This window comes from Nocardia sp. NPDC049737 (genome assembly GCF_040674755.1).
Lineage (GTDB): Bacteria > Actinomycetota > Actinomycetes > Mycobacteriales > Mycobacteriaceae > Nocardia.
In genome coordinates this window covers 57672-114192 of sequence record NZ_JBFANH010000030.1, presented here as the reverse complement: position 1 = coordinate 114192, position 56521 = coordinate 57672, and the positions used below count along the sequence as shown (strand labels likewise).

Below are 56521 nucleotides of genomic sequence, written 5' to 3'. Positions count from 1 at the left end.
GCAGCGCCCGTGCCGCGCACTCCCGGAATCGCGATGCGAACAGCGCCGATCCGCCGACCTGCTCGGTGACGATCTCGTCGATCTCATCGGGCTCGAACACGAACAGCTCAGCACCGGGTGGATCGTCGGTGGTATCGGGCAGTCGCACCACGATTCCGTCATCGGAGGCATTCGGCGCGACATCCACGCCGAACCGCTCCCGCAGCCGCGCACCGATCGCCAACGCCCATGGCGCATGCACCGGTAAGCCGTACGGCGAGTGCAGCACCAGTCGCCAATCGCCGAGTTCGTCGCGGAAGCGCTCGACGATCAGGGTTCTATCGCTGGGCAATTGTCCAGTGGCAGTGCGTTGTTCATCGAGCAGCGTCACCAGATTCGCGGTGGCATTCTCGTCGAGGCCTGCACCACGTAGGAGTGCGTCGACTGCCGGATCCGCTGGGGAGTTCTTCTTGGGGTCGAGGTTCGAACCCTTCGGCGATTGCGCACCGGCCTTGCGGATGAATTCGCCTAGCGCCGCACCGAGTTCGGCGGGCCGACCGAGTCCGTCACCATGCCAGAACGGCAACCGTCCCGGCTGCCCGAACGCGGGCGTGACCAGCACCCGGTCGAAGGTGATCTCCTCGATGCGCCAGCTGGTCGCGCCGAGGGCGAATACATCGCCGACCCGCGACTCGTACACCATCTCCTCATCGAGTTCGCCCACCCGGGAGGCCTTTTCACCGACCATGTAGACCGCGAACAGGCCGCGATCCGGAATCGCGCCACCCGAGGTGACGGCCAGTCGTTGCGCCCCCGGCCGACCGGTTAGCGTGCCCGCGTCGCGGTCCCACACGAGCCGGGGTCGCAATTCGGCGAACTCGTCCGACGGATAGCGACCGGCGAGCAGATCGAGCACCGATTCATACGCCGATCTGGGCAGCGAAGCGTAATTGCCGGTGCCGCGCACGGTTTCGAACCAAGCGTCGACATCGATGGGTTCGAGCGCGCAGGCCGCGACGGTCTGCTGGGCCAGGATGTCCAGGGGGTGCGCGGGAACTTGCAGGGCCTCGATCTGCCCGGCAGTCATCCGCTGTGACGCGACCGCGCAGTGGATGACGTCGGTGCGATGCTTCGGGAACAGCACCCCGCGCGAAATCTCACCGACCTGGTGCCCGGCTCGCCCGACTCGCTGCAACCCGCTGGCCACCGAAGGCGGCGCCTCCACCTGCACCACCAAATCGACCGCGCCCATATCGATTCCGAGTTCGAGACTGCTGGTAGCCACCACACAGCGCAGCCGTCCGCTCTTGAGATCGTCCTCGATCAGCGCCCGCTGCTCTTTGCTCACCGACCCGTGGTGCGCCCGGGCCAACAGCGGATCCGCGCCGTGGATCACTTCGGTCGATGCGCCGAGTTGGGCGGGCGGTTTGTGCCCGCCGCGCGCGTCAGGCCGGGAGGAGGCAGCTTGCGTAACCACGGCGGGCCCCGCGCGCGGCGAATCGGACACAGTCTCGACGGCCTCGCCCAGCCGCGCGGCATAGGCCTCATTGAGCCGTGCGGTCAGCCGCTCGGCCAACCTGCGCGAATTCGCGAAGACGATCGAAGACCGGTGGTCCAGCACCAGGTCGACGATCGCCTCGTCCACATGCGGCCAGATGGATCCGGGCTGATCGGAATCGCCCGGCTCGGTCATATCCGCGATCGGCACACGCACGGACAGATCGAAGGTCTTGGGAGCGGGCGGCGAAACGATCGTGATCGGCGCATTTCCAACCAGAAATCGCCCGACCTCCTCAGGCGGGCGCACCGTCGCCGAGAGCCCGATCCGCTGCGCGGGCCGCTCGGTCAGCAGATCCAACCGTGCCAGCGAAAGCGCCAGATGTGCGCCGCGCTTACCGCCCGCGATGGCGTGCACCTCGTCCACGATCACCGTGTCGATATCGCTGAGCGTCTCCCTGGCCGCCGAGGTGAGCATCAGGAACAGCGATTCGGGAGTGGTGATCAGAATGTCGGGCGGCGTCCGCTGCATCGATCGCCGCTGCGCCGCACTGGTGTCGCCGGAACGAACACCGACGGTGATCATCGGCGGGTCCAGGCCGAGCCGTTTCGCGGTCTGGGTGACCCCGACCAGCGGCGCACGCAGATTCCGTTCGACGTCCACCGCCAATGCCTTCAGCGGTGACACATAGAGCACCGAGGTGCCGACCTTGCCCTCGGGTTTCGGTCGGGTCGCGAGTTGATCGATGGCCCACAGAAAGGCCGACAGCGTCTTACCCGAACCGGTTGGCGCGACGACCAAGGTGTGCTCACCTGCGGCAATGGCCTTCCATGCGCCCAGCTGAGCGGACGTCGGCGCGGGAAATGCGCCGTCGAACCACTCTTGGGTCGCGGTGGAGAACTGGGCCATGGCATCAGTGTGCACCCGGGCACCGACAACCAGCAGCGGCGGCCGGAATACCTCGAGTCCGGCAAATGGCTGTAGGCCCGAGCGAAGGGGTGGCAATCGAAGTACGGCCGCCAGCGTCGCGCCGTACGCTTCCAACCGTGCAAAAGGTGCTCAGACTCGACCTGGTCAGCCATGGCATGACCGAGGCGATGCGAAAGGCACGTTTTCCAGTAGACGAATCGCTGACCGAGGCCGGTCGCCGAGCAATCGCCGCGTGTGGCCGCCTGACCGCGGCGCGGGTACTCACCGGACCCGAACGCCGGACCGTGGAAACGGCTGCGCTGATGGGGCTTCCGGGCGAGGAGGACACCCGGCTGCGCGATCTGGATGCCGGCGCGTGGCGCGGCGGCGAACTGATGTCGGTGCCGCAGGATGAGCTATATGCCTGGCTGACCGACCCGCAGTTCCGTGGTCACGGTGGCGAATCCGTAACCGATGTGGTCGAGCGGACCAGGTACTGGATGGCCGAAATCGCTTCCGAGGGCATGTCAACCATCGCGGTCACCCATCCGGCGGTGATCCGCGCGGCACTGCTGGTGACCCTGGACGCGCCGCCGAAATCGTTCTGGCGGATCGACATTCCGCCGGGCAGCGTCACCCGGCTGCACTATCGCGGCGAATGGACGTTGCACTTCACCGCGTGAGATCCGGGCTCATCGCGCGCAGTGGCCCTTCGCCCACAGTTACGAGCAGTCGTACCGCATCGGTGATCAAGCGCACCGGAATCGACGGATCGACGGCTCGTTGCATGCCGAGCCCGATACCCATGCTCAGGATTGCGGTCGCGGCATCCTCGGCGGGCATCGGCAGCGGGATTCCGGTCATGTCCGAAAGTGTCTGCACCTGCGCCGCGACAGCGCCGCGCATCATGGCCAGGCTCGAGACCAGCGCGGCCTGCAGTTCCGGATCGTCGCGGGCGACCGTGGCGAATTCGAATTCGAGCATGGTCCAGCCGACATCGCCGATGGTGTGCCCGGCCCATTCGTGGAATCGAGCCAGCTGGTCGTCGAGCGTCTCGCCCGCCGCGATCAGATCGGCCACCTCGCCGAATTTCGTCGCGTGGATCAGCCCGAGCACCTCCAGGCACAGTTCCTTCTTGGTGCGGAAGTTCGAGTAGACCGCGCCCTTCGAGTAGCCCGCCTCCTCGGCGACCCGCTCCAGGCTGGTTTTCGCATAGCCCTCGGCCAGGAAGAGATCGCGTGCGGTCGCGATCAGGTCGGCCCGGGTGCGGGCCTGGCTTTCGGACCGGGTCAGACGTGCCATGCCGCCGATTCTACGTACCGATGGCTTTCAGATACTGAAGGTATTTGAATCCTGCTAGTGTGTGGAACCATGGGTAACAAAAACCGGCGCGGCATGGCCGTAGGCTGCGGCGGAACGCTCGGGTTCGCCTGGATCGTGGCCGCGCTGGCCGCCACCCGCGAGGTACTCGACTGGGAGCCGCGCGAGGCGGATGTGCTGCTCGGCACATCGGCGGGTGCCGAGACGGTCACCCTGCTCGGCAGCGGCATCGGCGTGGATGAACTCGTCGCGATGCAGCGCGGTACCTCGACGAATCCGATTCTGTTGGCGCATATGCGTTCCGAGCCCGGGCGGTTCCCGCCGCTGCCTCGACCGCGGCTGGGTGAGTTGGCATTGAGCCTGCGTGCGCCCGCGACCGGTCAGCGGTTGCTCACCGCGGGCAGCGGCCTGCTGCCGATCGGCGGTGGCGATGCGAGCTGGCTGCAGCACCTTGCCGATCGCCTGAATCCCGGCCGGTCCTGGGTATCTCACCCCGCGACCTGGCTGGTCGCCATGGATTACGCGACGGGAGAACGGGTTCCATTCGGCTCGCCCGACGCGCCATCGGCGAACCTGGGTGCGGCGCTGCGTGCGTCGTGGGCGGTTCCCGGCTGGTTCCCGCCCGTATCGATCGCCGGACGTCGCTTCATCGATGGTGGTGCGGGCTCGACCGCATCAGTGGACCTGCTTGCCGCACAACAACTCGACGAGGTGCTGGTGCTCGCGCCCATGGCCTCCGTCGAAGAAGTCCCCGCGACCGGTCCCGGTCATTTCCTGGAGCGGCAGCTGCGCGATCGCATGAGCGCCCAGCTCGCTGCCGAGGTCGCGGTGTTGCGTGCGGCTGGTACGCGCGTCCTCGTGATCGGTGCCACCGCAGCTGACCTCGCCGTAATGGGACCGAACTTCATGGACGGCCGTCGTCGTCTCGAAACCCTCGAACACAGCCTGCGCAGCACCCGCCGAGCGCTGGAACAAGGAGCATTCGCATGAATATTCTCGGTCACGGTTATCCGGGTATCGACCTGAAGGGCGCGCGGGTGCTGATTACCGGCGCGGGCCGCGGCATCGGACAGTCGACCGCGGAACTGTTCGCGGCCGAGGGCGCTGAACTCGCCATTGCCGATGTCGACGCTGTCGCAGCCGAATCCGCCGCTGCCGCGATCGGCGCGCGTGCCTATGAGCTCGATGTCCGTGTCCGCGACCAATGGGACAAGGTCGTCGCAGACTTCGGCGCGGTGGATGTTCTGGTCAACAATGCGGGTGTCATGCCCGCGGGCGCGTTCCTCGATGAGCCCGACGCGGTCGGCCGCGCCACCATCGATGTCAATGTCTGGGGTCTCATCCACGGCATGCGCGCCGTGGTGCCCGGCATGATCGAGCGCCGCCGCGGCCACGTCGTCAACGTCGCCTCGCTCGCGGGCAAGATCCCGGTCGCGGGCTTGGCCGTCTACAACGCCAGCAAATTCGCCGCCGTAGGCCTATCCGCCGCAACACGTTTGGAGTTCGCACCGCAGGGCGTCAGCGTCAGCTGCGTGATGCCCTCGGCTGTGCGCACCCGCCTCTCCTCCGGTCTGTCCCTCGGCAAGGGTATGCCGACGGTGGACCCCGAAGACGTCGCCGCCGCCATCCTGCAAACCTGCGAAACCCGCAAGGCCGAAGTGGCCGTCCCGAACTACCTGGGCCCCATCGACATTGCCCTGGCCGCCGCTCCCGAGCGCGCAGTCCGCCTTGTTCGCCGACTCCTCGATGGCAACCGCGCTCTCCACCCAGCCGACTCCGAAACCCGCGCGAAGTACGAACAACAGGTCCGTTCGATCACCGAATAGTCGGATCTTATCCGGCAAGAGAACGATTGCCCCGAGGCTGCATCTGCTCCGCAGTCGAAATCGCCTGCACCCGATGCCTCGGCACCTGGCACCTATATCTGAACCGACCGGGCACACCCCGTCACAACCGGGCACCCATAAGCGGGTGCCCGGTGCCGAGACAGCTACCTCTGCGGTTACACCTGAGGTGGTTCGATGCTGAGGTCGCGCAGGGCGTTTCGGTAGAGCTCGACGTTGGCCAATTTGATGTCCTCGTAGCCGCGGACCATGTCGGGGAGTGCGGCGGCCCGGGTAGCGCGGTCGTAGTCCGCTGGGCCGAGGTTTGCGGCCAGTGTTGTCACCATTTCCGTGTAGTGGCTGAGCAGAGTGCGTTCGACGCGGCGGACATGGGCATAGCCGAATGGGTCGAATTTGGTGCCGCGCAGGCGCTTTCCCTTGGCGAGTACACGCAGGGCGAAGTGACTGCGTGGGCCGAGACCGATCTTCTTCTTGCGGCCCATGGCGCGCAGGATCGGCGGGTGTAGGCGGTAGGTGAGGTTGGCGCCGTCGGGAATTCGCTCGCTGACCTGGTCGAGGAAGGCCGGGTCGGTCAGGCGCCGCGCGACCTCGTATTCGTCCTTGTATGCGGTGAACTTGTAGAGGCCACGGGCCACTTGCTCGCTGAACTCGGTCCGGTCGGTGATACGCCGCTCGGCATCCCAAATGCGTTGCACGGTACGGACGTAGGCGCGGGCCACCCGCACGCCCTGGAAGCCGATCAACTCGACGGCACGCAGTTCGAGCAGTCGCCTCGTCTCACCTGACGCGGTCACACCATCGAAAAGATCTGACGGAATGGCGATCTCGGGTCGCTTGTGCGTCTTGGGTGTGGTGGCAGCGGCGAATTCATCCGGCCGCGCGATTGCCACCCGTCCCCAACGGAAAGCCGCGATATTGGCATGCACCGCAACACCGTTGATCTCGATGGCCTCCTCGATCGCCGACGCGGGTATGCGCAGACCACCGATCTGATAGGCGGCGCCGACGAGCAGGAAGTTGGCGGCCGCGGTGTTGCCGAACAGCACCTCGGACGCGGCCAGCGCGTCGAACGAGCGCACCGAGCGCGACACTTGCTCGAGTCGGGCAAGCAGGTCGCGCTCTTCGGGATACGCGACGGACTTGTCGTAGACCATTTCGCCAGTGGGGGTCTTGCTGGTCGAGGCGACGGACAGGGTGGTCTGCTTCGACCCGTTGGCCAGATTCTTGTTATCGGTGGCCGTGATCAGGTCGAATGCGACGATGCAGTCGGCCGAACCCGGCGTAAGCCGGTTCGCCGGTTCCAATTCGCCACTCGCGAAGCGCAGATGCGATACGACCGGTCCAGCCTTCTGACTCAGGCCGATCTGGTCCAGACTCGCCACCTCGTACCCGGCGCGTAAGGCCGCGGTCGCAAGCACCTGGTTGACCGTCACGATTCCGGTGCCGCCGATACCGGCGAGGAATACATTCTGGGTCGTCGCAGGCGCGCCGTTCGGCAGGTCGGGTAGTACCGGCGGCTCGGGGCGTCGAGTCGCCTTTCGCTTCTCGGCTTTCGCGGGAAGCTCGACCGTTACGAACGAGGGGCAATCGCCGTCCATACAGCTGTAGTCGGTATTGCAGGAGGTCTGATCGATGCGGGTCTTGCGGCCGAATTCGGTTTCGACCGGCTGCACCGAAAGACAGTTGCTCTTGACACCGCAATCGCCACAGCCCTCGCAGACCGCCTCGTTGATGACCACCCGGGTCCGCCGAACCGGCAGCGTGCCCCGCTTGCGCTGGCGGCGCGCGTCGGCGGCGCAGTGCTGGTCGTAGATGAGCACGGTCACCCCGGGAATTGCGCGCAGGGTGCGCTGGGCTTCGTCGAGCCGATCCCGGTGCCAGAGCAGGGTTCCGGCGGCGAGGTCGCGCTTGCGGTACTTCTCGGGTTCATCGGCACAGATGATGATTTGTCGCACGCCCTCGGTGCTGAGTTTGTGGGTCAGCATGGGCACCGCGAGTGCTCCCTCGGCGTCCTGCGCGCCGGTCATCGCGACGACATCGTTGTAGAGCAGCTTGTAGGTGATATTCACGCCCGCGGCGATACAGGCCTGCACCGCGAGTTGTCCGGAGTGGAAATACGTTCCGTCACCGATGTTCTGGAACAGGTGCGGCACCGAGGTGAACGGGGCCTGCCCGATCCACTGCGCACCTTCACCGCCCATCTGGGTCAGCCCGGTCACCTTGCTGTCGTCGCGGCCGGACATGGTCACCATGGTGTGGCAGCCGATGCCGCCACCGGCGATCGACCCTTCCGGCACGGCGGTGGACCGGTTGTGCGGGCAGCCGCTGCAGAAGTACGCGGCCCGCTTCGCGGGCAGAACCGAAAGTGACAGTGGTTGCGGCAAGGTGCGTTTCATCTCCAGCCGACCCTGCAGCGCACGGCGCAGCGGTGCGACGATCCGACCAGAGGTGAGCTCGCCGTCATGAGCGAACAGCGGCCGGTTCTCGGCATCGCGCTTGCCGATGATCTCGGGCGCATCGACAGAGCCATACAGGATTTCGCGGATCTGCGTTTCGATGAACGCGGTCTTGTCCTCGACGACCACGATCCGCTCCAACCTGTCGGCGAACTGCCGGACGCGTTCGGGAGCAATGGGATACGGCATGCCGATGCGCAGCAGTCGGACCCCGGCACGATGCAGCGCGTCGTCGTCGGCGCCGAGATCGATCAGTGCCTGGCGCACCGCGTCGAATGTGGTTCCGGTGGCGGCGATTCCGATGCGGGCACGCGTCGGATTCACCTCGATGACGTCGAGTTCATTGAGTGCGCTATAGGCCTGCACCATCTTCCAGCGCGGTCCGTACAGATCGGCCTCGGCGAGCACGCTGTCCGTCGGCGCGGCCATCGGGCGCTGTTGGTAGGTGAACGGCCTTTCCTCCCAGTCGATCTCGGGAATAGTGATGTCGATATCGCCAACCTTGCCGTCGACTGTCCAAGCGCCATCGGCCACGTCGGCGACAATTTTCAGCGCGACCAGACATCCCGATGCGCGCGAGAGGGCGACACCGTGCAAGCCCATGGTGATGATCTCGCGGGCGTTGCGCGGAAAGAGCACCGGAATACCCATTGCGGCCAGCGAACGCTCACTCACCGCCGGCACGGTCGAGGACTTGGATGCCGGATCATCGCCGACCAGCAACAGCACGCCGCCACGCGCATTCGCGCCGTACATATTGGCGTGCCGCAGTGCATCAGTCGCGCGGTCGAGACCTGGGCCCTTGCCATACCAGACTCCGACAACGCCGTCATGGGTCGCCGCGCCGGCGGGCAGATCCGCCTGGCTGCCCCACACCGAGGTTGCCGCAAGCTCCTCGTTCAAACCGGGGACAAACGAAATATCGTGCTCGGCCAAAACATCCGGCATCCCGCTGAGCATCTTGTCGACACCGCCCAGCGGGCTGCCCTGATATCCGGAGACGAAGGTACCGACCCGGCGTCCGGCGCGCAGATCGCGAACATGCTGCTCGACCAGCTGTCGAGCGATCGCCTGGACGCCGGTGAGGATAACGGTGCCCGCACCCACGCGGTAGCGGTCGGCGAGGTCGTAGGGGGCTGGGATCAGTTCGCGGTCGGCGAGCTCGGTCATGTAGTCCACCCATCCGCGAGGCGCCGATCGGGCGCTTCGCTGTGTTGAGCATTTGTTGCCGCAATCCTGTACTTGAAGAGCTGAACGCACAACTGATGTGCGACACATTGAGCAGACTGCGCAATTTGAAGCTCGATCGGTGGACACCGGCTATGCAGGATGCGAGGTGAAATGTGATCCCGCCCACGATGACCCGGTATGAGCTGCGTCAGGCGTTACAGCCAGGCGGCTACGCCACCATGATGGGAGCAGGTGCCCGAGCGGTGTTGGCTGTAGCTGTAGGTGCCGTCGGTGCAGCGGGCGGTGGCTCCGGGCGGGGCGGCGGGGGCGGACTGGGGGCGGTGGACACATTGGTTGTCCGAGTTGAGGTATGAGTCGTCGCCGCAGGTCTGCTGGGATTGTGCAAGTGGGGCGGCTGCCACCGGTGGTTGGTACGTGGGGGGTGGGGCTGAGGCGATCGGTGCCGGGGCCGGCGCGGGCGGCGATACCGACGTGGTCGGCGCTGCGGTCGACGCCGCCGTGGTGGTCGTAGTCGGCTGCGGCGATGTTGTCGCGGGCGGTGTCGAGGTGGCCTTCGACGTGGTGATCGACGCCGTAGCGGCGGTGAGGCCGGGGCCGCTCGATTGCGGCGCGCAGCCGCTGAGCAGCAGTGTGAGCGCACCCGCGAAGGCGATGCCCGTGCCGACGAAGGTGGTGAAGCGATTCCTCATGTTCCCCTACTGAATTTCTGCCAGGGCGATCTGAAAGGTTTGGGTGCCTGGACTACTCGCTCCATCGCTCTGGCATACATCCCGTTACCGACACTCGCAGCGACTCACCGCAAAACACTTACCGATGAAAAAGGGTCCAGGCCAGTCGGTTTGGAAACCGGCCGGCTCGGACCGTCAGTGGCAAGGGCAGGATTTCGAAACTGCGGCCTCTGCGTCGCGATCTCCGAGAACCCGCGGACACAGTCTCGATTGACGAGCGAACTACAGTCCCTCGTCGAACGGGTACCGAACGCCTAATACGGATCGGTCGCCGACAAAGCAGTTCATGACGAGGTCATCGGCGACTTGGATCAACACATCGCGACCTTCGACCGTGGATGCCCAATCCATCGGCGGCCCGGACACACCATGGGCCCGGTGGCTCGTGCGAGCTATCCCGAGCGGGCACCGTCGACCTCACCTAGGCGCCCAAGCGGCGGGGGGCGGGTTGTGGCTCAACCGAACTGGATGCCCTGCGCCAGTGGCAGCTGATCGGAGTAGTTCACGGTGTTGGTCGCCCGCCGCATGTATGCCTTCCACGAGTCCGACCCGGATTCCCGGCCGCCGCCGGTGTGCTTCTCGCCGCCGAACGCGCCGCCGATTTCCGCGCCGGAGGTGCCGATATTGACATTGGCAATACCACAGTCGGAGCCGTCGGCGGCAAGGAAGCGTTCGGCTTCGCGCTGGTCGGCGGTGAAGACGGCCGAGGAAAGGCCTTGCGGCACACCGTTGTGCAGGTCGATGGCGGCGTCGAAGTCGCGGTAGGTCAGCACGTAGAGGATCGGTGCGAAGGTTTCCTCGCGGACCACGGCGGTCTGGGCGGGCATGCGCACGATCGCGGGACGCACGTAGCAGGCATCGTCGCCGAACCCGTCGACTCGCTCACCACCGCAGACCAATTCGCCGCCATCGCCGAGCGCACGATCGATTGCCGCACGCATTTCCTCGTAGGCGCGGCGGTTGATCAGCGGGCCGACCAGCACACCGTCGTCGAGCGGATTGCCAACGCGCAGTTGACGATATGCCCCGGCTACGCGATCCAGCAGCGGCCCGACGACATCGGCGTGCACGATCAATCGACGCAAGGTTGTGCAGCGCTGTCCGGCCGTACCCGCCGCCGCGAACACGATGCCGCGCGCCGCCAGCTCCAAATCCGCTGTGGGCGTGACGATCGCGCCGTTGTTACCGCCCAACTCCAGCAGACATCGCCCGAACCGAGCGGCCACCCGCGGCGCCACCATGCGACCCATCCGCACCGAACCGGTCGCGCTCACCAGCGCCACCCGCTCGTCGTCGACCAGCCGGGACCCGACCTGCGCACCACCTTGAATCAGCTGGTGCACTTCGGGATCCGCGCCGACATCGGCCGCCGCCCGGCGCAGCAGCGTATGGCAGGCCAGCGCAGTCAGGGGTGTCGTCTCCGACGGCTTCCACACCACCGTGTCACCGCAGACCAGCGCGACGGCGGTATTCCATGCCCACACCGCGACCGGGAAGTTGAACGCCGAGATCACCCCGACCACGCCGAGGGGATGCCAGGTCTCCATCAGCCGATGTCCAGGCCGCTCCGATGGCATGGTCTTGCCGTAGAGCTGGCGCGACAGCCCGATCGCGAACTCGCAGATGTCGATCATTTCCTGCACCTCGCCGACCGCCTCGGCACGGATCTTCCCCGCCTCCAGGGTGACCAGTTCGCCGAGTTCGGCCTTGTGCGCGGTGAGTAGTTCGGCCAGTCGCCGCACCACCCCGGCCCGGACCGGGGCGGGTACGGTGCGCCAGCCGCGGAAGGCCGCCGCCGCCCTCCCGATCGCCGCATCCGCGTCGTCGAGGGAGTCGGCGGGCAGCGTCATGAGCGTGCCACCGGTGATCGGCGTCCGCGCGGACAGTTCGCCAGCGACCGGTGACTGCGCGCCGAGTGTGTGCAGTAGTTCCGCCGCACGGGTAGCCAGGTCCTTGGTCAGGTGGTCTTCGAGCATGTCTGTCATCGGTTGCTCCGCTGTAACTTTGGGTCGGCGAACAATATCGGATGGGTACGGTGAGTTAACGAGCAAAAGTTTTCGCCACGAGTAGCCTCCGCTGGGTTAGCCTTCGCTGATGGCGGATACACCGGCAAGACCCGTACTCGATGACATCGATCGCCTGCTGATTCGTGAACTGATGGCCGATGGTCGCGCCACCCTGTCGAATCTGGCCGAAAAGGCGAGCTTATCGGTCTCGGCTGTGCAATCGCGGGTCCGCAGACTAGAGGCGCGCGGGGTGATCCGCGGCTACACCGCACATGTCGATCCCGAGGCGCTCGGGCAACTGTTGTCGGCATTCGTCGCCATCACTCCTCTCGACCCTTCGCAACCTGATGACGCGCCTGCCGTGCTGCAACATATCCCGGGTATCGAGGCATGCCACTCGGTGGCCGGTGACGAGAGTTACGTGTTGCTGGTGCGGGTGGCCTCTCCCCGGCACCTCGAGCAGTTGCTGCAGGAGATCAGGGCGACCGCCAACGTGCGAACTCGAAGCACCATCATCTTGCAGACATTCTACGACAGATAGCCTGTGGCCGTAATTAGTCCGTTATTTCATAGAATTTTCGTAAAGATTTTCGTACCCTACTGATGTGACCATCGAACTGGAGCGCACCCGCGCGGGGAGTGGCAATGCACCGGTCACCCCCGCCTCCCGGGTACACGAGATCCTGTCGGCGCACATCCTCGCCGATGGATTCGACCTGGTGCTGGATCTACGGAAATCCCGTGGCTGCCTGATCGTCGATGAACGCGACGGCAGCTCCTACCTCGATATGTTCGGCTTCTTCGCCTCCAATGCCCTCGGCATGAACCATCCCGCCTTGGCCGAGGACGAAGAGTTCCGCGTGGAACTGAGCGTCGCGGCGCTCAACAAGCCGAGCAACTCCGACATCTACACCGTCGAAATGGCCCGCTTCGTCGACACTTTCGTGCGGGTGCTGGGCGATCCCCGGCTGCCGCACCTGTTCTTCATCGACGGTGGCGCACTAGCGGTGGAGAACGCGCTCAAGGTCGCGTTCGACTGGAAGAGCAGGCATAACGAATCCCACGGGCGCGCACCGGAACTCGGCACCAAGGTGCTGCACCTGACCGGAGCCTTCCATGGCCGCACCGGCTACACCATGTCGCTGACCAATACCGATCCGGTGAAGACGGCCCGCTTCCCCAAATTCGATTGGCCGCGCATCGACGCGCCGTTCCTGGCCAACGGCGTCGATATCGCCGCCGCCGAAGCACACGCACTCGACCAGGCGCGCCGCGCCTTCGCCGAAAACCCGCACGACATAGCATGTTTCATCGCCGAACCGATCCAGGGCGAGGGCGGCGACCGGCATATGCGCCCGGAATTCCTGCAGGCCGTGCAGCGGCTGTGTCACGAGAACGACGCGCTGTTCATCCTCGACGAGGTACAGACCGGCGTCGGCATGACCGGAACCACTTGGGCCTACCAACAACTCGGGCTCGAGCCCGATATTGTCGTGTTCGGCAAGAAGACCCAGGTCTGCGGCATCATGGCGGGCGGGCGTGTGGACGAGGTGTCCGATAATGTCTTCGTGGTCAGCTCTCGGCTCAATTCCACCTGGGGCGGCAATCTCACCGATATGGTGCGGTCCCGACGCATCCTCGAGGTGTTCGAGCGCGATGAGGTGATCGAGCGGTCACGACCGCTCGGCGCACATCTGCTGCGGCGTCTGGAACAGCTCGCGGCCGACCACCCTCGGGTCACCGAACCGCGCGGGCGCGGGTTGATGTGTGCCATCACGCTGGCCTCGGCCGAATTGCGGGACGAGGTGCTGACCGCGCTGCGGGAACGCGAGCATGTGCTGATCCTCGGCACCGGCGAGCGCGGTATTCGGTTCCGGCCGCCGCTCACCGTTACCGAGGCGGAATTGGATGCCGCGGTCGACGCACTCGAACGGGTACTCAGCGACGCCGGATAGTTATCCGCCCGCAATCGGAAATTCGACTGTCCGAGTACGTAGTTCCGGATGATTCGGGCAACCCGATACGCCCTGGCGGGGATTGCTGTGGAATCCCGGCGGCAGCGCCTAGGCTTCGCACCCATGTCATCTCGTCTTCACCACCTCCTGGCACGGTGCAGCGCGTGAACCGACAGCGCAATCGCCGAAGCTGCGCCCAATTGCTCGCCTCGGCGACCGTCCTCGTGACGGTCGCCGGGTGCGCCCCGAGCGAGGCCGGATCGGTGGGTGTGACGACTCTGCCGCCCACCACCGTCACCGCCCCGACCAGCGCGGCACCGCCGCATCTGGAGAATCTGCTACCCGGTATGCCACCGCCGTTGTCGCCGACCGACATCTATGCCGCGAACCGGGCGTTGAGTCCGACGGTGGCCGATCATCGGCCCCTGGTCTACGTGCCGAACAGCGAATCGCATTCGGTTTCGGTGATCGACCCGGCAACCTTTCAAGTAATCGACAGTTTCCCGGCCGGAGGTCGGGAGCCCCAGCATGTGGTCCCGTCCTATGACATGCAGACGCTGTATCTCACCAATGATCTGCCGATCGGCGGGGGCACCCTGCTGCCGATCGATCCGCGCACCGGCAAACCCGGCGAGCCCTTCCCGGTGCGCGACCCCTACAACATGTACTTCACGCCGGATGGCCAATACGCGCTCGTCGTTGCCGAGGCGGATAAGTCGCTGGACTTCTACGATCCGCACACCTGGCAGAAAATGCACGCGCTCGCGGTGCCCGACTGCGCGGGCGTCGACCACATGGACTTCACCGCCGACGGTCGATTCGCCCTGGCCAGCTGCGAATTCATCGGCCGCATGCTGGTTTTCGATGTGGCCGAGCGCAAGGTGATCAAGATGATCGACCTGCCGGGCGGTCGTGCTGGCAAGCCGCAGGACGTCAAGCTCTCCCCGGACGGACGCAGCTTCTTCATCGCCGATATGGTCGCCGACGGCATCTACTCTATCGACGCATCGACTTGGGAGAACACGGGTTTCGTGCCGACTGGAAAAGGTGCGCATGGTCTGTATGTCACCCGCGACTCCAAACAGATGCTCATCACCAACCGCCACGAGGGCAGCATCTCCGTCTGGGATTTCGCCGCGAATAAGTTGGTGCGCAAGTGGTTCATCCCGGGCGGTGGCAGTCCGGATATGGGCAATCTGTCCGCGGACGGGCGGGTTTTCTGGGTATCGGGTCGACACCACGGTGAGGTGTACGCGATCGATATCGAGAACTGGAACCTGTTGGCGCGCATACCTGTTGGGCGGGGAGCGCACGGACTCACCATCTGGCCACAGCCGGGCCGTTACTCAACGGGACACACGGGTGTGATGCGCTGAGTTGGCTTCCGGCTCAGGGGAGTCGGAGGCCGAGACCGCCTTCTACGAAGCGACTGACCGCGGTGGTGCCGGTTTCGAGGGCGGGCTCGTAACCGGGGCGGGCCCAGCCGGTGAGTTCGGCAGTGTTGTCAGCGCCGGGCGTCACGACGATTTCGGCGACCAGTTCAGCGGTGGTGGGTTCGCAGACGGCCCAGGAGAAGTGGGATTCGTCATCCCACTGCTCGGTGCGGCGGGTGACGTAGTTCGGATCGGTGATGCCGCCAGCGGCGAGGGCTGGGCGGTCATCGATGCGGTCGTCGGCGCGCAGCGCCCGCAGATACCAGGTGCCCGCATTGATTTCGACGGGTTCCATCAGTCCTCGAGCTCCCTGCGGCGGCGACGGTCGCGTGGACGGCGACGTTGATGCTCGTGCCGACCGCCGAACAACAGTGCACCCGCCAGCGGGATGGCCAGGAACCAGAGCCAGCTGCCGGTGACGAAGAAGAGAATGACGGCCAGGATCGGGATCACCGCCATCACCCGCTCCGGCCACTCGTCGAGGAACCCGGAGTCGCGTTTGGCGGGCGCCGCGACGACGGGAGCGGGTTCGGGCAGGTCGACGAAGACTTTGTCCAGGTCGGCGCGGGTCAGCGCCGCCGCGACCACGGCACTGCGCTCATCGAACTCCGCCACACTGAGCCGCCCGGCGGCGAAATGATCGGACAGGCGCTGCATCGCTTGCTCACGCTCCGCGGTGCCGATGCGAATCTCGGGCAGGTCACTCATAACAGCAAGGCTAGCGGCTTTCCCCGAATGTTCTCGTGCTGCCGCATCGACCCCGAGCTGATCGAATTTCGCGTCGCTGAGCGGACTGGTTGCGTCATGATCGCCCTGCCGCCGGACCAGATTCGCGGATTCTGTGATGGCGGTGTGGATTTCGGGTAGCTAAAAGACGAACGGAAGGTAGTAGGAGGTTCGACATGGGCAAAACGTGGTTCGGCCACTACCGCCTCGATCGGTTGCTCGGCAGCGGTGGGACCGGACAGGTCTGGCTGGCTCGGGACACCGTCGCCGACCGTGCCGTCGCACTGAAGGTGCTGGACTGCTCGCACGCCACCGATCCGACCTGCCGACTGCGGTTCACCAGGGAGGCCCGCCTGGCGGCCCAGGTCCCCGGACCGCACCGGGTTCCGATCCACACCTTCGGCGAACTCGACGGCCGCCTCTATATCGATATGGAGTTCATCGAGGGCACCGATGTCAGCGCATTGCTGCGGGAAGCCGGGCCGCTGGATCCGGCACGTGCCGTGGCGATCATCGCGCAGACCGCGATGGCGCTCGATGCCATGCACCGGGTCGGCCTGGTGCACCGCGACGTCAAACCGTCCAACATCATGGTGGGCCCGACCGGGTTCGTCCACCTGATCGACTTCGGCATCGCACATCGCATCGACCAGCCCGCGATCACGGCCCACGGCAATGTGGTCGGCACCCTGGCATATATGGCGCCGGAACGCTTCGACGGCATCGCCGACGCACGCGCGGACCAATACTCGCTGGCCTGCGTCCTGTACGAATGCCTCACCGGCCAAAGACCTTTCGGCAATGTCGACTCTCCACAGCAACTGCGCGCCCACCTACTGACCGCCCCGCCCAGCGCCGCCGCCCTGAACCCTGCCGTCCCCGCGTCCCTCGACACCGCCATTACCCGCGCCATGGCCAAGGATCCCAACCAACGCTATTCCAGCGCAGGCGAATTCGCCGCTACCGCCTATGCCGCGGCAACCGGCCGTGAGGCGTCGACAGTCGAGATCGCCGCGTCAACCGTCCCGACCACCCATGTCCTACTCGAACCATGTCATGCGGCCGAGGGCGTGAGTGCCGAGCCGGCAGATGAGCCGATGCGGGCCGGCGCCATGGAGCGGCTGCAGATCGCCGAGTCCGCCGCGGGTGAGTGGACGCGTGATGCCGGGTCTGCGCGTGCGGGGGTGCGGACCGGACCGGCGGAAGCCTCGCGGATGCAGGATGTCGCGGCTGGGCGTGAGTCGATGGGGGTCGGTGGGGCCGCTGAGGGCATGCGTGATGCCGTGTCTGCGCATGAGCCGGGATCGGTCGGTGGGGCCGTGGGCGAGTGGACACGAGATGCTGCGCCTGCGCCTGAGCCGACGTGGGTAGGCGGGGCCGGGGCGGAGTCGACGCGAGATGCTGAACTGTGGTGGGAGCGTGCCGGTTGGTGGGGAGTTGGGCCTGGGCATGCGGCTGTTGCTATTGCCGCGTTGGTCGCTTTGATCGGGTTGGCGCTGTGGTTGGGGCGGCCTGGGGGCGAAACGAGTTATGCGGCACCGTCGTCTGCTCGGACTACGCCAACTGTTCCCAAATCGTTGGCGCCGACCGGGCCGGCGCAGGCGGCGTCCCCGAATGCGGTGATTCCGGGCGTCGGGCAGCCGTGCGAACCGGGTGTCGACGGCAATGTAATTGCGGCGGACGGCACACCGCTCGTATGTCGGACCGTGGGTGGCGGTATCGCGAATTGGGCTCCCGCACAGCCCTTCGGGGACATACCCGACGGCCAGCAGTCGGAACCCACGGTCGTCGGCAATGGAAATCCGCATGTCAACAGCTCGGCCAATGGCGAATCGGGCAACGATAAGCCGAACAAGGGCAAGCCTGGACACGGTGGCCGCGCCAAGCCGGGCAAGTAGCCGCCGCCTCAGTCGGGATCGCTCCTCGAGTAGAACTACGTAGGGGAGGTCACACTGTTCGCGGGTGGGTGACGGGGATAGGGTCGGGTTAGGTTCGGGCGATGCGGTTTCGATCGGGTTGCCGCCCCACTCCGCAACGGCGCGGCCATCTGCCTCGTCCCAGCGATGGAGGTAAGTGATGGGGGAACAGTTCGGGAAGTACCGGCTCGACCGTCTGCTCGGCCGGGGCGGTATGGGGGCGGTATGGCTGGCGCATGACAGCGAAACCGGGCGCACGGTCGCGCTGAAGGTGTTGGCGGAGCATGTGGCCGCCGACACGGATTACCGAAAGCGGTTCCAGCGAGAGGCGCGGCTCGGCTCGAGTCTGCGACATCCGCATATCGTGCGGATTCACGGGTTCGGCGAACTCGACGGCCGGTTGTACATCGATATGGAGTACATCGACGGCATAGACCTGGCCGAAATGCTGACCAGGGTTGGCACTTTGACACCCACCGCAGCCGTCGACTTCGTGACGCAGGCCGCGTCAGGTCTGGATGCGGCGCATCGAGCCGGGCTGATCCACCGTGACGTCAAACCGTCGAACATCCTGGTCGGCACCGGCGGGCACGCATATCTCATCGACTTCGGCATCGCACAGAGCTCGGGCCAGACGGCCGTCACCGCCACCGGCATGGCCATCGGAAGCTGGGCCTATATGGCGCCGGAACGTTTCAACGGCACCGTCGATGCCCGCTCCGACGTCTACTCCCTGGCCTGCGTCCTCTACGAATGCCTCACCGGCCGTCGCCCCTACGGCGACACCGACCCGGCCCGCCAAATGCACGGCCATCTGATGACCGACCCGCCCCGCGTATCGACCGTGAACCCGGCCGCCCCACCGCAATTGGACACGGTAATCGCCCGCGGCATGGCCAAGGACCAAACTCAGCGCTACCCCACCGCCCGCGAATTCGCCGCCGCCGCATACGCGGCCACCGCGTTCGCGCGCCTCCCACACCCCGCACCGCGATCATCGCCGCCCGGCACGCCCAAGCGCCCGACACCCAAGCATCCGACACCCAAGCATCCGACACCCAAGTCGCCGATTGCATCAGCCCAGCCGTCCGTGCAGCCTCCGTCCCCTGATACGCCGCCCCCTGATACGCCGCAGCCGCATGCGTCGCAGCCTCCGCTCCCAGATGCACCACAACCGCACGCACCGCTATCTGAGACCCGACAGCTGGTAGCGGATGAGCAGCCGACACCAACGCCGGTGCGGTCGCACTCGCCGATGCGACCAGAGACACCCGCGCCGACACGGGTAGAGACACACCCGCCGACAGGAGCACAGACCCCGGCCCTGACATGGGCACAGCCGCAGGCCCCGACCCGGGCAGACACCCACGCTCGGACAAACGTGGAACCACCCGCGCCGACCCCATCGGCAGACTCACCAGCGCCACTGGCCGAGTCGCCGAAGCCGCTCAATCCCACGAAGGTCATGACCGAGCCCGGCCCAACGCCGACACTCGTGGCAACCCGCCTGGCACCAGCACCGGCGGGACCCGCGGCACCGCAACAGCATTCACCGTGGTCGCCGAATCGTGTCGCGGTCCAACCGACACCGGTCGTGCGCCCGGCCAAGCGTGTTGCACCACAACCGAAGCGAGCACCGTGGCGCGCTCCGATTGCACCCCGCTGGACGGTCTCACAGCGCCGCCCATGGATCGCACCACCCCCACGCCGGGCACCACCCCCACGCAGGGCACAGCGTCGGCGCCGTAAGCCCTTCCTGTCCAGGCTTATCGGCGCACTCGCCGTCATAGTCCTGACACCGTTCATGCTGGCGGCGGGCTGTGCCGCGCTGATCGCCTTCGGCAATACCGGCAGTGGCGGCGGCACGCGCACGGCAGATCCGTCGGTCGCGGTGCGGGATGGCGATACCGCGCAATCGGCCGACCCGCCAGCGCCGGTGTCTGCTGGGCTGAACAGCCCCGTGCGCGATGGCAAGTTCGAATTCGTGGTCACCTCGGTGGATTCCGGTGTCCCGCGGATCGGATTGCAGAATGCGAGCGGCTCCTATTCCGTCGTCACGGTCGAGGTCCGCAATATTTCCGACGAGGCGAAGTGGTTCCTGCCCGTCGGTCAACGTCTCGTGGACACCCAGGGCCGCCAGGTCGACCACAACGCGATCGCGACTATGTGGCAGACCACCCAGCGTCGCTACGGCTACTCGTTCGAACTCCAGCCCGGCCAATCGGCCACCACCCAGCTGGTCTTCGACGTCCCGCAGGACGCGACTGCGAATCGGCTGGAACTACACGACTTCATGCTCTCCAACGGCGCCACCGTCGAGCTGAACTAAGGCCGCCAAGGACGCGTGCACGGCTTGCCGCCCGATCGTCAATGCCTCGGCGAGCAGTGCGGTATCGCGCGCGGCGCTGTCTACATCCGGAGCGCCGAGGGGCGGGTGGATCTGCAGAGCCGCGTCTGCGAGGCCCGCCAGGACGTGATCCTCGATGGCCTGCTGATGCGGCCGCCGCAGCCAGGCACGGTAAGCGCCCGGTGCCCGCACACGCAGATAGCTGCCCCCGACTACCTGGTGCAAACGCGGTGCGGGTGGGCGTTTTTCATCGGTGCGTCGGGTGCGCAGCACCAAGGCGTGCGTCGCACCGTCGCGCACCGCGGTGCGGATCGGCACCGTTTCGGACAGCCCGCCGTCGAGATATTCGGCACCGCCCAGCGGCACCGGTGGACCCGCGAGAATCGGCAGCCCCGCCGAGGCCCGCAGTGCGGTCATCAGCGTGGGTTTGTCGACGATGTGGCGGCGCAGATCGACCGCGTGCCCGGTGCGGATATCGGTGCCGATCGGATGAAAGGTAGTGGTATTGGCCAGAATTGCCGGAAAATCCATTGGCACGATGCCGTCGTAAACCTGGTTCACCAGGTAGTCCAGATCGAAGGCGGGCCGCCCGCGCAGCAGTCGGGCCGGATCGATCGCGCGTCGCATGATCACCGGATCGGTCCAGGACCGCATGCCCGACAGCGCCCGCCCGCACAGGAACCACGCACCGTTGATCGCACCGGCCGAAGTGCCGTACACGGCATCGAAGATCGAGGCGAGCCCGAGTTCCACGAGCGCCTGCACCATCCCGCTGGAGTACACGCCGCGGCTGCCACCACCCTCGATGACCAAGGCGAGGCGATACCCGTCGGCACGGCTGGCTGATTCACGTCGGCCGCGGATGACCTCCGCGACGGTGGGCACGACGGCAGAGCTGGTCACCGGACCACGATACGACAGAGCGGGCGCGGACGTCGGTGTCCAGCGCCCGCTCGAGACGGTCTTCGCCAGCTGTTTACTTACTTGATCTCTGCCAGCACGGTGCCCTGGGTGATGGCCGCGCCGGCCTCCACGGACAGTCCGGTGACCACACCGGCCTTGTGCGCGTTGACCGGGTTCTCCATCTTCATGGCCTCGAGTACCACGATCAGATCGCCCGCCTCGACCGACTGGCCCTCCTCGACCGCGACCTTGACCACGGTGCCCTGCATCGGCGCGGTGACCGCATCACCGGAGGCCGCACCGCCACCGGCGCCGCCGCGCTTGCGCGGCTTGGGCTTCTTGCGGATCACCCCGGCGCCATTGCTGCCCGCACCCGCGGCACCGGCGCCGACGGTGAAGTTGCCCGGCAGCGACACCTCGACCCGACGCCCACCGACCTCGACGACGACCTTCTGCCGCGGCAGATCCTCGTCCTCGTCAGCGATGGCACCGGCCGGGGTGTACGGCTCGACGTTGTTGGCCCACTCGGTCTCGATCCACTTGGTGTAGACGTCGAACTTCTCGCCGTCACCGATGAATGCCGGATCCTCGACGATCGCACGGTGGAACGGGATGACCGTGGCCAGCCCCTCGACGTGGAATTCGGCCAGCGCGCGCCGGGCCCGCTGCAGTGCCTGTTCCCGGTTCTCGCCGGTGACGATCAGCTTGGCCAGCATCGAGTCGAACTGACCGCCGATCACACTGCCCTGCACCACACCGGAATCGACGCGCACACCGGGCCCACTGGGCTCCTGGTACACCGACACCGGGCCCGGCGCGGGCAGGAAGCCGCGGCCGGCGTCCTCGCCGTTGATCCGGAACTCGAAGGCGTGCCCGCGCGGCGTCGGATCCTCTTTGATCGCCAGCTCGTGGCCCTCGGCGATGCGGAACTGCTGGCGCACCAGGTCGATTCCGGCGGTCTCCTCGGTGACCGGGTGCTCGACCTGCAGGCGGGTGTTCACCTCGAGGAACGACACGGTGTCGCCCTGCACCAGGTACTCCACGGTGCCCGCACCGTAGTAACCGGCCTCCTTGCAGATGGCCTTGGCCGAAGCGTGGATACGCGCGCGCTGATCATCGGTCAGGAACGGCGCGGGCGCCTCCTCGACCAGCTTCTGGAACCGGCGCTGCAGCGAGCAGTCGCGGGTACCGGCGACCACGACATTGCCGTGCTTGTCGGCGATGACCTGCGCCTCGACGTGGCGGGCCTTGTCCAGGTACTGCTCGACGAAGCATTCACCACGACCGAATGCGGCGGTGGCCTCGCGCACGGCGGAGTCGAACAGCTCCGGGATCTCCTCGATGGAGTGCGCGACCTTCATGCCGCGACCGCCGCCACCGAAGGCGGCCTTGATCGCGACGGGCACGCCGTACTCCTTGGCGAACTCGACCACCTCGGCCGCGTTCTTGACCGGATCCTTGGTGCCCGCCGCCATCGGCGCCTTCGCGCGCTCGGCGATGTGGCGCGCGGTGACCTTGTCACCGAGGTCGCGGATGGACTGTGGGGAGGGGCCGATCCAGATCAGCCCGGCGTCGATGACAGCCTGGGCGAAATCGGCGTTCTCGGAGAGGAATCCGTAGCCGGGGTGGATGGCGTCGGCGCCGGATTTGGCCGCGGCGTCGAGGATCTTGTCGAAGACGAGGTACGACTCGGCCGAGGTCTGCCCGCCGAGGGCGAACGCCTCGTCGGCGAGTTTCACGAAGGGGGCATCTGCATCCGGCTCCGCGTATACCGCGACACTGCCGATACCGGCATCCTTGGCCGCCCGGATCACGCGAACGGCGATCTCGCCTCGGTTAGCTACGAGTACCTTCGATATCCGCGCGCTGGCATGGCTGGGCACTGAGCCTCCTGTTAGCAATCTTCTTGGTCGCCCCGTGGTCGACATACTTCCGTCTCGGGCGAGTGTAGGCAGTCTGCCAACAACCGCCGCACTCGGATAGCCCTACTCCACAGTAGGTCACACATCACAACCCGCGGCGTTGCGGTCAGGCCCGGAGGAGGCAGTCTGCGTAATCACCTAGGGCGCGGGAACGCCGCAAATCAGATACCGCCCTCGGTTGTGATGCGTCCGGAGCACGGCTATCGGGCTCGCGCCTTGCGGGTACCGGCCGTCCGTGCGTCACCCGGTTCATACCCCTTGGCAATCGGCATGCGAACCGAATTGCCCCATTCGGTCCAGGACCCGTCGTAATTGCGCACGCTTTCGAAGCCGAGCAGATAGGTCAGCACGAACCAGGTGTGGCTGGACCGTTCGCCGACCCGGCTGTAGACGACCAGATCGTCCGCGGCCGCCAGATCGCCATAGATATCGTCCAGTTCGGCGCGGGAACGGAAGCGGCCGTCGCTGTGGAAGGCCTCGGTCCACGGAATGTTCACCGCGGTCGGAATATGTCCGCCGCGCAGGGCCGCGTCCTCTGGATTGGCCGGCGGCTGGATCAGCTCACCGGAGTACTCCTCGGGGGAGCGCACATCGATCAGCGGCTTGCCGAGGTGGGCGAGCACATCCTCGCGGAACGCCCGCACCGAACCGTCGTCGCGCCGGACCGTCGGATACTCGCTGCGCAGCAGATACGGCTGGTCGAAGGTGGTGTCGCGCGCCTCGGAGATCCACGCGTCCCGTCCGCCGTCGAGTAGTCGCACATCCGGATGCCCGAACAGGGTGAAGACCCACAACGTGTGCGCCGCCTGCGCGTTGCCGCGATCACCGTAGACCACCACGGTATCGTCGCGCTCGATTCCCTTGGCGCGCATCAATTCGGTGAATCGGTCACCGTCGATATAGTCACGCGTAACCGGATCGTTGAGGTCGCCCCGCCAATCGACCTTGGTGGCGCCGGGAACGTGACCGATGTCATAGAGCAGGATGTCCTCGTTGGACTCGATGATCTTCAGCCCCGGCGTGCCGATGTTTGCCGACAGCCACTCTGTGGTTACTAGTCGGTGAGGATGTGCGTACGAACCGAAGGCAGGATGAGAGTCCGGGGCAACGGGCACGATATGGGTCCTTCACACGAGGTAGACGGGTGGTTACAGCGGTTCGGGTCTCACGCCGATGTTAGGTGTGAGGCGTTAGTGAAACTCGTTTCAGATCACAAATCGGCTGAATGGGCGAATAAATCGCACCCTCATCCGATAAAGTCTCCCGGGAGGAGGGGTGAGCTATGTCCGATTCTTGGCCGAGGCGTCGACTGCTCGCGATCCTACGTGGCGCCAGCGAACCTCTCGACGCCCAAGAACTGGCCAGAATCACCGGACAGCACGTCACCACTGTTCGGTTCCATCTGGATGTGCTTACCAGGGAATCGCTGGTGCGCCAGTTCCAACAACCGCCGCGCGGCCGTGGGCGCCCGCGTATCGGCTACAGCGCGGTCCAGCGATCGGTTGGCTATCAGGAACTGGCTCAGGTCCTAGCCGACCAGCTCGGCCCCGATCCGCGGCGTCGATCGGAGGCGGCCATTGCCGCCGGACGCGCCTGGGGCGCGAAGCTCGACGCGGGCGACCATGCGGTCGAATCGCTGGAGGACGCCAAGGACGTCACCATGACGCTGATGTCCGAACTCGGTTTCGCACCGGAGCGCGATGCGGCCGCCGAAACCGATGAGCAGGTCCTGATCCGGCTCACCGCCTGCCCGCTGCGCGAACTCGCGCGCACGCATTCCGAGGTGGTGTGTGGCGTGCACCTGGGCCTGATCAAAGAGGTGCTCGACCGCAACGGCGTGCGCGGGGAGGTGAATGTCCGGCTGCAACCGTTCGTCGAGCCGGAGCTCTGCGTGGTCCGATTGGAGATGATGGCGGCCCGGCGGGATCCGGAGCGTGACGCGACTCCGGTGCCGATCGGCGCGGAGGCCGGGGCGGAGACGCGCATCGCGCCGCCCTCAGCTGGGCGAGTGGCTCCACAGTTGCGCAACGCCGATCCCAACGTCGCCAAGCAGTCGGCGCAGCAGTGGTAGACCGATTCCGATAACGCTCGACGGATCGCCATCGATGCGATCGACGAACCAGCCGCCCATCCCGTCGAGGGTGAACGCGCCGGCGACCTGCAAGGGCTCACCGGTCGCGATATAGGCGTCCAGTTCCTCGGGTTCGGGCTTGGCGAAATGCACTGTGGTGGAACTGCAGTCGACGGCTTCGGCGACGATTTCGCCGTCTCGCATGCGCAAGACGCAATGGCCGGTAATGAGATCCGCACTGCGTCCGGCTATTTCGGACCAGCGGGCACGCGCCACCTCGGGCGTATGCGGCTTGCCCTGTAGTTCGCCGTCGACGAGCAGCATCGAATCACAGCCGACCACAACGCAATCCGCGCCGAAATCCGGAATCGTGGCGGCCACCGACCGCGCCTTGGCCCGCGCGAGCTCTACCACGACGACCTCGGGCGCCGTGGCGGGCGGCAGTGCCGCGGCGACGGCGTCCTCGTCGACATCGGAGATCTGGACGACGGGTTCGATGCCCGCCGAGCGTAAAACCGCGCGGCGGGCGGGCGAGGCGGAGGCGAGAACGAGTCTCGTCATCCGATCAGTCGCGCAGGTGTGACAGTTGTGGGAAAGAATACGGCGAGAACGGCGAGGTGCCGCGGTGCATCATGGTCGGGCGACCCCAGAAGTCGGACGGACCGGCCGGTCCGCTACTCGGGGCGCTGTTCGCGGCCGCCGACAGCACCGACACCAGCGCCGCGAGTTCCTCGTCGGACGGCGCACCCTTGATGACTCGGATGAACGGCTGCTCGGCCGGCGCGGGCGCCGGGGCTGCCGTCGGTGCGGCCGCTTCGACCGCATCCGCGATCGGGTCGACTGTGAGATCCAGTTCGACGGCGGTCAACACATCTTCATCTGCCACGGTCGTCACAGTGCCAGATCCTCTCTCTATTGCGATCGAGCCTTATGCCCGACTCGAAGACATATGGACCAAGCGACCCTCATCCTCGAATCGACTCATTGCGTCTCTGCAACCAGTGTGCGCGGTCCATGGAGGTTATCGCTTGATCACAGTGGAATGTTGCCGTGTTTCTTGGGCGGCAGCGAGACCATCTTGCGCTCGAGCAGACGCAGCGCCGACACGATCTGGCCGCGGGTGTGCGAGGGCGGAATGACCGCGTCGACGTACCCGCGCTCGGCGGCCACATAGGGGTTCACGAGAGTGTCCTCGTACTCGTTCTGCAGCTCGAGGCGCAGCGCGTCGACATCGTTTCCGCTCTTCGCGGCATCTTGCAGCTGTTTGCGGTAGACGAAACCGACGGCGCCCGAGGCACCCATCACCGCGATCTGAGCACTCGGCCACGCGAGGTTCACATCGGCGCCCATGTGCTTGGAACCCATGACGTCGTAGGCGCCGCCGTAGGCCTTGCGAGTGATGATCGTGATTTTGCCCACAGTGGCCTCACCGTAGGCGTAGAGCAGCTTCGCGCCGCGCCGGATGATGCCGTTGTACTCCTGGCCGGTGCCGGGCAGGAAGCCGGGAACGTCGACGAGGGTGATGATCGGGATATTGAAGGCGTCGCAGGTGCGCACGAAGCGCGCGGCCTTCTCCGAGGCGTCGATATCGAGGCAACCCGCGAACTGGGTCGGCTGGTTGGCGACGATGCCGACGCTGCGGCCGTCGATCCGGCCGAAGCCGACGATGATGTTCATCGCGCGCTCGGCCTGCACCTCGAGGAATTCGTCGTCGTCGAGCAGCCGGCGGATGACATCGTGCATGTCATAGGGCTGGTTCGGCGAATCCGGGATGATCGTGTCCAGCTCGAGGTCCTCGTCGGTGAGCGAATCCTCGATGGCGCCGTTGATCGGGTCGGTGGCCGGGAAGCGCGGGGCCTCGGCGCGGTTGTTGCTCGGCAGGTAGCTCAGCAGATCCTTGACGTAGTCCAGTGCGTCCTGCTCGCCGGAGGCGACGTAGTGCGCGACGCCGGATTTCGTCATGTGGGTGTGCGCGCCGCCGAGGTCCTCCATGGTGACGTCCTCACCGGTGACCGTCTTGATGACATCCGGACCGGTGACGAACATCTGGCTGGTGCCGTCGACCATGACGACGAAGTCGGTCAGCGCGGGCGAGTAGACATGCCCACCGGCGGCCGGGCCCATGATCAGCGAGATCTGCGGGATCACACCGGAGGCCTGGATATTGCGGTGGAAGATCTCGCCGTAGAGACCGAGCGAGACGACACCCTCCTGGATGCGCGCACCCGCGCCCTCGTTGATGCCGATCAGCGGGCGGCCGGTCTTGAGCGCCAGATCCATCACTTTGACGATCTTCTCGCCGTAGACCTCGCCGAGGCTGCCGCCGAAGACGGTGACGTCCTGGCTGAAGATGCAGACGTCGCGGCCGTCGATGGTGCCGTAGCCGGTCACCACGCCGTCGCCGAGCGGTCGGTTGTTCTCCAAGCCGAAGTTCACGCTGCGGTGGCGGGCCAGCGCGTCCAGTTCCACGAAGGAGCCCTCGTCCAGCAGTGCGAGGATGCGCTCGCGGGCGGTCATCTTGCCCTTGGAGTGCACCTTGTCGACCGCGGCCTCACCCATCGGGTGTTTGGCCTCTTCCAGCCGATTCCGCAGATCAGCCAGCTTCCCAGCGGTGGTGTGGATATCGGGGGCGCCCGCCGATTCCGATGCGGGCTGGTGCTGGACACTCGTCATGGCTCCGGAGTGTAACCAGTGCCAGTGCCTCTCGGTAACCGAGTGTCGCTTACCGGTCAGTAGAAAACCGCAGCTAGATCATGTTCCAACAGGCGAATGGCGGCAAACTTCCTGGTCGATTCCCGAACCGAATGCGGTGCTAGGCGCCGGAAAATCGGTGGAGTGGCGCCGCGGTGCCCAGATACCCTGAGGACGTTCGCATTTCAGCTCGAGATAAGGGGGCAGTGAGGTGCATGGGAGGACAACGCACACCTAGCTGAGGAGCAAATCATGTGGGAATGGAGCAGCCGAGTCGCCGAGCACGCCACGGCGACCTCGTGGACCAGTTGGCAGACCGTGGAAACCGAGCCGACCGTGCTGGACCCGCAGGAGTGGGCCGAGGTCGAAGCGGAATCCGGCGACGGCATGTTCGTCGCGGTTCCGATTCGCGAGTACGACCTCGTCGGATAGCCTGCCGGTGTGCACAGGCCACCGTTGGATGCAGAGCAGTTGCGGCGCAGTCTCGCCGAGTCGCCCGAACTGTCGTTCTTCTCCCACATCGCTGTGGTGGAGTCGACCGGGTCCACCAATGCGGACCTGATCGCTCGGGCCGGGGAGGCCGACGCCGATCGCGCGGTACTGCTCGCCGAAACCCAGGAACAGGGCCGGGGTCGGCACGCTCGGAGCTGGGTCAGCCCGCCACGCGCACAGATAGCGATGTCGGTGTTGGTGCGGCTGCCCGGCATCGAGCCGGCGGTGCTGGGCTGGCTGCCGCTGCTCACCGGTGTCGCCGTGGTGGACGCACTGCGCGCTACCGCCGGTGTGGAGGCGAATCTGAAGTGGCCCAACGATGTGCTCATCGATGGCCGCAAAGTCGCGGGCATCCTGGCCGAAGTCGCCTCCAGTGGTGGGGCGCCCGCCGTTGTCGTCGGAATCGGCCTGAACGTCGATCTCACCGAGGCGGAACTGCCGGTGCCGCATGCCACTTCGCTCACGCTGGCGGGTGCGAAGGTAACCGACCGCACCGAGCTCGTGCGGTCGCTGCTGACCGAATTCGCCCGCCGCTTCACCGCGTGGCGCGACGCCGGTTGGGACACCACCGATCTGATCGGCGTCTACCGCGACCGCTGCGCCACCCTGGGCGCACCCGTCCGCGCCGAACTACCCGGCGGCCAGACCCTCGAGGGCATCGCCACCGATGTCGACACCGCGGGCCGCCTGCGCATCGGCGAACACGTGGTCTCCGCCGCCGATGTAACCCACCTGCGCGCCGAATACTGACCGCACCCTGGCGGATTCAGGGGAGCCTTTTGTGCGGCACCGACATTCGGAGCTTCAGACCGGTTGCATGATGCCGCGCGCCGCCTCGCGGGCGAGCAGGCGGTCGCGCTGTTCCTCGAACTTGAGCACGTCCTTTTCCAACTTCTCCAGGAATTCGCCGAGTTGCTGGCGCGCCTGTTCGCCGCGCGGGCCGAAGTCGTTGCGGTCGAAGACATTCCACTTATTCAGCACGGGCGCCACCACCTCTTCGAGGTGCTGGCGCAGATCGTAGATGCCGTGCTTGGCCATCAGTGCGCCGTTGCGCCGGAAGTTGGGCATGCCGTAGCCGGGCATGACGAAGTTGGTGAGGATTTTGGTGATCGCCGTTATGGCCTGGTCGGGCACAAGATCCAGGCCCGCGCCGCAGAGGTTGCGGTAGAAGATCATGTGCAGGTTCTCGTCGGCGGCGACGCGCTGCAGCATGCGGTCGGCGATGGGGTCGTTGCAGACCTTGCCGGTGTTGCGGTGGCTGACCCGGGTGGCCAACTCCTGGAAGGTCACATACGCGACGTTGACGAGGAATCCGCCCCAATCCTGGGGTGAGGGTACGCCGCGGGTCATATGGATCATGCGGGCCTGTTCGAGCGCGACCGGATCGACGCCACGGGTCACCACGAGATAGTCACGCAGGACGATGCCGTGTCGATTCTCCTCCGCCGTCCAGCGCCCGACCCAGGTGCCCCACGCGCCGTCCTGGGAGAAGTACTCGGCGATCAGTCGGTGGTAGGAGGGCAGATTGTCCTCGGTGAGCAGGTTGGTGATCATCGCGGCCTTGGCGACCTCGTTCAATTTGGACTGTTCCGGTTCCCAGTCCTGACCGCCCATCGCGGCGAAGTTGCGCCCCTCGTCCCACGGGACGTAGTCGTGCGGATGCCAGTCCTTGGCCATCGACAGGTGGCGCTCGAGATTCTGTTCGGCCACCGGTTCGAGTTCGGTCAGGATTTGCAGCTGGGTCAGATCCTTGGTCACGCACGCCTCCACGGTTCGTTTTCGACGTCTTGTCAAGCCGGACTTGTCTTTTCACAGGCAGAGCATTGAGCAGAACAAAACGAGAGCTGGTCGAACGAGAGCCGGATCGAGCGGCTGCCGTCGGATCGAGGCTATGGAGCGATCCTGTGCGGAATCTCGAGGGTTCTCGAGAGGATCTCGAGGTCGCGACGGCGCAAGGTGCCGATTGTGCAGCACGGCACGTGTCGCTGTCCACGCTTTCCGGCGTGTTCTCGCGGTAGGGTTCCGGCATGGGTTATCCGGAGGAGGTGCTCGCCCCGGACGAGCAGTTGATACTCCATCGTCATCCGCATTGGAAAATGCTGTTCTGGCCGATCGTGACGCTCATCATCGCGACCGCGCTGGCCGGATTCGCCGGGGGGCTGATCTGGCGCAGGACCGAGGGCACGACCCGTTCGGTATTGCTGATCGTGGTGCTGGTCGTCTGGCTGGGCATCATCGGATGGCGTTGTGTCGCACGGATTATCAGCTGGAAGTCGACGCATTTCATCGTGACCGACCGCAGGGTGCTCATCCGGCAGGGCGTGATCACCCACACCGGCATCGATATCCCGATGAGCCGGATTTCCAGTGTGCAGTTCCGGCACGGCCTGTTCGATCGGTTGCTCGGTACCGGCACCTTGATCATCGGATCTTCCTCGGAGGAACCGCTCGAATACGACGACATCCCGCAGGTGCAGCAGGTACACGCGCTGCTCTACCGGCAGGTGTTCGAGGAATCCAGAGCCGACGATCCGCGCTGGGACCACCGCATATGACCGCAGTACTGCTGGCCGAAGACGATGAGGCCATCGCCGCACCGCTCTCGCGTGCGCTCGGGCGCGAGGGCTATTCGGTCACCGTGGAACGCTTCGGGCCCGCGGTGCTCGAACGCGCCTTGGAGGGCGGTCACGATCTACTCATCCTAGATCTCGGTCTGCCCGGTATGGACGGGCTCGAGGTGTGCCGCCAAGTGCGCGCCCGCGGCGCCGATCTGGCTGTGCTGATGCTCACCGCGCGCACCGATGAGGTGGACTTCGTTGTCGGGTTGGACGCGGGCGCGGATGACTATGTCGGCAAGCCGTTCCGGTTGGCCGAGTTGCTCGCGCGAGTCCGAGCGTTGTTGCGGCGCAGTGGAATCGGTGACGAAGCGGTCGAGGTCGGCGGTATCCGGCTGGAGCCCGCGGCGCGGCGGGTGCTGGTCAACGGCGTTGAAGTCGGTTTGGCCAACAAGGAATACGAGCTGCTCAAGGTGCTGATCGATCGGGCGGGTCAGGTGGTGCCGCGCGAGACGATCCTGCGCGAGGTGTGGGGCGATGCCGAGCTGCGCGGTTCGAAGACCTTGGATATGCACATGTCCTGGCTGCGCCGCAAGATCGGCGACGAGGGCCCGATGGCCGAGCGCCGCATCGTCACCGTGCGCGGTGTCGGCTTCCGGTTGAACACCGATTGATGGTGCGGCACAACTGATATGAGACGCAGAATTCTGCGATCGATGCTCACCGTGCTGACCATCACCACGGTGGTACTCGGCGTCCCGCTGATCTACACCGCGTGGCTGTGGGTCGAGGACATCACCCGCAACGATCTGGAGAACCGGCTCGAGCGCATCGCCGCTGAGATCATCGCCCAGGAACACGGCGACGGCATGGTGCTCGGCGAACTCGACACCCGCCCGGTGCGGCCGTTGATCCCCATGGACGGCAAGCTGACCATCATCTATCCGGCCCCGCGGGACAATGCGTCCCGGCTCGATATCGGCGCGGACCGGGTGCACGATCCGGTGGTGGAATCGCTGGCGATGGGGACCGAGGGGTCGTTGCGCCTGGAGGTGCCTTCGGGGCCGATGCATACGCGCCAGATCCAGGCCGTCGCGGTGGTTGCCTTCGCGGTGCTCGCCTCACTCGGCGCGGCGGTATCGGTGGCGATGATCACCGCGCGCCGGGTCGCCGACCCGCTGCGTGACGTGGCGGCCCGCGCCGCCCGCCTGGCCATGGGTGACTTCCGGCCGGATCCGCGGCGGCACGGAATTTCCGAACTGGACCGGGTTTCCGATGTGCTCGATTCGGCGACCGTCGAGATCGCCGGGCGGCTGCAGCGCGAACATGCGCTGGTCGCGGACGTTTCCCATCAGCTGCGCAGCCGCCTGACCGCGGTGCGATTGCGGCTGGACGAGTTATCGGCGCATTCCGATCCGGCCGTGGTGCACGAGGCCGAGGAGGCTATGGCGCAGGTCGACCGGCTGACCGATGCGATCGACGATCTGGTCCGAGCCTCCCGCGACGAGGACGCCGCCGATCGCGATCCGGTGCCGGTAATGGACGAGTTGCGCGGCGTCGTCGAGGAGTGGTCGCATCCGTTCACCGAGGCAGGCCGGATCCTGCGGTTGATCGGCGACGAATCCTTGCGCGCCCCGATCACGGGTTCTCGGCTGCGCGAAGCCCTCGCGGTGCTGGTCGACAATGCGCTGATGCACGGTGGCGGCACCTGCACGGTATCGGTGCGCACGGTGCGCACGGTCAGCGATCGCGAGCCCTTGGTGGTAGTCGAGGTCGCCGACGAGGGCGATGGCGTCCGTGACGAACTCGCACCGCACATCTTCGACCGCGGCTTCTCCGCAGGCGGCTCCACCGGCGTCGGACTCGCCTTGGCCCGCGCGCTCATCGAGGCCGATGGTGGACGGTTGGAATTGCAGCGCCGCCGTCCCGCGCTGTTCGCGATGTTCCTCGGATCCAGTGCGTCGCAACGCACGCCCAACGGCGCGCCGGCGCCTGAACCGCGCTAACTGCGGCCGAGCTGCTCTTCCTCGAGCAGCTCCTCGATTTCCTCGACGAGCTCGCTGATTTCGTCCGGGAACACCCAGCGTCGCATCGACCAGAAGCGGAATGCCATCTGCAGCAGGTTGCCGATTATGAAGGCGCTGAAGAAGTCCGCGATGTTCTCGACGGTGAAGCTCACATCGGGTTGGCGTAGGTCGAAGACGTAGCTGGAGATCCACAGCGGGATGAAGCTCAGCACGACGCCGACGCCGCTGACGCCGAAGAACAGCAGCGCCTCATGGTGCTTCTCACGCCCGCCGCGGTTCTTGAACGACCACTCGCGGTTGAGGATGTAGGAGCAGATGACCGCGATGACGCCGGAGATGATCTTCGCGGTGACCGGTTTGGTCTCCAGCACGGTCCACTTGAGCACATAGAAGATGCCCGAGTCGATGATGAAGGTGGTCGCGCCGACGATGGCGAATTTGATCAGTTCGTGGTGGCGGTATGCGATCTCCCGCAGGGGCTTGGGGAGGACGTTGACCACGTCGTCGACGAAAGACACAAGGCCCGAGTGTACCGGTAGGGATCATGGCGCCCGGACATGACAAGATTGCACGACGTGACCACCCGCCGTTCATTCGATCCTGCCGCCATGCCCACCGTCACCATGATCGGTGGTGGCCAGCTCGCACGCATGACGCACCAGGCCGCCATCGCGCTCGGTCAGCGGCTGCGGGTGCTGGCCGAGAATCCGGATGACCCGGCCGCCCAGGTGAGCCCCGAGGTCGTACTGGGCAGCCACACCGATCTGACCGCGCTGCGCAAGGCCGCCGTCGGCTCGCACGCGCTCACCTTCGACCATGAGCATGTGCCGACCGAACATCTGGAGGCGCTGGTCGCCGAGGGCGTGAATGTGCAGCCGCCGCCGCACGCGCTGGTCTTCGCGCAGGACAAGTTGGCCATGCGGACCAAGCTGTCCGAGCTCGGGTTGCCGGTGCCCGCCTTCGTGCCCGTCACCTCGGTGGCCGATGCGGTGCGATTCGGTGACGAACACGACTGGCGGATCGTGCTGAAGGCGGTGCGCGGCGGTTACGACGGGCGCGGTGTCTGGATGCCGGGGTCGGCGGCCGAGGCCGAGACCATCGTGGCCGATCAACTCGCGCACGGTGTGCGGCTGCTCGCTGAGGCCAAGGTGGATCTGAAGCGCGAACTGTCGGCGATGGTGGCGCGTTCGCCGTTCGGTCAGGCCGCGACCTGGCCGGTGGTGGAGACGGTCCAGCGCAACGGTCAGTGCGCCGTGGTGATCGCGCCCGCACCGGACTTGAATGACGAATTGGGCGCGCAGGCCGAGACGCTCGCGCTGAACCTCGCCAAGGAACTCGGTGTGGTCGGTGTGATGGCCGTCGAACTCTTCGAAACCAACGACGGCGCCATCCTGATCAACGAACTGGCCATGCGGCCGCACAACTCCGGTCACTGGGGCATGGACGGCGCGTGCACCGGTCAGTTCGAACAGCATTTGCGCGCGGTGCTCGACTATCCGCTCGGTGACACCAGTCCGCTGGCGCCGGTTACGGTGATGGCGAATATTCTCGGCGCGGCCGAGGCGCCGACCATGTCGATGGACGAGCGGCTGCACCACCTCTTCGCCAGATTGCCGCAGGCGAAGGTACACCTGTACGGCAAGGGTGAACGCCCGGATCGCAAGATCGGGCATATCAATGTGCTCGGCGACGATGTCGCTGTGGTGCGCGAGCAGGCCGAGCGCGCGGCGTACTGGATGTCGCACGCGATTTGGACCGACGGATGGGATCCCCACGGTGAGTAATGCGCAAGTTGGCCTGATCATGGGTAGCGACTCCGACTGGCCGACTATGGAGGCCGCCGCAATCGCCTTGGCGGAGTTCGATATTCGCTTCGAGGTCGGCGTCGTCTCGGCGCACCGCACGCCCCAGCGCATGCTCGACTACGCCCGCGAGGCCGCGGGGCGCGGTCTGAAGATCATCATCGCGGGGGCGGGCGGTGCCGCCCACCTGCCCGGCATGGTCGCCTCCGCTACCTCGCTCCCGGTCATCGGCGTCCCCGTTCCGCTCAAATATCTCGACGGCATGGACTCGCTGCTGTCCATCGTGCAGATGCCCGCCGGCGTCCCGGTGGCCACCGTCTCCATCGGCGGCGCCCGCAATGCCGGCCTGCTCGCCGCCCGCATCCTCGCCACCGCCGATCCGGTCCTGCGCGCCAGGATGGAGCAGTTCCAGGCTGGTCTGGAAGCCATGGTGTTGGAGAAGGACGACGCGCTGCGCAGCAAACTCCTCGGCTGACCAACCGACTCGGCCACGCCGCGCGCGGCGGGGATCAAATTGCCGCCATGCGGATCCCGTATCGGCGGGGCTCAGTACGGTGATGCGGTGGCGATTGAGGAAACCGTTCGGGGGCGTAGTGGGGATGATGCGGCCAGATTTCGGCTGACCGTTGTGGATCAGGCGCTGCGGTTGTTCACCGAGCAGGGGTATGAGGCGACGACCGTGGATGAGATCGCGGAGGCGGCGGGGATCTCGCGGCGGACGTTCTTTCGGCAGTTCCGGTCGAAGGAGGATGTGATCTTCGCCGATCACGAGTCGCAGTTGGCGCGGGCGGCGCAGTCCTTGGCGGCGGCGCAGGGGGATCCGTGGGAGGCGGTGTGCGCCGCGGTGGTGCAGGTGTTCGAGCGGTTCACCCAGTGGCGCGAGATCGCCGAGCGGCGGTATCGGGTGGTTCGGAAGGTGCCCGCACTGCGGGAGCGCGAGATCGTGACCGTATTCCGGTATGAGCGGTTGTTCACCGACTATCTGCGTGAGCGGCTGCCGGAGGTGCCGGATCTGGCGCGGGTGCAGTTCACCGCCGCGGTGACGGCCACCCACAACTACCTGTTGCGCCGCATGGTGCGCGGCGAATCGGATGCGGGCGCGGCGGATCTGCGCGAGGAGTTGGCGGCGATTCCGCGCGGGCGCGGGTCGGGTGCGGCGGAAATGGTGGTCGCGGTGTTCCCGAGGGATATGCCGCCGAGGCAGGTCGCCGATTTGGTGACCCGGCAGCTCGGTAGTCTGTGACGGAAGTCATTGTATGCAGTATCTGACACTCAGTGCCACACTTTAACCGCACTTGGCGTACATCCTCGGGCGTATACTCAAACGGAGTGTGGCACTGAGTGCCGATCGCTGGAGCTCCCATCCAGCAAAATCACGACCGACAAACCCAGGAGTGTGTCCCATGGCAGGGAACCCCGATTTCAATCTGTTCCAGCTCGAGGACTTCCACGACGAACTGCGTGCGGCCATCCGCGGACTGGCGGAGAAGGAAATCGCTCCGTATGCCAAGGACGTCGACGGCAACGCCCGCTTCCCGGAAGAGGCGCTCACCGCGCTGAACGCCGCGGGCTTCAACGCGGTGCACGTGCCCGAGGCCTACGGCGGCCAGGGCGCGGATTCGGTCGCCACCTGCATCGTGATCGAAGAGGTCGCTCGCGTGTGCGGTTCGTCCTCGCTGATTCCCGCGGTCAACAAGCTCGGCACCATGGGCCTGATCCTCAACGGCTCCGAGGAGCTCAAGCAGAAGGTGCTGTCGGATATCGTCAACGGCGAGATGGCCTCCTACGCGCTGTCCGAGCGTGAGGCGGGCTCCGACGCCGCCAGCATGCGCACCCGCGCCAAACAGGACGGCGACGACTGGGTCATCAACGGCTCCAAGTGCTGGATCACCAACGGCGGCAAGTCTTCCTGGTACACCGTCATGGCGGTGACCGATGCGGAGAAGGGCGCCAACGGCATCTCCGCATTCCTGGTGCACAAGGATGACGAGGGCTTCGTGGTCGGCCCGCTCGAGCACAAGCTCGGCATCAAGGGGTCGCCGACCGCCGAACTGTATTTCGAGAACTGCCGGGTGCCGGGTGACCGCATCGTCGGCGAGCCGGGCAGCGGCTTCAAGACCGCGCTGCAGACCCTCGACCACACCCGCCCGACCATCGGCGCGCAGGCCGTCGGCATCGCGCAGGGCGCCCTGGACGCTGCGATCGCTTACACCAAGGACCGCAAGCAGTTCCGCACCGCGATCGCCGACTTCCAGAACACCCAGTTCATGCTCGCCGATATGGCGATGAAGATCGAGGCCGCCCGCCTCATGGTCTACACCTCCGCCGCCCGCGCCGAGCGCGGCGAGAAGAATCTCGGCTTCATCTCCGCTGCCGCCAAGTGCTTCGCCTCCGATGTGGCCATGGAGGTCACCACCAACGCCGTGCAGCTCTTCGGCGGCGCGGGCTACACCACCGACTTCCCGGTGGAGCGAATGATGCGTGACGCCAAGATCACTCAGATCTACGAGGGCACCAACCAGATCCAGCGCGTCGTCATGTCGCGCGCACTGCTGCGGGGCTGACAACGCATACCGACCGGGTGTTCAGGCCGCTGCGCCGAGCGGTGGGAACACCCGGTCTTTCTGTGCCCCCGGATAACCCTACACACAACAAACTCACCAGCCCGGACGCCTGGCGGTGACCGGTCCCGATCCTCGCGGACTACCTGCGTTAAGCGACCAGATCGGCGTATTCGCGGTGCTCCGCGATGTACTGCTCGACGTACCAGCAGGTCGGGATGACGGCGAAGCCCTGGGCGCGCGAATCCTGCAGCGCGTACTCGACCACCTGGGCGGCCACGCCGCGGCCGCGGAACTCCGGGAAAGTCATGGTGTGGTGGAAGTCGCGAACTTTAGGGGGATGGTTGTCGGCGGAGCCGACGGGGCGAGTGAGATCAGCATCTTCGCGTTCGGCGTAGTCGGCGTACCCGGCGAGGGTGTCGTCGAGATAGATCTCGAATCGGGTATCGGCGACATTGTGCTCGAGCCTGGTGGTCATGATCGGGTCAAACTCCTCAGCGGCTGGGAATGTTCCGTCTACAGAATCGCGCCTGGGTTGAGAATGCCATGCGGGTCGAGCGCATCCTTGATCCGGCGAGTGAGCGTCATCACATCCGGGCCGAGTTGATCGGGCAGCCACGCCTTCTTCAACCGGCCCACCCCGTGTTCGCCGGTAATGGTGCCGCCGAGCTCGATGGCCAGGTCCATGATCTCGCCGAAGGCGCGGTGCGCGCGTTCGGTCATCGCCGCATCGGTCGGATCGTGCACGATGAGCGGGTGGGTATTGCCGTCCCCGGCGTGCGCGATCACCGAGACCAGCACGTCATTGCGCGCCCCGATGGCGGCGATACCGTTGACCAGATCCGCGAGCCGCGGCAGCGGAACACCGACATCCTCGAGCAGCAGCGGTCCGATCTTCTCCACCGCCGGAATGGCGAAACGCCGTGCGGCAGTAAAGGCTTCGCCTTCCTCGGGATCCTCGGTGTGGAAAACCTCGATGGCACCGGCTTTTTCGCAGATGCCGACCATGACTTCGGCTTCGTGCCTGGCGAATTCGCCAGGCGCGTCCGAACGGGCGACCAGCAGCGCGGCGGCCTCGCGATCCAGACCCATCCGCATCTCGTCCTCTACCGCATTGATCGCGACGGCATCCATGAACTCGAGCATGGCGGGCCGCAGGGTGCCGGTGATGCCGAGGATGGCCTCGGTGGTGGCGGTCAGCGTCGCGAAGGTCGCGACCACGGTGGATTGCGGCGGTTGGGCGGGCAGCAGCCGCAGGGTGAGTTCGGTGATCACCCCGAGCGTGCCCTCGCTGCCGACGAACATCTTGGTCAGCGACAGGCCCGCCGAGTCCTTCAACCGTGGCCCGCCGAGCCGCACTACCGTACCGTCGGCGAGTACGACCTCCATGCCGAGTACATAATCGGTGGTCACGCCATATTTCACGCAGCACAGCCCGCCTGCGTTGGTGGCCGCGTTGCCGCCGATCGAGCATATTTCGAAGGAGGACGGGTCCGGCGGGTACCACAGGCCGTGCTCGGCGACCGCGCGTTTGACCTCCGCATTGAGCAAGCCGGGCTGAACCACTGCGGTGCGGGTGACCGGGTCGACGGTGATCGCGCGCATGCGTTCGGTGCTGAGCACGATGCCGCCGTCGACGGCAGTCGACCCGCCGGACAGTCCGGATCCGGCCCCGCGCGGCACCACCGCGACCTTGTGTTCGTGCGCCCACCGCAACGTCGCCGCGACATCATCGGTGCCGGTAGCGCGGACGACGGCCAGCGGTGTGCCGGCGTTCGGATCGCGCGCCCAGTCCTGCCGATAACCCGCCAACAGGTCGGAATCGGTGAGTACCGCACCATCGGGCAGGCGGGAGATCAGGTCATGCAGGTCCACACAGCTCACGCTATACGGCGGGTGCGGCCCACGGTGCGTGCCCGACTGTAACAGCCGCGCGTCCGGTTCTCCCTGGAGGTTTGCTACAACACCGAGCCCGGCGGGATGTGGGCCGGTCCAGTGGTGCCGGGCCCGTCGGCCGATAAGAATTCCGGGCGAGGCGCCCATTCGGGGCGCTGTCCGATTCCAGTAGGTGCGCAGGCGTGCCGAGGAGGTTTCATGCAGGTCGAGTCGCCGGATTACCGTGATTTGGTCGCTGCCGTGTTCTCCTACGAAGTCGTCGACGGGGGCATCGATCCGGATTCTTTGCGCCGCATCCACGCGGGGGATATCGCCGAATGGATCACGGCGCTGGATCGTTCGGGCATGTTCGGCAAAACAGCCATCACCACCCTGTCCGATCAGTGGCACCGTAACCCCCGCCTCCTGCTCGACGCTCTCCTCGACGATGTCGACGACGTCACCCGCCACCGCTGCCTCGTCGCCTGGTCGGTCCTGGACCGCCGTTCAACGCTCACCCGGATCGGCTGATCGAGTCGGGTTCCAGCCGATCTTGTTTCCGGAACGATCACCTGGTGGACACCTGCCGCTGGCATGCTGGCGGCGTGACGAGCACCGAGTCCCTGGTGGCGGGCTTCTCCCGCTGGTGCGAGGCCGTCGTCGCGAGGTTGCCGTTGGGGCTGAATCGCCTTGTCGCCCCGACGTTTCTCGGCTTCGCGCTGATCAACGGCTGCACCTTCGGTGTCGATTTGGCACTGCTCACGGTGCTGCACGGCGGGCTGGGGCTGCCCGTTTGGCTGTCGGTCACCGTCGCCTATATCTGCGCGTTCGGGCTCAGCTTCGTGCTGAATCGCACCTTCAACTTCCACTCGCATGCACCGGTCGGCAGGCAGGCCGTGCTGTATGTGGTGGTTGTCGTGATCAACTACCTCGCCTTCATACTCGGCGTCGGTAGCGGACTGACCGCACTGGGTTCGGAATACCACCTGTCGCGGCTGCTGGCGGGGGCATGCGAAGCGGTCTACATGTACAGCGCGATGCGCTGGATCGTGTTCCGCGGCCTAGCGCAGGATCTCGATATCGTCGCCGTCGACCACGACGACATCGTCGTCGGTGAGCGCCCAGTGCGCGAGGCCCTCGGCCCGGTACCGAGCGGCGAGTAGCGCGGACTCACCATCCGGATCGGTCGCGGAATCCAGATGCGGCACGATGCGGTGGTCGACCAAACCCAGTCCGTCCCAAAGCGGTTCGATGCCGCATGCCGGTTCGACCTCGGCTGGGTCATCGGTGGATTCCAGACCGCGCAGATCCGGAGTCAGCAGACAGGCCCCCGCGCTGTACCCGGCGTACACCAGGGCGTCGGCGGCCAGTAACTTCGGCAGTACGAAATCGGCTCCGCTGCGGGCGAATTGGGCGCGCAGGACGAAGGTATTGCCGCCGCGCACCCACACCAGCGGATATTCGGCCAGGGTGGCTTCCAATTCGGTTGCGCGACCGACGAATTCGCGCAGATCTAGCACGTCGGGGGAGTAGCCGAGCTTGCGCAGCGGGGTCACGTCACTGGTGACCGCACCAGCCCAGGCCGCGGGCCAGGCGTCACATGCATTGGGAATCACCGCGACTCGGCCCGGCTCGCCGACGAGCGCGGCGAGCCGGTCGTAGTGTGCGCCGAATCGGTAGCTGGACAGGAAAAGTCGCACCGCTGCTCAGATGGTGAAGGCCAGGCTGTGCACCAGTCGGTTGCCGAGTTCCGCATCGCCGGAGATGGTGAATTCGCCTTCATGCGCATCCGCGGTGGTGCGGCCGCCGCGCAGCCGGGCGAACAGGCCGGAACCCATTCGAACCACCACGGTGGCGGGCGCGTCCAGTTCCTCGACGATATTGGCGCGGCCGTCCACCGCGACGTGCAGCGTCTGTGGCAACGGGCCGGTGAGCTCGAAGGTGATGCGTGATCCGTCCGGCGCCTGCGCACCCTTCGCCACCGCCCGCCCGATTGTGGCGGTGAGTTCGCCGAAGGCCCGCTCGGCGCGCGGCCCGCCCTCGTCGACGGAAATGCCGAGCCCATCGGCGATATCGAGTTCGTGCATCCAGCAGTCGAACAGCCGCACCCGCATGAACCGTCCGTAGCTGACCTTGCCGATCGGCGAAACGGTTTCGGCCTGCCATTCCGTATCACCGAAAGACGCGAGCGCCTCGCGCCTGCGGTCGGTGACGTCGCGGTACAGCTCGAGCAGTCGCTTACCCGACAGTGGCCGCAGCCGGTCGACCCAGATCTCGTTGAGCACACCGGATTCGTTGCGCACATGCGGCAGTGTGGTCACATCGGTTTTGGGCCGGATCGGATCGTGCGCGGGCGGGCGCTCGCCGAGCAGCCAGGATTCGGTCCCGACGAGGTGTGCCACCACATCGAACAGCGACCAGCCCGGCAGCGGAGACGGTGTGCGCCAACGCTCTTCGTCGAGATCGGCGACCAGGGTCGCGATCGTCTCCCATTGCTCGGACAGCAGGCCGGTCAGCTGCGTCCGGTCCTGGGTCGGGTCGGTCATTCTTGCTCCTCGGCGCTGGTCTTGTCGTCGTGTGCCAATGCCGATATTCCGGCGCGGATGGCGGCCGCGGTGGACTCGGGATCGTGCGGGCGCCGCAGCAGCAGTCCGGCGGCGAAACTCAGTTTGTCGCCGTGCCGACGCGGTACCACGTGCAGGTGGACGTGTGGGACGGTCTGGAAGGCCGCGGTGCCGTCATTGAGGACGAGATTCGCACCGTCCGCGGCCAGTTCGCTACGCCTGATCGCCAGCGCCAGCCGGTGTCCGGCGCGGAAGAGGTGCGCGCCCAAGTCGGCGTCCAGATCCGTCAACTCGGATGCGTGTCGCTTCGGGATGACCAAGGTGTGGCCGCGCGCGATCGGGCGAATGTCCAGGAACGCGCACAGCGTGTCGTCCTCGTAGACCTTGGTCGCCGGGGCCTGTCCCGCCGCGATGCGGCAGAAGACACAGTCGTTCACACCGCCGACCCTACGGCTTACCACTCACCGGGAACATAGTCGGGCATGACGCACGTCACTATGGGAAGGTATTGCGCCGCACCGACCAGGATTCGAACCTTGGTGTTGGTCGCGAATCCGACATAACGGCGGAATCCGGCCGCAACTTGTGACTGCCATCTCAGCTACGCTCGCCGCTAGCGATTGCTTGCCAGGTCGCTCGAAAAGATCAGCGAGCCGGGTACAGTTGCGAGAATTTGGACGAACTTACTCCCAAGTAACATCGTCCTGCCGTGACCGGTTGCTTGAAGCTGAGCCAGAGAAGGAAGTCTGACAAGTGGAGACAACGCAGAGCGTAGGCGACCAGTCGCCGCGCGGAGCGCGTGTCGGAGTCGTTCGCGAATCGAACGCGGGCGAGCGACGCGTCGCACTCGTGCCCAAGATCATCCCGAGCCTGCTGAAGCAGGGCGTCGAGGTGGTGGTAGAAGCGGGCGCCGGGCTCGGCGCGCTCATTCCGGACGCGGCATATGTGGACGCGGGCGCGACCATCGGTGATCCGTGGTCGGCCGATGTGGTCGTGAAGGTCGCGCCGCCCAGTGACGCCGAGGTGGCCAAGCTGGCCAGCGGGCAGACCCTGATCGGCTTTCTCGCCCCGCGCAATGCCGAGAACCAGATTCCGGCGCTGAAGGCGGCCGGGGTACAGGCCTTCGCCGTGGAGGCGATTCCGCGTATTTCGCGAGCTCAGGTGATGGACGCCTTGTCGTCGCAGGCCAATGTTTCGGGGTACAAGGCCGTACTGCTGGCCGCGTCGGAGTCGACGCGGTTCTTCCCGATGCTGACCACCGCCGCGGGCACGGTGAAGCCCGCGACCGTGCTGGTGCTCGGTGTGGGTGTCGCGGGTCTGCAGGCTTTGGCGACGGCGAAGCGTCTGGGTGGACGGACCACCGGCTACGACGTGCGTCCCGAGGTCGCCGACCAGGTGCGTTCGGTGGGTGCGCAGTGGCTCGATCTCGGTATCGATGCCGCTGGTGAGGGTGGTTACGCCCGCGAACTCACCGATGAGGAGAAGGCCAAGCAGCAGCAGGCGTTGGAGGATGCGATCAAGGGCTTCGACGTGGTGATCACCACCGCGTTGGTGCCGGGTCGTCCCGCGCCGCGGTTGGTGACCGCCGCGGCGGTGGAGGGTATGAAGCCCGGCAGTGTGATCGTGGATCTGGCCGGCGAGACCGGCGGTAACTGCGAGCTGACCGAACCCGGTGAGACGGTGGTCAAGCACGAGGTGACCATCTGCTCGCCGTTGAACCTGCCCGCGACGATGCCCGAGCATGCCTCGGAGTTGTACTCGAAGAACATTGCGGCACTGTTGGAGCTGATGTTGGTCGACGGAAAACTGTCGCCCGATTTCGGTGATCAGGTGCTCGCCGATTCCTGTGTTACTCGTGAGCGAGGCTTGCCGAGCGAACCGACAAGCGGAAGCGTGGATGCCTGATGTACACCGAACTACTAGCCAATATCGCCATCCTGGTGCTGTCGGGGTTCGTCGGGTTCGCCGTCATCTCCAAGGTCCCCAATACCCTGCACACGCCACTCATGTCGGGTACCAACGCCATTCACGGCATCGTCGTGCTGGGTGCGCTGGTAACCCTCGGCAACGTTCAGGATCCCTCGATCCTGACCCAGATCATTCTTTTCGTCGCGGTCGTGTTCGGAACCTTGAACGTGATCGGTGGTTTCGTGGTCACCGACCGGATGCTGGGGATGTTCAAGGGTAAGAAGCCCGCAGCGGTGAAGGCTGCCGCAGCGGAGCGTTCAGAGGGAGCAGCGTGATGCATACCTTCGACAATGTGACCTATCTGGTCAACGGGCTCTACATCATCGCCTTCGGCATGTTCATCTACGGTCTGATGGGGTTGACCGGCCCGAAGACCGCGGTGCGCGGCAACCTGATCGCCGCGGCGGGCATGGTGATCGCCGTTGTGGCGACAATGATTTCGATTCGCCACACCTCGAACTGGATCCTGATCGTCGCCGGGCTCGTGGTCGGTGTGGCGCTGGGTGTGCCGCCTGCCAAGTTCACGAAGATGACCGCGATGCCGCAGTTGGTGGCCGCGTTCAATGGTGTCGGTGGTGGCACGGTGGCGTTGATCGCGTGGTCGGAATTCATCAATTCCCAGGGTTTTTCGCATTTCGATGAAGAACCCACCGTGCACATCGTGATCGGCTCGCTGTTCGCGGCGATCATCGGTTCGGTGTCGTTCTGGGGATCGCTGATCGCGTTCGGCAAACTGCAGGAAATCCTGCCCGGACGTCCGATCGGTCTGGGGAAGTTGCAGCAGCCGTTGAATCTGTTGCTGCTGTTGGGTGCGATCGCCGCCGCCGTGGTGATCGGTATCGGCGCCACGAATGATGGTGTGCCGCAGTACTGGATGATCGCGGTGCTCGTGCTCGCCGGTGTCCTCGGGCTGGCGGTGGTGCTGCCCATCGGCGGCGCGGATATGCCGGTCGTCATCTCGTTGTTGAACGCGCTCACCGGTCTCTCGGCCGCCGCGGCGGGTTTGGCGCTGAACAACACCGCGATGATCGTGGCGGGCATGATCGTCGGCGCGTCCGGAACCATCCTGACCAACCTGATGGCCAAGGCCATGAACCGCTCCATCCCCGCCATCGTCGCCGGTGGCTTCGGCGGCGGCGGAACCGCTCCCGGTGCCTCGGGTGGTGAGCAGAAGCAGGCCAAGGCCACCTCGGCCGCGGATGCCGCGATCCAGATGGCGTACGCCAACCAGGTCATCGTGGTCCCCGGCTACGGTATGGCCGTGGCCCAGGCCCAGCACGCGGTCAAGGAAATGGCCTCCTTGCTGGAAGCCAAGGGTGTCGAGGTCAAATACGCCATCCACCCCGTCGCCGGTCGCATGCCCGGCCACATGAACGTGCTGTTGGCCGAAGCCGAAGTCTCCTATGACGCACTCAAGGAAATGGACGACATCAACGGTGAATTCTCCCGCACCGATGTGGCTTTGGTGATCGGCGCCAACGACGTCACCAACCCCGCCGCCCGCGAGGACTCCTCGTCCCCGATCTACGGCATGCCCGTCTTGAACGTGGACCAGGCCAAGAGCGTGATCGTGCTCAAGCGATCCATGAACAGTGGTTTCGCCGGAATCGATAACCCGCTGTTCTACGCCGACCACACCAGCATGCTCTTCGGCGATGCCAAGAAGTCGGTCGGTGCGGTCACCGAAGAACTCAAGGCACTGTAAGTACGTAAGCACGAAAGCCCTCGGCACCTGCCGAGGGCTTTTTGTGTCTCCTGGCTCGAGTGTCGGCCTTGTAGTTCGCATTCTGAGCGTTCGTGCTCGCGCCCTTGATGTTCGACGGTTCCCGTTCCGAGTGGATTCTTGCGCGGGCAGCTATCGTCGGTGTTCGTGACTCCAAGGACGCCCAGGGGCTGGCGCTGGTGTTTACGCCAGGCGAGTGGGCAGCCTTTACCGCTGGTGTGAACGATGGCGAGTTCGATCGCTCGTAGACCAGTTAGGGGGTGTGCTCGAGCTGCTACGCCCCACCAGGAAAGCCCGTCTAGCTGCGAAGCGTAGGCGGGCTTCCCTATTCGAGCTGATTTGCAGTGGAAACAGTTGTCCCACAATATCTTCTGCGTTGAGAACATCCGTCGCGTTCAGTCAGTGACCAAAGCACTGGCAGCGGTGCGGATTACTTCCGGGATCTCTACCGGTTTGCGGGTTTCATTGTCCACGTACACGTGGACGAAGGTGCCGGTGGCGGCCAGTTCCAGGGCGTCGCCGGATTCGCGGAAGATGGCCAGGTCGTAGGTGATGCTGGAGCGGCCGAGGCGGGAGATGCGCAGGCCTACCTGGAGTTGGTCGGGGAAGCTCAGGGAGCCGTGGTACTGGCAGGAGGTTTGGGCGACCACGCCGAGGGCGGGCAGGTCGCGGATATCCGTGCCGGTGGCGTGCATGAGCCAGGCATTGACCGCGGTGTCGAAGTACGAGTAGTACGTCACGTTGTTCACGTGGCCGTAGTGGTCGTTATCGGCCCACCGGGTCGGCATCGGCCAGAGGACTGGATACTGCTGCGTCACCCGGCCGACGATAGCTCAGCCGGGGCGCTGCCCTGCCGGTGGTCGCGCGGACTCACACCGAAGTGGCGTTTGAACGCCGTGCTCAGTGCGAACGCGCTGCCATAGCCGACCTGGCGGGCAATGGATTCGATGGTGGCATCGGATTCCTGCAGCAGATCGGCGGCCAGCGCGAGACGCCATTCGGTGAGGAACGCCATCGGCGGCTCACCGACCAGATCGGTGAACCGGCGGGCCAGCGCGGCCCGCGAAACCCCGACCGCCTCCGCCAGACTGGCGACCGTCCAGCCGTGCGCCGGATTGTGCTGCAACAGCCGCAGCGCCTTGCCGACCAGCGGATCGCTGTAGGCGTGGTACCAGGCGGGCGCGTCATTGCGGGCGAACCAGGCGCGCAGGGCAGCGATCAGCACCATATCGAGCAGCCGGTCCAGGACCACACCCTGGGCGGGCTCGTCCTTGGTAGCCTCGTCGACCAGGATGTCGAGCAGTCGGGTGTCGAAATCGCCGCGCTGCAACACGATCACCGGCGGCAGGGCACGCAACAGCCGCTGACTCGCCGCGCCCGCTGACTCGTAGGTACCGGTCACCATCAGAGTGGCGCCGTTCGCATCGGTTCCCCACTGACGCACGCCGAGACTCAATGTCTCGCAAAGGATTTCACCGTCGGCAGTCTTGGTGACATTGCCCGGATCGATGAAGATCTGCGGTGCGGTGGCCGGATCGTCGGCGATCGTATACGGATCGGGTCCGCGGAAGATCGCGATATCGCCCGCGTTCACTTGCCGCGGCTTACTGCCCGCCGCATCGGTCATGATCCAGGCCGCGCCGCGGATCATCGATACCACCGTCAACGGCGCCCGGTCCTGAATGCGCAGCGACCACGGCGGATCGAGCAGTGAGCACATGACGAACGCACCTCGGGCGCGTGGACCTTCGAGCAGACTGGCGAGCGCATCCACCTCACAACAGTAGACGCTGACGCATGATCGCGAGTCGCTGAACTATGTTTCGTCGTGGGCCGCGCCGATGTACTGGAAGCATGACAAATAGCACCTCGCACCAGCGCCTCGTCCTCGTCACCGGCGGTACGGGCAAGACCGGCAGCCGTGTCGCGACTCGGCTCCGGCAGGCCGGTCATCCGGTCCGGATCGGTTCCCGCGCGGCCGAGATTCCCTTCGATTGGGCCGACCGCAGCACCTGGACGCCGGCGCTGTTCGGCGTTGACGCGGTGTACATCGCTTTCCAGCCGGATCTGGCGGTGCCGGGTGCCCCCGAGACCATCCGAGCGTTTACCAATGCGGCCAAGGCCAACGGTGTGCGCAAACTTGTGCTGCTGTCCGGTCGCGGCGAACCGGAGGCCGTGGCGTGTGAGCAGATCGTGCAGGGCTCGGGTCTGGATTGGACCATCGTGCGCTGCAGCTTCTTCGCCCAGAACTTCAGCGAAGGCGCATTCCTGGAGTATGTGCTCGCGGGCGAGGTGGCGCTGCCCAACGGCGATGTGCCGGAACCGTTCGTGCACGCCGACGATATCGCCGATGTCGCGGTCGCCGCGTTGACCGAGGACGGGCACAGTGGCGAACTCTACGAACTGACCGGGCCGAGGCCGTTGACCTTCGCCGAGGCCGTCGCGGAAATCGCCTCGGCGACCGGACGCGACGTCGCGTTCATTCCGATCTCCCGCACGGATTTCGTTGCGGCACTGACCGAGTACCAGGTTCCCGCGGACGTCGTCAGCCTGCTCGACTACTTGTTCGGCACCGTTCTGGACGGGAGGAACGCCAAGACCGCGGACGGGGTCCAGCGTGCTCTGGGCCGGGAACCGAAAGATTTCCGCGATTACGCCGACGAGACGGCCGCCACCGGAATTTGGAACATCTCGACCGAGTAGGTCGTTGTTAAGACGTAGGACCACCGCGCGGACGCCGATCTCAACGGCGAGATCCGCGGAGCCGGACCATCGGCCGATGATGTCCAGGACCGGCTCCCCGCGCGGCCACGCGGTCGTCCTCGACGCGGTACCGTCGAATTGGTGGCGACCACGACGACCGATCCGCAGACCCGGATAGCACGCGCCGCGGTATTCGTGGTGTTCGCGTTGAACGGTTTCCTGCTGGCCATGTGGGTGGTGCACATCCCGGCCATTACCGACCGCACCGGTATCGCGCATTCCACGCTCGGCATGTTCATCCTCGTGCTGGCCGGTGCTGGCATTGTCGGCATGCGCATCGCGGGCCCGCTCGCCGACCGACTCGGCAGCCGGACCGTGGTCGCGGCAGCCGCGGCGATCACATCGATATCTGTGCTCGGCCCCGGACTCGCGACCGGCCCGGTCAGCTTGGCGATCGCATTGGCCTGCTTCGGTTTCGGCAATGGCGCGCTCGATGTTTCGATGAATACCCAAGCGGTGCATGTCGAGCGGGCTTATGAGCGACCGATCATGTCGGCGTTCCACGCATTGTTCTCCGGTGGCGGATTCCTCGGCTCGCTACTGGGTGCGGCCGCTCAGGGCGCTGGATGGGATGTGCGCCTCAGCTTGTCGCTTGCCGCTGTGGCAGGGTTGGCGATTACCGCCGTTCTGGTGCCTCGTCTGCTACCGGACACCGGAGCTTCGGCGCGAGAAGCGAATTCGGACATATCCCGCGAGAACGGACCGCACGACCGCATTCCGGAAAGCGCGGACAACCTTCCACAGAACCCGCGCGTTGACGCAATCGCATCGTACGATGCCGCGACAGCGCGGTCGGCGACCACACCGAATCGCTCCCGAAAAGTCTTGGCGCTGGCCGCAATCGCCTTCGCACTGCTGCTCACCGAGGGTGTCGCCGCGGACTGGAGTGCCCTGCAGATTCGCGACCATCTCGATGTCGACGATGCCACCGCCGCACTGGCATTCGGCGCATTCTCCTGCACCATGACCGCGGGCCGACTCGCGGCCGACCGTGTTGCGGGCGCCTTCGGCCGCGTCGCCGTCGTCCGCTACGGCACCTTGATCGCCGCATTCGGATTGGTCCTGATCATGGCTTCGGGTTGGGTGCCACTGACGCTGCTCGGCTGGGCGATGTGCGGTCTCGGCCTCTCCGGCGGCATACCGCAAATCTTCACCGCCGCAGGCAATCTCGGCTCGGCCACGGCGGCTACCGATATGTCGCGGGTGTTCAGCCTCGGTTACCTCGGCCTGCTCGCCGGTCCCTCGATCATCGGCTGGCTGACCGCGCTGGTCCCACTCACCACCGCACTGTTCGTCCCCCTCATCGCCGTCCTGCTCTGCTGTCGATACGCGGGTGCGGTTGCCCCACAAAAGGTCACCGGATAGCGGCAGGCGCGAATGACGAATCCCGGGCGAGCGCGGCAAGCTCACGCCATTGCGGCAGCGGCAGCGCAGTCGGATCAGCGGTGAGTACCTGAAGACACACGTGATCGGCCCCGGCATCCAAATGCTGCCGAACGCGCTCGCCGATCATCTCGATATCCCCGTATGCCACCACCGAATCCACCAGCCGTGAACTCGGACCACCCGCGATATCTTCGTCATTGAAACCGAAGCGACGCACATTGGCCACCTGATGCGGTGCGGATTCGAGATAGCCCCCGATATGCGCCATGGCCACCTCGCGGGCGCGCGCCCGATCGGCATCGAGGACGACGACCTGCTCGACACCGAGAAATGCCTCCGGCCCCATGATCCGCCGTGCCTCGGCGGTGTGCTCGACCGGCGTGTGATAGGGATGCGCACCCCAGGTCCGCTCGGCGGCCAATGCCAACATTTTGGGTCCGAGTGCGGCGAGTACCCGACGTGGCGCCGGGTCCGGCTGCGGCCCGTACTGCGGAACAGCATCCATCGCATCGAGATAGCCGCGCATCAGCGCCAGCGGCTTGCCGCCGGACGGAATCGTGTAGCCCCCGGCCTCGACGGGCCGACCCCCGACCCGATGACCGCCGAGTCCGAGCAGATAGCGACCCGGGAACGCCTCGCCGAGCGCGCGCTCGGCGGTGGCCATCGCCATCGGATCACGCAGTGCCGCATTGGCAATGCCCGCGGCGACCACCAGCCGCTCGGTCGCCTCGAGCAGTAGCCACGCCTGCCCGACCGTGTCGCGACCGAATCCTTCGCCGAACCATAATGCGCCGTAACCCAATTCCTCGAGGTCGGCGGCGGCCTCGCGCACCCGCTCGACCGGTTGTCCGTCGAATGCGAAGGTCCAGATGCCGACGCCGCCGAGTTCGTGCTTCACCATCATCGCGCTCCCAACACTGAACCGGAGAGGTTCTCCGATTCCTTGGCGGTACGATAGCGGAGAACTTCTCCGGTTAACAAGGGATGTGCATGCGGGTCGATGCTCAGCGGAACTATGAACGCGTACTCGAGGCGGCGACAGCTGCCTTCGCCGAGGAGGGGCCGGAGGCCTCACTCAATGAGATCGCCCGCCGCGCGGGCGTCGGCGCGGGCACCCTCTACCGGCACTTCCCCAACCGACAAGCACTGCAGGCCGCCGTGCTGAGCGAGCGGATCGAAACGCTCTGCGCTCGAGCCGAAGAGCTGCGGGCGGGGGAGCCGAGCACGGCACTCATCGAGTGGCTGTGCGCCCTACTCGTGCACGCCCGTACCGACCACGGCTTGGGCGGCGCCGTCCTGGCTGGACCGATCGACCTGGGTTTCGATTGTCAGCTGGCCATTCGCCAGGCGGGTGCCACTCTGCTCACCAGGGCGCAACAGGATGGCGGCATCCGCGCGGAGGTGGGCATCGACGATGTGATCCAACTGGTCGCGGGCATAGCCCTTGCGGCACGGCACGGCACCGATCCGGAGCAACCGGACCGCCTGCTGCGGCTTGTCACGGATGCCCTGCGTAGTCCAACCGGATAGCGTCGGTAAGTTCGAAAGATGTTCGACAACAACAGGCTCGAGCGCCGGATCGATCAGCTCGAACGAAAGCTCGACATGATCATCAAGCACCTCGGTCTCCCCAGCCAGGACCCGGCGATGCCCTATGACGAAATCGACGAACTCATACGGCAGGGCAAGAAAATCCACGCCATCAAGCTCTATCGCACGCTGACGGGCCGCGGCCTGCGGGAGGCCAAAGACGCGATCGAGGAACGCGAGCGACACTTGCGCTGACGAAAGCATATTAGTCTCGTCGGCAACGGCTCCGAACGGCCCCACGCTGGTCGCCGATCGAACCGGCCGCGGGCCGAAGACATTGTGGGACCCTGTCTCCATGGCTGATCAGCGAGTATTGACGGCTGCGGTGCACCAGGAAGAAGACTGGTACGTCGCGCAGTGCCTCGAGGTCGATGTAGCCAGTCAGGGACAGACGATCGAGGAGGCTCTGACCAATCTCCGCGAAGCGGTCGCCCTCTATCTGGCCGAGGCGCCCGAGCCCCAACTAACTGCGACTCCATTAGTGACTTCGTTCCGGATTTCCGGCACGGCGGCGTGAGCCCGGCGCTGTCGGACCTTCCGGTGCGGAAGGATTGCGCGTCTCGGAATCGGTCGGGTTCGAACACGTCCGTACGGCAGGTAGTCATGCTGTCTATCGGCGCGAAGATGGCAGGACCGCGGTCGTGCCGCTGCATGGCACGGTCAAGCGCGGCACGCTCGCCGCGATCCTCCGGCAGGCCGGAATGACAGCCACCGAATTCCTCAACCTGCTGTAAGTCCTTCGCCGTGGTGGGGAACTCGCCGACCACTCCGCCAGTTCACGGCCGTGACGAGCGGTCGGCGGACCTGGCCAGTCGATCCAGCAGCGGAGCCGTGCGCGGCCCGACGAATTGCTGCATCACCAATGCCATATTGGTGCGTTCCACACCGGGAATCTTCAATATCTGCCCGGCGATCCGGTACAGATCGTCCGCGTCTTGCGCCACCACCCGCACGGTGAGATCGGTCAGCCCGGTCATGCCGCACACTTCGGTCACCTCCGGCACCCGGGCGAGTTCGGCGACCACCGAATCCAATCGATGCTGATCGACGACGACGGCGACAAAAGCCGCCAGCGGGTAGCCCAGCGCCTGCGGTTGCACCCGACGTTCGAAGCCGGCGAGCACACCGCTTGCCTCCCAGCGCGACAACCGCGCCTGCACAGTGTTGCGGGACAACCCGAGCCGGGTCGCCAGCTCGACGCCGGTCGCGCGTGGGTTGGCGACCAGCTCGAGCAATAGCCGCGCGTCGGTGGCGTCCAGGGTCGCGTCGGCGGGTTCTCTGCTGGTCATGCAACGCAGTATGACATCAGTTCGCCGGTCATATTTGGGCATTCTGCTTACTCGCGTGTCGATCACTTGCGCACTTCGCATACTAGTGGATGCTATGTGATATAGGGCACACAAGCCCTGCGCTCGTGGTCAGGAGGCGATCCCGAATGACGAATAGAACCGAATATCCGGTTCAGTTGGTGCAACCCGACGGCCGCCGTGTATTCGACCGAGAACACGCCGCTCTGGTCGCCGACATCGGGCCCACGCAGCTGCGCGCGATGTACACCGACCTGGTCGTGACCCGCCGGATCGACACCGAGGCAACCGCTCTGCAACGCCAGGGCCAGCTCGGACTGTGGGCGCCGATGATCGGGCAGGAGGCCGCCCAAGTCGGCTCGGCCTACGCACTGCGCCCCGACGACTACGTCTTCTGCAGCTACCGCGAGCACGCCGTCGCCTACTGCCGAGGCGTCCATCCCACCGAACTCACTCGGATGTGGCGCGGTGTCGCGCACTCCTGCTGGGATCCCGACGCGGTCAATATGACCAACCCGAATATCATCGTCGGCTCGCAAGGTCTGCACGCGACCGGTTACGCCTACGCCGCCCACCTCGACGGCGCGGAGATCGCGACCATCGCCTACTTCGGTGACGGCGCCTCGAGTCAGGGCGATCTCGCCGAGGCATTGGGCTTTGCCGCGACCTGGGGCGCGCCGGTCGTATTCTTCTGCCAGAACAACCACTGGGCGATCAGTTCCCCCGTCCGGATCCAGAGTGCGACCCCGATCGCGCGGCGCGGCTACGGATACGGAATTCCCGGACTTCAGGTCGACGGCAACGATGTGCTCGCCGTCCTCGCGGTCACCAGGCAGGCCACCGCCCGCGCCCGCACCGGCGGCGGACCGTCGTTCATCGAGGCGCTCACCTATCGGATGGGCCCACATACCACCGCCGACGATCCGACGCGCTACCGCTCCGCCGCCGAGACCGAGGAGTGGGCGCGCCGCGATCCGATCGCACGGCTACGCAAACTGCTGGAACGAGAGTCACTGTGGGACACCGCATTCGAGCGTCACGTCGATGCGCGCGCCGCCGAAGTCGCGCAACAGGTGCGCAGCGCGACCATCGACATGCCGGATCCGGCACCGACACAACTGTTCGATCACGTCTATGCCACCCCGCATCCGCTGATCACCCAGGAGCGGAGCGAATACGCGGAGTATCTGGCCGGCGACCCCGGCGAGACCACCGCGCGACGGGAAGGAGTCCCCAGATGATCACGACCTTCGCCGCAGCGCTCAATGCCGGGCTGCGGCGGGCCATGGACGACGATCCGAAAGTCGTACTGATGGGCGAGGATATCGGTCGCCTGGGCGGCGTATTCCGGGTAACCGATACCCTGCAAAAGGATTTCGGAAACAACCGCGTCATCGATACTCCGTTGGCCGAATCCGGCATTGTCGGAACGGCATTCGGCATGGCGCTGCGCGGTTATCGGCCGGTCTGCGAGATTCAATTCGACGGCTTCGTCTATCCGGCCTTCGACCAGATCGTCTCGCATGTCGCCAAGATCCACTACCGGACGCAGGGAAAGGTGATCGCGCCCATTACGATTCGCATTCCGTTCGGCGGCGGAATCGGTTCGGTGGAGCACCACTCGGAATCACCGGAGGCGTATTTCGCCCATACCGCGGGACTGCGCGTCGTGACGCCGAGCAATCCCGCTGACGCGTATTTCATGATCCGTCAGGCGATCGCGCTCGATGATCCGGTGATCTTCTTCGAACCCAAGCGGCGCTACTGGGATAAGGCCGAGGTCGATTTCGACGCCGAGGCGATGCCCCTGGACCGTGCCCGCGTCTGCGTCAGCGGTACCGATGCCACCGTTGTCGCCTACGGCGGCACCGTGGCGTCGGCCATCACCGCCGCGAAAATTTCCGCCGAGGAAGGGCATTCGCTCGAGGTGATCGATCTGCGCAGTTTGTCGCCGATCGATTTCGACACCATCGAGGCCTCGGTGGCCAAGACCGGCAGGCTGATCGTGACGCACGAAGCGCCGGTTTTCGGCGGCCTCGGCGCCGAGATCGCCGCGCGGATCACCGAACGCTGTTTCTACTACCTGGAGGCGCCGGTGCTGCGCGTCGGTGGCTTCGATATCCCATACCCCCCGGCTAAGCTCGAAAAGCACCACCTGCCCGATCCGGACCGCATCCTCGCGGCGGTCGATCGCTCACTCGCCGCCTGACTCACTGAGAGGTGCCCTAGTGGAAGATCGTGCCCCCGAGGAAGATCAGGGCAATATCCTGGAATTCCGGCTACCCGATCTCGGCGAGGGACTGGCCGATGCGGAGTTGGTGTCGTGGTCGGTGGGTGTTGGCGACACCGTGCAGCTGAATCAGACGATCGCCGATGTGGAGACGGCCAAGGCAGTGGTATCGCTGCCGTCGCCGTTCTCGGGCACGGTGATCGAATTGCTCGCTCAGCCCGGCGAGACGGTCGCGGTGGGGGCGCCGCTGATCCGGGTGCGCAATGATCTGGCGGTCGCACCGGAGGGTGCGAACGGTCGGACTGCGGTGCTGGTCGGATACGGGCCCGAAGGCGAGACGGTTTCCCGGCGGCGTAGCAGGCCAACGGAACCGACTCCGCAGAGTTCGATGACTGTCGAGTCGGGAATGAGTCGGGCCGCGGCGACCCCTGGGGCGCGCAAACTGGCCAAGGAACTCGGCATCGACCTCTGGTACGTCGCGGGTTCGGGCCCCGACGGTGCGGTGACGGTCGAGGATGTGCGCGGTGCGGTCCCGGTATCGCAACCGCGCTCCGTGCCGACCCACACCGATGGCCCGACCACATCACTGACGCCATCGGTCACCGATCCGAATGCGGGCGTCCCCCGCCCCGCATCCCGCGAGGAACGCACGCCGATCAGTGGTATCCGCAAACGCACCGCGGCCGCTATGGTCGCGAGCGCGCGCACCATCCCGCAGGCCAGCACCTTCGTCACCATCGACTTCACCGCATCGATGGAACTGCTCGATCACCTGCGCACCACCAAATCCTTCGAGGGGCTGACGCTGACACCGCTGGCCCTGGTCGCCAAATCCGCACTAGCCGCGCTAGCGGAGTATCCCGGCATCAACGCATTGTGGGACGAGGCGAATCAGGAGATCGTCACGAAGCACTATGTGAATCTCGGCATCGCGGTCGCTACCGAGCGCGGCCTGCTGGTGCCCAATCTCAAGGAAGCTCAGGCATTGAGCCTGCGCGACCTGTGCCGGGAAATCAGCTGGCTCGCCGAAACGGCGCGTTCGGGCGGTGCCACCCCGACCGACCTGCGCGGTGGCACCTTCACCATCACCAATGTCGGCGTCTTCGGTGTCGATGCCGGTGTTCCGCTGGTCAATCCGGGCGAGGCCGCGATCCTGTGCCTGGGCTCGATTCGCAAGCGCCCATGGGTATTTCGCGACGAACTCGCCATCCGCTGGGTCACCACCATCGGCATCAGCTTCGATCACCGGATGATCGACGGTGAATTGGCATCGCGCTTCCTGGCGACTGTCGCCGGATTGCTCGAGGATCCGCTCACGCTATTGAGCCGGATGTAATCACGCCCCCGGGTCGCCGTAGTGGGCGGCGATGTCTTCGGAGCTGCTCCATCGGCTGTAGGTCGGCGACTGTGGCCACCCCTGGGGCGAGTCCTGCCACTGCTCCTGCCGTCCGTAGGGCAACACGTCGATCAGCGCGAAGCTGTGACTGAGCTGCTCGGTGCCACGGCCATTGGTGTGCCAGGTGCGATAGACCTTGTCGCCGTCGCGCAGGAATACATTGACCGCGAATCCGCCGCCGGGCGGTGCGCCGACGTCGCTGCCGAACGAGCTATTCGCCGTGGAATACCAGGCCATTTTGTTCCCGACCCGCCGCTTGTATTCGAGCGCCTCGTCGATCGGGCCCTGGGTGACGATGACGAACCGGGCATCGTAATTGTCCAGGAACTCCAACCGAGTGAACTGTGAGGTGAACCCGGTGCAACCACCGCACTGCCACTTCTCGCC

Annotated in this window: 59 protein-coding genes (2 of these 59 only partly in view); 34 read left to right on the top strand and 25 right to left on the bottom strand. The window is 65.8% G+C overall.

Annotated features, from left to right (window positions below; translation table 11 throughout):
* On the bottom strand, positions 1-2386 hold the beginning of the coding sequence (locus tag AB0J47_RS33275; protein ID WP_364355297.1) for an ATP-dependent helicase. Its footprint begins 2456 nt before the window's first position; the window shows 2386 of its 4842 coding nt (coding positions 1-2386); its start codon is at positions 2384-2386; the stop codon falls past the left edge of the window.
* Positions 2387-2523: 137 nt separating this feature from the next.
* Here AB0J47_RS33275 and AB0J47_RS33270 point away from each other — a divergent pair, with 137 nt between their 5' ends.
* Complete coding sequence (locus tag AB0J47_RS33270; RefSeq protein WP_364355294.1) at positions 2524-3069, top strand: histidine phosphatase family protein; 546 nt, start codon at positions 2524-2526, stop codon at positions 3067-3069.
* On the opposite strand, the gene AB0J47_RS33265 is transcribed toward AB0J47_RS33270, so the two are convergent.
* Positions 3059-3688 carry a TetR/AcrR family transcriptional regulator gene (locus AB0J47_RS33265; RefSeq protein ID WP_364355291.1) on the bottom strand — a complete coding sequence of 210 codons (630 nt, stop codon included), beginning with the start codon at positions 3686-3688 and terminating at the stop codon, positions 3059-3061. The two genes, AB0J47_RS33270 and AB0J47_RS33265, sit on opposite strands and share 11 nt — an antisense overlap.
* 69 nt (positions 3689-3757) lie before the next feature.
* On the opposite strand from AB0J47_RS33265, the gene AB0J47_RS33260 reads away from it, so the two are divergent.
* Positions 3758-4696 carry a patatin-like phospholipase family protein gene (locus tag AB0J47_RS33260; RefSeq protein ID WP_364355288.1) on the top strand — a complete coding sequence of 313 codons (939 nt, stop codon included), beginning with the start codon at positions 3758-3760 and terminating at the stop codon, positions 4694-4696.
* Complete coding sequence (locus AB0J47_RS33255) at positions 4693-5532, top strand: SDR family oxidoreductase (protein WP_364355285.1); 840 nt, start codon at positions 4693-4695, stop codon at positions 5530-5532. The genes AB0J47_RS33260 and AB0J47_RS33255 overlap by 4 nt, the downstream gene beginning before the upstream one ends.
* 176 nt (positions 5533-5708) lie before the next feature.
* Here the strand turns inward: AB0J47_RS33255 and AB0J47_RS33250 are convergent, their stop codons facing one another.
* Positions 5709-9176 (bottom strand): indolepyruvate ferredoxin oxidoreductase family protein, encoded by a 3468-nt coding sequence (locus AB0J47_RS33250; protein WP_364355282.1) that lies wholly within the window; start codon positions 9174-9176, stop codon positions 5709-5711.
* Between the two features lie 215 nt (positions 9177-9391).
* Positions 9392-9598: a DUF3761 domain-containing protein gene (locus AB0J47_RS33245; RefSeq protein WP_364355279.1), complete on the bottom strand. Its 207-nt coding sequence runs from the start codon at positions 9596-9598 to the stop codon at positions 9392-9394.
* 13 nt (positions 9599-9611) lie between these two features.
* On the opposite strand from AB0J47_RS33245, the gene AB0J47_RS33240 reads away from it, so the two are divergent.
* Positions 9612-9899, top strand: a complete 288-nt coding sequence (locus AB0J47_RS33240) for a hypothetical protein (RefSeq protein ID WP_364355276.1) — start codon at positions 9612-9614, stop codon at positions 9897-9899.
* A gap of 481 nt (positions 9900-10380) precedes the next feature.
* Here the strand turns inward: AB0J47_RS33240 and AB0J47_RS33235 are convergent, their stop codons facing one another.
* Positions 10381-11910, bottom strand: coding sequence for an aldehyde dehydrogenase family protein (locus AB0J47_RS33235; protein ID WP_364355273.1), 1530 nt, complete (start codon positions 11908-11910; stop codon positions 10381-10383).
* A gap of 109 nt (positions 11911-12019) precedes the next feature.
* Here AB0J47_RS33235 and AB0J47_RS33230 point away from each other — a divergent pair, with 109 nt between their 5' ends.
* The 3 genes from AB0J47_RS33230 to AB0J47_RS33220 all read left to right on the top strand — a co-directional run bounded on the left by AB0J47_RS33230 (position 12020) and on the right by AB0J47_RS33220 (position 15262).
* The gene (locus AB0J47_RS33230; RefSeq protein WP_040686931.1) at positions 12020-12472 is read left to right on the top strand and encodes an Lrp/AsnC family transcriptional regulator; all 453 of its coding nucleotides are present in this window, start codon (positions 12020-12022) and stop codon (positions 12470-12472) included.
* 76 nt (positions 12473-12548) lie between these two features.
* Entirely contained in the window at positions 12549-13886 is a 1338-nt protein-coding gene (lat, locus tag AB0J47_RS33225; protein ID WP_364355356.1) for an L-lysine 6-transaminase, read from the top strand.
* A gap of 164 nt (positions 13887-14050) precedes the next feature.
* The gene (locus tag AB0J47_RS33220; protein WP_364355269.1) at positions 14051-15262 is read left to right on the top strand and encodes a hypothetical protein; all 1212 of its coding nucleotides are present in this window, start codon (positions 14051-14053) and stop codon (positions 15260-15262) included.
* A gap of 13 nt (positions 15263-15275) precedes the next feature.
* On the opposite strand, the gene AB0J47_RS33215 is transcribed toward AB0J47_RS33220, so the two are convergent.
* Positions 15276-15614, bottom strand: a complete 339-nt coding sequence (locus AB0J47_RS33215; protein ID WP_364355266.1) for a hypothetical protein — start codon at positions 15612-15614, stop codon at positions 15276-15278.
* The gene (locus AB0J47_RS33210) at positions 15614-16027 is read right to left on the bottom strand and encodes a DUF1707 domain-containing protein (RefSeq protein ID WP_364355263.1); all 414 of its coding nucleotides are present in this window, start codon (positions 16025-16027) and stop codon (positions 15614-15616) included. The genes AB0J47_RS33215 and AB0J47_RS33210 overlap by 1 nt, the downstream gene beginning before the upstream one ends.
* A 194-nt stretch (positions 16028-16221) precedes the next feature.
* On the opposite strand from AB0J47_RS33210, the gene AB0J47_RS33205 reads away from it, so the two are divergent.
* On the top strand, positions 16222-17943 hold the full coding sequence (locus tag AB0J47_RS33205) for a serine/threonine-protein kinase (RefSeq protein WP_364355260.1): 1722 nt from the start codon (positions 16222-16224) through the stop codon (positions 17941-17943).
* Positions 17944-18121: 178 nt separating this feature from the next.
* Positions 18122-20290, top strand: coding sequence for a protein kinase (locus AB0J47_RS33200; RefSeq protein WP_364355257.1), 2169 nt, complete (start codon positions 18122-18124; stop codon positions 20288-20290).
* On the opposite strand, the gene AB0J47_RS33195 is transcribed toward AB0J47_RS33200, so the two are convergent.
* The 3 genes from AB0J47_RS33195 to AB0J47_RS33185 form a co-directional block, all read right to left on the bottom strand.
* Positions 20243-21211, bottom strand: coding sequence for a patatin family protein (locus tag AB0J47_RS33195; protein WP_364355254.1), 969 nt, complete (start codon positions 21209-21211; stop codon positions 20243-20245). The two genes, AB0J47_RS33200 and AB0J47_RS33195, sit on opposite strands and share 48 nt — an antisense overlap.
* 77 nt (positions 21212-21288) lie before the next feature.
* Positions 21289-23094: an acetyl/propionyl/methylcrotonyl-CoA carboxylase subunit alpha gene (locus AB0J47_RS33190; RefSeq protein WP_364355251.1), complete on the bottom strand. Its 1806-nt coding sequence runs from the start codon at positions 23092-23094 to the stop codon at positions 21289-21291.
* A 239-nt stretch (positions 23095-23333) separates the two neighbouring features.
* Positions 23334-24248: a sulfurtransferase gene (locus tag AB0J47_RS33185; RefSeq protein WP_364355248.1), complete on the bottom strand. Its 915-nt coding sequence runs from the start codon at positions 24246-24248 to the stop codon at positions 23334-23336.
* A 167-nt stretch (positions 24249-24415) separates the two neighbouring features.
* Here AB0J47_RS33185 and AB0J47_RS33180 point away from each other — a divergent pair, with 167 nt between their 5' ends.
* On the top strand, positions 24416-25204 hold the full coding sequence (locus AB0J47_RS33180) for a transcriptional regulator (protein ID WP_364355245.1): 789 nt from the start codon (positions 24416-24418) through the stop codon (positions 25202-25204).
* On the opposite strand, the gene AB0J47_RS33175 is transcribed toward AB0J47_RS33180, so the two are convergent.
* The 3 genes from AB0J47_RS33175 to AB0J47_RS33165 form a co-directional block, all read right to left on the bottom strand.
* The gene (locus tag AB0J47_RS33175; protein ID WP_364355242.1) at positions 25130-25765 is read right to left on the bottom strand and encodes a nucleoside triphosphate pyrophosphatase; all 636 of its coding nucleotides are present in this window, start codon (positions 25763-25765) and stop codon (positions 25130-25132) included. The genes AB0J47_RS33180 and AB0J47_RS33175 overlap by 75 nt on opposite strands.
* Before the next feature lie 4 nt (positions 25766-25769).
* Positions 25770-26090, bottom strand: a complete 321-nt coding sequence (locus AB0J47_RS33170; RefSeq protein ID WP_364355239.1) for an acyl-CoA carboxylase subunit epsilon — start codon at positions 26088-26090, stop codon at positions 25770-25772.
* A 146-nt stretch (positions 26091-26236) separates the two neighbouring features.
* Positions 26237-27877 (bottom strand): acyl-CoA carboxylase subunit beta, encoded by a 1641-nt coding sequence (locus AB0J47_RS33165; RefSeq protein ID WP_364355236.1) that lies wholly within the window; start codon positions 27875-27877, stop codon positions 26237-26239.
* Positions 27878-28147: 270 nt separating this feature from the next.
* Between AB0J47_RS33165 and AB0J47_RS33160 the strand changes: the two genes are divergently transcribed.
* Both AB0J47_RS33160 and AB0J47_RS33155 read left to right on the top strand, forming a co-directional pair.
* Positions 28148-28327, top strand: a complete 180-nt coding sequence (locus tag AB0J47_RS33160) for a hypothetical protein (protein ID WP_364355233.1) — start codon at positions 28148-28150, stop codon at positions 28325-28327.
* 9 nt (positions 28328-28336) lie between these two features.
* On the top strand, positions 28337-29137 hold the full coding sequence (locus AB0J47_RS33155; protein WP_364355230.1) for a biotin--[acetyl-CoA-carboxylase] ligase: 801 nt from the start codon (positions 28337-28339) through the stop codon (positions 29135-29137).
* A gap of 54 nt (positions 29138-29191) precedes the next feature.
* Here AB0J47_RS33155 and AB0J47_RS33150 read toward each other — a convergent pair whose 3' ends face one another.
* Complete coding sequence (locus AB0J47_RS33150; protein WP_364355227.1) at positions 29192-30145, bottom strand: acyl-ACP desaturase; 954 nt, start codon at positions 30143-30145, stop codon at positions 29192-29194.
* A 269-nt stretch (positions 30146-30414) separates the two neighbouring features.
* On the opposite strand from AB0J47_RS33150, the gene AB0J47_RS33145 reads away from it, so the two are divergent.
* Genes AB0J47_RS33145 through AB0J47_RS33135 form a run of 3 tightly spaced genes read left to right on the top strand, consistent with a single transcriptional unit; the run spans position 30415 to position 32948 of the window.
* Positions 30415-30942, top strand: coding sequence for a PH domain-containing protein (locus tag AB0J47_RS33145; protein WP_364355224.1), 528 nt, complete (start codon positions 30415-30417; stop codon positions 30940-30942).
* Entirely contained in the window at positions 30939-31616 is a 678-nt protein-coding gene (locus tag AB0J47_RS33140; protein ID WP_364355221.1) for a response regulator transcription factor, read from the top strand. The genes AB0J47_RS33145 and AB0J47_RS33140 overlap by 4 nt, the downstream gene beginning before the upstream one ends.
* An 18-nt stretch (positions 31617-31634) precedes the next feature.
* A complete protein-coding gene (locus tag AB0J47_RS33135; protein ID WP_364355218.1) occupies positions 31635-32948 on the top strand; it encodes a HAMP domain-containing sensor histidine kinase in 1314 nt (437 codons plus the stop codon).
* Here AB0J47_RS33135 and AB0J47_RS33130 read toward each other — a convergent pair.
* Positions 32945-33487 carry a GtrA family protein gene (locus AB0J47_RS33130; RefSeq protein WP_364355215.1) on the bottom strand — a complete coding sequence of 181 codons (543 nt, stop codon included), beginning with the start codon at positions 33485-33487 and terminating at the stop codon, positions 32945-32947. The two genes, AB0J47_RS33135 and AB0J47_RS33130, sit on opposite strands and share 4 nt — an antisense overlap.
* 90 nt (positions 33488-33577) lie before the next feature.
* Between AB0J47_RS33130 and AB0J47_RS33125 the strand changes: the two genes are divergently transcribed.
* The 4 genes from AB0J47_RS33125 to AB0J47_RS33110 all read left to right on the top strand — a co-directional run bounded on the left by AB0J47_RS33125 (position 33578) and on the right by AB0J47_RS33110 (position 37335).
* Positions 33578-34753 carry a 5-(carboxyamino)imidazole ribonucleotide synthase gene (locus AB0J47_RS33125; RefSeq protein ID WP_364355353.1) on the top strand — a complete coding sequence of 392 codons (1176 nt, stop codon included), beginning with the start codon at positions 33578-33580 and terminating at the stop codon, positions 34751-34753.
* Positions 34737-35246: a 5-(carboxyamino)imidazole ribonucleotide mutase gene (purE, locus tag AB0J47_RS33120; RefSeq protein WP_364355351.1), complete on the top strand. Its 510-nt coding sequence runs from the start codon at positions 34737-34739 to the stop codon at positions 35244-35246. The genes AB0J47_RS33125 and purE overlap by 17 nt, the downstream gene beginning before the upstream one ends.
* A gap of 87 nt (positions 35247-35333) precedes the next feature.
* Positions 35334-36014 carry a TetR family transcriptional regulator gene (locus tag AB0J47_RS33115; RefSeq protein WP_364355212.1) on the top strand — a complete coding sequence of 227 codons (681 nt, stop codon included), beginning with the start codon at positions 35334-35336 and terminating at the stop codon, positions 36012-36014.
* A gap of 160 nt (positions 36015-36174) precedes the next feature.
* Positions 36175-37335, top strand: a complete 1161-nt coding sequence (locus AB0J47_RS33110) for an acyl-CoA dehydrogenase (RefSeq protein ID WP_364355209.1) — start codon at positions 36175-36177, stop codon at positions 37333-37335.
* Positions 37336-37483: 148 nt separating this feature from the next.
* Here the strand turns inward: AB0J47_RS33110 and AB0J47_RS33105 are convergent, their stop codons facing one another.
* Both AB0J47_RS33105 and AB0J47_RS33100 read right to left on the bottom strand, forming a co-directional pair.
* Positions 37484-37810 (bottom strand): GNAT family N-acetyltransferase, encoded by a 327-nt coding sequence (locus tag AB0J47_RS33105; RefSeq protein WP_364355206.1) that lies wholly within the window; start codon positions 37808-37810, stop codon positions 37484-37486.
* A gap of 38 nt (positions 37811-37848) precedes the next feature.
* On the bottom strand, positions 37849-39207 hold the full coding sequence (locus AB0J47_RS33100) for an FAD-linked oxidase C-terminal domain-containing protein (RefSeq protein WP_364355202.1): 1359 nt from the start codon (positions 39205-39207) through the stop codon (positions 37849-37851).
* Between the two features lie 219 nt (positions 39208-39426).
* Between AB0J47_RS33100 and AB0J47_RS33095 the strand changes: the two genes are divergently transcribed.
* Both AB0J47_RS33095 and AB0J47_RS33090 read left to right on the top strand, forming a co-directional pair.
* Positions 39427-39738, top strand: a complete 312-nt coding sequence (locus tag AB0J47_RS33095; protein WP_364355199.1) for a hypothetical protein — start codon at positions 39427-39429, stop codon at positions 39736-39738.
* Between the two features lie 74 nt (positions 39739-39812).
* Entirely contained in the window at positions 39813-40370 is a 558-nt protein-coding gene (locus tag AB0J47_RS33090; protein WP_364355196.1) for a GtrA family protein, read from the top strand.
* Here the strand turns inward: AB0J47_RS33090 and AB0J47_RS33085 are convergent.
* Genes AB0J47_RS33085 through AB0J47_RS33075 form a run of 3 tightly spaced genes read right to left on the bottom strand, consistent with a single transcriptional unit; the run spans position 40269 to position 42208 of the window.
* On the bottom strand, positions 40269-40907 hold the full coding sequence (locus AB0J47_RS33085; RefSeq protein WP_364355193.1) for a Type 1 glutamine amidotransferase-like domain-containing protein: 639 nt from the start codon (positions 40905-40907) through the stop codon (positions 40269-40271). The two genes, AB0J47_RS33090 and AB0J47_RS33085, sit on opposite strands and share 102 nt — an antisense overlap.
* Positions 40908-40913: 6 nt before the next feature.
* A complete protein-coding gene (locus AB0J47_RS33080) occupies positions 40914-41753 on the bottom strand; it encodes a maleylpyruvate isomerase family mycothiol-dependent enzyme (protein ID WP_364355190.1) in 840 nt (279 codons plus the stop codon).
* Positions 41750-42208, bottom strand: coding sequence for an HIT family protein (locus AB0J47_RS33075; protein WP_364355187.1), 459 nt, complete (start codon positions 42206-42208; stop codon positions 41750-41752). The genes AB0J47_RS33080 and AB0J47_RS33075 overlap by 4 nt, the downstream gene beginning before the upstream one ends.
* A gap of 316 nt (positions 42209-42524) precedes the next feature.
* Between AB0J47_RS33075 and AB0J47_RS33070 the strand changes: the two genes are divergently transcribed.
* The 4 genes from AB0J47_RS33070 (at position 42525) to AB0J47_RS33055 (ending at position 45710) form a co-directional block, all read left to right on the top strand.
* Positions 42525-43676 (top strand): Re/Si-specific NAD(P)(+) transhydrogenase subunit alpha, encoded by a 1152-nt coding sequence (locus AB0J47_RS33070; protein WP_364355184.1) that lies wholly within the window; start codon positions 42525-42527, stop codon positions 43674-43676.
* Positions 43676-44014 (top strand): NAD(P) transhydrogenase subunit alpha, encoded by a 339-nt coding sequence (locus AB0J47_RS33065; RefSeq protein WP_364355181.1) that lies wholly within the window; start codon positions 43676-43678, stop codon positions 44012-44014. The genes AB0J47_RS33070 and AB0J47_RS33065 overlap by 1 nt, the downstream gene beginning before the upstream one ends.
* Positions 44014-45444: an NAD(P)(+) transhydrogenase (Re/Si-specific) subunit beta gene (locus AB0J47_RS33060; protein ID WP_364355178.1), complete on the top strand. Its 1431-nt coding sequence runs from the start codon at positions 44014-44016 to the stop codon at positions 45442-45444. The genes AB0J47_RS33065 and AB0J47_RS33060 overlap by 1 nt, the downstream gene beginning before the upstream one ends.
* Before the next feature lie 107 nt (positions 45445-45551).
* On the top strand, positions 45552-45710 hold the full coding sequence (locus tag AB0J47_RS33055; RefSeq protein WP_364355348.1) for a DUF397 domain-containing protein: 159 nt from the start codon (positions 45552-45554) through the stop codon (positions 45708-45710).
* A gap of 147 nt (positions 45711-45857) precedes the next feature.
* On the opposite strand, the gene AB0J47_RS33050 is transcribed toward AB0J47_RS33055, so the two are convergent.
* Entirely contained in the window at positions 45858-46250 is a 393-nt protein-coding gene (locus AB0J47_RS33050; protein WP_364355345.1) for a thioesterase family protein, read from the bottom strand.
* A gap of 26 nt (positions 46251-46276) precedes the next feature.
* A complete protein-coding gene (locus AB0J47_RS33045; protein ID WP_364355175.1) occupies positions 46277-47236 on the bottom strand; it encodes an AraC family transcriptional regulator in 960 nt (319 codons plus the stop codon).
* Between the two features lie 80 nt (positions 47237-47316).
* On the opposite strand from AB0J47_RS33045, the gene AB0J47_RS33040 reads away from it, so the two are divergent.
* Together AB0J47_RS33040 and AB0J47_RS33035 are read left to right on the top strand one after the other, a co-directional pair.
* Complete coding sequence (locus tag AB0J47_RS33040; protein WP_364355172.1) at positions 47317-48165, top strand: NAD(P)H-binding protein; 849 nt, start codon at positions 47317-47319, stop codon at positions 48163-48165.
* Positions 48166-48306: 141 nt separating this feature from the next.
* Complete coding sequence (locus AB0J47_RS33035) at positions 48307-49590, top strand: MFS transporter (protein ID WP_364355169.1); 1284 nt, start codon at positions 48307-48309, stop codon at positions 49588-49590.
* On the opposite strand, the gene AB0J47_RS33030 is transcribed toward AB0J47_RS33035, so the two are convergent.
* A complete protein-coding gene (locus AB0J47_RS33030) occupies positions 49580-50515 on the bottom strand; it encodes a TIGR03620 family F420-dependent LLM class oxidoreductase (RefSeq protein ID WP_364355166.1) in 936 nt (311 codons plus the stop codon). The two genes, AB0J47_RS33035 and AB0J47_RS33030, sit on opposite strands and share 11 nt — an antisense overlap.
* Before the next feature lie 86 nt (positions 50516-50601).
* Here AB0J47_RS33030 and AB0J47_RS33025 point away from each other — a divergent pair, with 86 nt between their 5' ends.
* The 4 genes from AB0J47_RS33025 (at position 50602) to AB0J47_RS33010 (ending at position 51935) form a co-directional block, all read left to right on the top strand.
* On the top strand, positions 50602-51141 hold the full coding sequence (locus tag AB0J47_RS33025) for a TetR/AcrR family transcriptional regulator (RefSeq protein WP_364355163.1): 540 nt from the start codon (positions 50602-50604) through the stop codon (positions 51139-51141).
* An 18-nt stretch (positions 51142-51159) separates the two neighbouring features.
* The gene (locus AB0J47_RS33020; RefSeq protein ID WP_364355160.1) at positions 51160-51396 is read left to right on the top strand and encodes a ribosomal protein L7/L12; all 237 of its coding nucleotides are present in this window, start codon (positions 51160-51162) and stop codon (positions 51394-51396) included.
* Positions 51397-51496: 100 nt separating this feature from the next.
* Entirely contained in the window at positions 51497-51718 is a 222-nt protein-coding gene (locus AB0J47_RS33015) for a type II toxin-antitoxin system HicB family antitoxin (protein ID WP_364355157.1), read from the top strand.
* A gap of 34 nt (positions 51719-51752) precedes the next feature.
* Positions 51753-51935, top strand: a complete 183-nt coding sequence (locus AB0J47_RS33010; RefSeq protein ID WP_364355154.1) for a type II toxin-antitoxin system HicA family toxin — start codon at positions 51753-51755, stop codon at positions 51933-51935.
* Positions 51936-51977: 42 nt separating this feature from the next.
* Here AB0J47_RS33010 and AB0J47_RS33005 read toward each other — a convergent pair whose 3' ends face one another.
* A complete protein-coding gene (locus tag AB0J47_RS33005) occupies positions 51978-52490 on the bottom strand; it encodes an Lrp/AsnC family transcriptional regulator (RefSeq protein ID WP_364355151.1) in 513 nt (170 codons plus the stop codon).
* A 146-nt stretch (positions 52491-52636) separates the two neighbouring features.
* Here AB0J47_RS33005 and pdhA point away from each other — a divergent pair, with 146 nt between their 5' ends.
* From pdhA to AB0J47_RS32990, 3 genes are read left to right on the top strand one after another with little or no spacing between them, the layout of a single operon-like run.
* Positions 52637-53749 (top strand): pyruvate dehydrogenase (acetyl-transferring) E1 component subunit alpha, encoded by a 1113-nt coding sequence (pdhA, locus tag AB0J47_RS33000; protein ID WP_364355148.1) that lies wholly within the window; start codon positions 52637-52639, stop codon positions 53747-53749.
* On the top strand, positions 53746-54717 hold the full coding sequence (locus tag AB0J47_RS32995) for an alpha-ketoacid dehydrogenase subunit beta (RefSeq protein WP_364355145.1): 972 nt from the start codon (positions 53746-53748) through the stop codon (positions 54715-54717). Before pdhA ends, AB0J47_RS32995 begins: the two co-directional genes overlap by 4 nt.
* Positions 54718-54736: 19 nt before the next feature.
* Positions 54737-56074, top strand: a complete 1338-nt coding sequence (locus AB0J47_RS32990) for a dihydrolipoamide acetyltransferase family protein (RefSeq protein WP_364355142.1) — start codon at positions 54737-54739, stop codon at positions 56072-56074.
* On the opposite strand, the gene AB0J47_RS32985 is transcribed toward AB0J47_RS32990, so the two are convergent.
* Positions 56075-56521, bottom strand: partial view of a DUF899 family protein gene (locus AB0J47_RS32985; protein ID WP_364355139.1) — the 3' portion only. 237 nt of this gene lie beyond the right edge of the window; 447 of the gene's 684 nt are visible here — the last part of the coding sequence; the start codon falls outside the window, past its right edge; it ends in the stop codon at positions 56075-56077.

Coding starts and splice junctions, on each gene's coding strand:
- AB0J47_RS33175 (WP_364355242.1), bottom strand. CDS start 25,765: ATGACGAGACTCGTTCTCGCCTCCGCCTCGCCCGCCCGCCGCGCGGTT.
- AB0J47_RS33140 (WP_364355221.1), top strand. CDS start 30,939: ATGACCGCAGTACTGCTGGCCGAAGACGATGAGGCCATCGCCGCACCG.
- AB0J47_RS33005 (WP_364355151.1), bottom strand. CDS start 52,490: ATGACCAGCAGAGAACCCGCCGACGCGACCCTGGACGCCACCGACGCG.
- AB0J47_RS33250 (WP_364355282.1), bottom strand. CDS start 9,176: ATGACCGAGCTCGCCGACCGCGAACTGATCCCAGCCCCCTACGACCTC.
- AB0J47_RS32995 (WP_364355145.1), top strand. CDS start 53,746: ATGATCACGACCTTCGCCGCAGCGCTCAATGCCGGGCTGCGGCGGGCC.
- AB0J47_RS33200 (WP_364355257.1), top strand. CDS start 18,122: ATGGGGGAACAGTTCGGGAAGTACCGGCTCGACCGTCTGCTCGGCCGG.
- AB0J47_RS33265 (WP_364355291.1), bottom strand. CDS start 3,688: ATGGCACGTCTGACCCGGTCCGAAAGCCAGGCCCGCACCCGGGCCGAC.
- AB0J47_RS33210 (WP_364355263.1), bottom strand. CDS start 16,027: ATGAGTGACCTGCCCGAGATTCGCATCGGCACCGCGGAGCGTGAGCAA.
- AB0J47_RS33080 (WP_364355190.1), bottom strand. CDS start 41,753: ATGACCGACCCGACCCAGGACCGGACGCAGCTGACCGGCCTGCTGTCC.
- AB0J47_RS33040 (WP_364355172.1), top strand. CDS start 47,317: ATGACAAATAGCACCTCGCACCAGCGCCTCGTCCTCGTCACCGGCGGT.
- AB0J47_RS33020 (WP_364355160.1), top strand. CDS start 51,160: ATGTTCGACAACAACAGGCTCGAGCGCCGGATCGATCAGCTCGAACGA.
- AB0J47_RS33145 (WP_364355224.1), top strand. CDS start 30,415: ATGGGTTATCCGGAGGAGGTGCTCGCCCCGGACGAGCAGTTGATACTC.
- AB0J47_RS33255 (WP_364355285.1), top strand. CDS start 4,693: ATGAATATTCTCGGTCACGGTTATCCGGGTATCGACCTGAAGGGCGCG.
- AB0J47_RS33180 (WP_364355245.1), top strand. CDS start 24,416: ATGTCCGATTCTTGGCCGAGGCGTCGACTGCTCGCGATCCTACGTGGC.
- AB0J47_RS33065 (WP_364355181.1), top strand. CDS start 43,676: ATGTACACCGAACTACTAGCCAATATCGCCATCCTGGTGCTGTCGGGG.
- AB0J47_RS33215 (WP_364355266.1), bottom strand. CDS start 15,614: ATGGAACCCGTCGAAATCAATGCGGGCACCTGGTATCTGCGGGCGCTG.
- AB0J47_RS33030 (WP_364355166.1), bottom strand. CDS start 50,515: ATGATGGTGAAGCACGAACTCGGCGGCGTCGGCATCTGGACCTTCGCA.
- AB0J47_RS33125 (WP_364355353.1), top strand. CDS start 33,578: ATGCCCACCGTCACCATGATCGGTGGTGGCCAGCTCGCACGCATGACG.
- AB0J47_RS33260 (WP_364355288.1), top strand. CDS start 3,758: ATGGGTAACAAAAACCGGCGCGGCATGGCCGTAGGCTGCGGCGGAACG.
- AB0J47_RS33025 (WP_364355163.1), top strand. CDS start 50,602: ATGCGGGTCGATGCTCAGCGGAACTATGAACGCGTACTCGAGGCGGCG.
- AB0J47_RS33165 (WP_364355236.1), bottom strand. CDS start 27,877: ATGACGAGTGTCCAGCACCAGCCCGCATCGGAATCGGCGGGCGCCCCC.
- AB0J47_RS33230 (WP_040686931.1), top strand. CDS start 12,020: ATGGCGGATACACCGGCAAGACCCGTACTCGATGACATCGATCGCCTG.
- AB0J47_RS33105 (WP_364355206.1), bottom strand. CDS start 37,810: ATGACCACCAGGCTCGAGCACAATGTCGCCGATACCCGATTCGAGATC.
- AB0J47_RS33160 (WP_364355233.1), top strand. CDS start 28,148: ATGTGGGAATGGAGCAGCCGAGTCGCCGAGCACGCCACGGCGACCTCG.
- AB0J47_RS33015 (WP_364355157.1), top strand. CDS start 51,497: ATGGCTGATCAGCGAGTATTGACGGCTGCGGTGCACCAGGAAGAAGAC.
- AB0J47_RS33060 (WP_364355178.1), top strand. CDS start 44,014: ATGCATACCTTCGACAATGTGACCTATCTGGTCAACGGGCTCTACATC.
- AB0J47_RS33050 (WP_364355345.1), bottom strand. CDS start 46,250: ATGCCGACCCGGTGGGCCGATAACGACCACTACGGCCACGTGAACAAC.
- AB0J47_RS33110 (WP_364355209.1), top strand. CDS start 36,175: ATGGCAGGGAACCCCGATTTCAATCTGTTCCAGCTCGAGGACTTCCAC.
- AB0J47_RS33135 (WP_364355218.1), top strand. CDS start 31,635: ATGAGACGCAGAATTCTGCGATCGATGCTCACCGTGCTGACCATCACC.
- AB0J47_RS33055 (WP_364355348.1), top strand. CDS start 45,552: ATGTTCGACGGTTCCCGTTCCGAGTGGATTCTTGCGCGGGCAGCTATC.
- pdhA (WP_364355148.1), top strand. CDS start 52,637: ATGACGAATAGAACCGAATATCCGGTTCAGTTGGTGCAACCCGACGGC.
- AB0J47_RS33095 (WP_364355199.1), top strand. CDS start 39,427: ATGCAGGTCGAGTCGCCGGATTACCGTGATTTGGTCGCTGCCGTGTTC.
- AB0J47_RS33205 (WP_364355260.1), top strand. CDS start 16,222: ATGGGCAAAACGTGGTTCGGCCACTACCGCCTCGATCGGTTGCTCGGC.
- AB0J47_RS33235 (WP_364355273.1), bottom strand. CDS start 11,910: ATGACAGACATGCTCGAAGACCACCTGACCAAGGACCTGGCTACCCGT.